Source organism: uncultured Maribacter sp. (assembly GCF_963975365.1).
GTDB lineage: Bacteria > Bacteroidota > Bacteroidia > Flavobacteriales > Flavobacteriaceae > Maribacter.
Genome location: NZ_CAXBGF010000005.1, coordinates 57,672 through 115,342, shown reverse-complemented (window position 1 = coordinate 115,342; position 57,671 = coordinate 57,672). Strand labels below are relative to the sequence as shown.

The window sequence follows — 57,671 nt, the reverse complement described above, 5'->3', positions numbered from 1 at the left end:
TCATACAATCCCAGTTGTTCCATTTCATCCAAATCCTTTACCATACAAGCTTTTAATAGTTGCATTGGGTAGATATCCATTGGAAAAACTTCTTCATATTGACCCGTTACAACGAAAGCTCTGTGCTCTCCATTTGTATTGGTATCTAATTCATATTTCTTATTCGGCTGCATCCATGAGAATGTTAATGCCCTAGTTGCCGAAATTTTATTAAAGACAGGTTTGTTCCATCCAAACAACTCATAGTCGTCACCTTCCGGAATAACCGTTACCGTATTATTATAAAACCCTAGGAAACCATCTGGCTTACTTTTTGCTCCCGTAAGAACATCGCCATTTATAACCCTAAAATTCTCCTCATTAACACCACTTGCGTAAAGAAAGGTAGAAATTTCAGCACCTATCTTAGTACTGTAATATTTTGGTGCCTTAACCGATGAACCAACAAGCGCAACTACTCTTTCAGCATTGAACTTACCCGTAAGCAAATATTCACCAATAATAACCAAATCTTGAGGCGCTACCGTCCAAACCGTTTCCCCCTTATTAATAGGATCCAACTTACTTATATGAGTACCGACCAAACCAGCAGGATGTGGACCAGAAACTTTATGCAATTCAACACCTTTCAAAGAAGCCAATGGTGAATTACCTGAATCGCCTATAGTTACATGAACCTTACCAGGTGTTAGCTTACCAAGTGCTGCAACAGCCGCTTGCAATTCTTTTTCCTTACCCTGTAAAACATAATCCAAATCGGCCTGTAATGGCGCACTTGAATACCCAGAAATAAAAATTGATTTTGGAGTAGCATCAGGATTTGCAACCACATCATATGGTCGTTGCTTAATGAACGGCCAACAACCACTCTTTAACAAAGCAGCCTTCAATTCACCTTTAGTAGACTTTTCAACATCTAAAGCTTCTCCTGCAAATGTTTCTTGGGTTTTATCTGCTAATATTTTCAAGGTCAAAATACGCCTTCTCTCCCCTCTTTCAATTTCTACCAACTCTCCGCTTATTGGCGACACAAAGAGCATATCTTCTATGTTCTTGTTGTAGAACAAAGGCTCACCAGCTTTCACCTCAGCGCCTTGTTTTACTATCATCTTAGGAGTAATTCCGTGAAAATCACTTAATTGTATAGCATATACATTACTCAAAACAGCTTTCGAAGTCGTCTGTTCTGCGGAACCCACAAGGTTAATGTTGAGCCCTTTTTTAATTCGTATGTCTTTGGACATGTGTGTGTAGACCTTTAGGTTAACAAAATTTGAGCAAATTTAAGTACAAAAACTTCGTTTTCATAATTATTACCCCATAATTTAGACATTACATCGAGGTATATTTTTTAGGCATCGTTTTTGTTTACCTTTACTTAAAAAAAAGGCTACCAATGCGAATTTTCATTAAACATTTTATATGTCTATTTTTCTTGCAAAATATAGTCGCACAGGTTCAAGAAGAAGTAAATCCTCCATATAACATAAAATCAATTATCTTCAAAGGACCAACAGAAGATCAGTTTCCAATTATTAAAATCGGTGAACCTATTTATTTAGAATTTGATGATATATTAGCCAACGAGCAAGACTATTACTATAAAGTTACACATTGCGATTATGATTGGAATAAATCAAGTTTATTAAAATCGCAATATTTGGATGGTGTCGATAACCAAAGAATTACCGACTATGAAAATAGCTACACTACTCTTGAAACCTATTCCAATTATCAATTAACCATACCGAACGACAATGTGCGCCTAAAAGTTAGTGGCAACTATCTTTTAGAAGTTTATAATAGTAATTACGAACTTCAATTTTCACGTAGATTTTTAGTCTACAAAGACCTTTTAAACGTATCTGCCACAATAAAACGTTCTAGAGATTTTAATTTTATAAACGAAAAGCAGGTAGTTCAATTTAACATTCAATCATCAGGCTTCAAACTGGTTAACCCAAAAAAAGAAGTAAAAGTCACTATTTTACAAAATTATTATTGGCCCACCGCCATACAAGATATTGTACCGCAATACACCATAGGGAATGAACTTGTATATAAATACGACCAAGAAACAGCATTTTACGGAGGAAACGAATATTTACTTTACGATACGAGCGACCTTAGAGCCCCAAGCTCTCAGATTTCTAGAATTGACCTAACCGACCTGTATAATCACTATTTATTTTCTGATACTTTCAGAAATGACAAGCCATACAGCTACTTTCCTGATATTAATGGAGATTTCGTGGTTCGTACCCTGCAAGGTGACAATGCTTCTCGTGAAGCGGAATATACAAATGTTCATTTTAGCTTGCCATATAACGAATTTATAGCTTTAGATGACGTTTACATATTTGGCAAATACAACAATTATGCACTTACCGATGAAAACAAAATGACCTACAATGAAACTAACGGTATGTTGGAAGCTACACTAAAAATGAAGCAAGGTTTTTACAACTATAAATATGTATTGAAAAATGGACAAGACATTAAAGCCAACGTTGTGGGTGGTAATTTTCATTTTACCGAAAACAATTACCTTATATTTGTCTATTACCGAAACTTTGGTGACATGTACGACAGCTTAATAGGTATTGGTTCTGCCAATTCAAGAAATATCACGAACTAACTGTATATTTATGTTTTTCATCAATAATGAAAAATCAACCAACCATAAAAACCACAGGGCGATATAAGTTGCAATACAGAGGTGTTGACTGCTTAAACTGCGGACACCCTCTTGATTTAAGTGACCAATATTGTCCTAATTGCTCCCAAGCCAACAGCACCAAGAAGCTTACACTTTTAGATTTTTTCGAAGAATTTTTCTCGAACTATATCTCCTATGATTCTAAACTTTGGCAAACACTTTCGGCACTTCTACTTAAACCTGGTAAAATAACCAGAGAATATATTGGCGGTAAACGCTTATCATACACAAACCCTTTTCGTTTTCTATTAAGTTTATCAATTATCTACTTTTTAATAATAAGTTTTAATAGTGGATTTGAATCCTTAAACAAGTATGGTAGCGGGAATAAAATGCCAACTTTTGATGTTAAAAAGCAACTAAACACTTATGAGTTTGAGAATGAAGAAGAAAAAAAGGCAGCTTTGGCAGCTTTTGATTCCATAAAATTACAAAAGATTATCGGAGATATAAAAAGTGCAAAAGATTCAAGCATACTTTCAAATCCCAAAAAATATTTCAAAGAAATTAAAGACGTTGGATTTTTCAATAGATATAGTAGTAAAATAGAATTCTTCACTACCGTTATAAAAAGGGATACCATCTATAGTTTTGATGAAAGTGTTATCAAATATGAGATTACCCCTAATTTTGAGAATGAAACAACCTTTAACCTTGCGCAAAGTTTGGTGGAAATCGAAAAACGCCCTGGAACTTTTTTTAATAGTATCATATCTAAATTACCATTTGCTACATTCTTCTTCCTTCCTTTCTTTTCTTTTTTCGTTTGGATGGTCTATATCAGAAAAAAATATACTTATACCGATCATTTGATCTTTAGTTTTCACAATCAATCGTTATTCTTTATCTTGCTCATTGTTAGCAATTTGATTAACACTGTGTTCAATATTGGCAGTGAAGGAATATTTTTATTAATATTCGCAATCTACCTTTATAAAGCAATGCGAAATTTCTATCAGCAAGGAAGAGTTAAAACGATTATAAAATATATTTTCCTAAACTCAATATTTTTTATCTTAGGAGGTATAGCAATTACAATATTAATAGCTGCAAGCGTTTTTACATATTAAATATGATGATAACACAGGTAACCAAAGGCATTAAAATATCGGTTCAAACCAGTTTTGAAGGCACTTTTTTTAAAAACTACAAAATGCACTATGCGTTCGGCTACACTATTACCATTGAGAATCAAAGTAAAGATGCTGTTCAATTGACTTCTCGCCATTGGAAAATTTATGACTCTTTAAATGAAATGGAAACCTTAGACGGTGAAGGTGTTATTGGTAAAAAACCAGTAATTCAACCTGGAGATTCCCATACATATAACTCTGGATGTTTACTCACCTCTCCAATTGGTGCCATGAAAGGTCATTACAATATGAGTCGTCTTAGCAACTCTGATAAATTCAGAGTATATATACCTACTTTTAAATTTAACGCCCCGTTTGCCTTAAACTAAATCCTTTTAATCTTCTATTAGTTTTAAGTCCAACTCCCTTTTAGTACCTTTGTTCAACTTTTTAATTTAAAAATTTTGACAATGGGTAAAGGTTTTTTCCAAGTTCCTAAAGCTATTAATGAACCAATTAAAAGCTATGCACCTGGCTCTTCAGAAAGAGAAGCCGTTTTGGAACAATACAAAACATATTTTAACGGCAATGTAGATGTTCCTATGTACATAGGTTCAAAAGAGGTTCGAACAGGCAATACTAAACCAATGTCACCTCCTCACGATCACAAACATATTGTTGGCACTTACCATACTGCCGATATAAAGAATGTACAATCTGCAATAGATAGTTGTTTAGAATCCAGAACTGCTTGGGCTAATTTAGCTTGGGAGCAACGCGCAGCCATTTTCTTAAAAGCCGCAGAACTAATTGCCGGGCCTTATCGCGCTAAAATTAATGCGTCGACCATGATTGCTCAATCAAAAAACATTCACCAAGCGGAAATTGACGCCGCTTGCGAATTGATTGACTTTCTACGTTTTAACGTGGAGTATATGTCTCAGATATATGCAGAACAACCTGATTCTGCAGAAGGTATTTGGAACCGGGTCGAATACAGGCCTTTAGAAGGATTTGTTTATGCCATAACTCCATTTAATTTTACAGCAATAGCGGGTAACCTTCCTGCAAGTGCTGCAATGATGGGCAATGTAGTTGTTTGGAAACCTAGTGATAGTCAAATATTTTCAGCAAAAGTTATTGTTGACATTTTTAAAGAAGCAGGCTTACCTGACGGTGTTATTAATGTTGTTTATGGTGATCCAGTAATGATTACGAACACTATTTTAGCCAGTCCTGATTTTGCAGGGCTTCATTTCACAGGTTCAACACATGTTTTCAAAGAATTATGGAAACAAATTGGAAACAATATTCATACCTATAAAACATACCCCAAAATAGTTGGGGAAACCGGTGGTAAGGATTTTATTCTTGCACACCCGACAGCAAATACAAAGCAGGTTGCTACCGCTATTTCTAGAGGTGCCTTTGAATTTCAGGGTCAAAAATGTAGTGCAGCATCAAGAGTCTATTTGCCAAAATCTACATCTAAAGAGATATTAGAATTTGTTAAAGCTGATATCGAATCGTTCAACAAACCTGGATCTCCAGAAGATATGAGCAATTTTATTACCGCCGTAATTCATGAAGGTTCTTTTGATAAATTGGCCAAGTATATAAATCAGGCGAAAGAAGATAAAAATGCAGAGATATATGCAGGTGGTAGTTTTGATAAATCTAAAGGGTACTTTATAGAACCCACGGTTATTGTTACTACTGATCCAAAATACACAACTATGGAAACCGAACTTTTCGGACCTGTAGTTACTATTTATGTATATGATGATAAAGATTGGAGCGAAACTCTTCAATTAATAGACGGCACTTCAGAATATGCGTTAACAGGCGCTGTTCTTTCAAATGATAGATATGCTATAGAAGAGGCAACCAAAGCACTACAAAATTGCGCTGGTAATTTCTATATCAACGATAAACCAACTGGAGCTGTTGTTGGCCAACAACCTTTTGGTGGTGCAAGAGCATCAGGCACAAATGATAAAGCTGGGTCAGCTCAAAACTTGTTAAGATGGGTTTCACCAAGATTAATAAAAGAAACATTTGTTACACCTGTTGATTATAGATATCCATTTTTAGGATAAAAACACAAAAAAAGGCTGAATTTAAATTCAGCCTTTTTTAATTAATTACCGCAAATTCCATATCAAAACAATAAATTCTTACTTTTAAATTCACTAACACACTACTTAAGAAAAAGCTACTACTTATCGCAGTATTATTCTCTGCTTTCTTTGTTCAAGCTCAAGAAGGGCTTACACAGAACACCATTAAAGCTGTTTTAACCAGCAACCAATCTCAGGTAATACAATTAGCGGAAGCTTTCCCTGAAGAAAAATACGATTGGAGACCTGCAGAAGGAGTCAATTCTGTTGGAGAAGCGCTTTTACATGTTGCAACCGCAAATTATTTTCTAGCATCTAAATTAGGATTCGCTCCACCAGAAGATGTTGACATGATGTCATTAGGAAAAATTACTGGAAAGGATAATATCATAGCAACTTTAAATAAATCCAATGAATTTGTTTTAGAAAAAATTACCATGGTAGAAGATGGCAATTTAAACGAAGAAGTTGATTTTGGTTTTATGAAAGCAAATAAATTAGGTGGACTTTTAGCCATAATGGAACATAATGGAGAACATAAAGGTCAGTTAATTGCTTATGCCAGATCTAACGGTGTTGTTCCACCTTGGAGTAAGTAAAATTGCCCTTAAAGAATTATTAGCCTTCAACCATTAAAATGGCTGAAGGTTTTTTTTATACACAACCCTTCGCCTGCAACATTCATATATAAATTACAATTATTGAATTTCTTTGTAAAAGCAAATTTCATTACCCAACCAACCGACATTTAATTTATCAAAAATGAAGCATTTACAATACTCAAATGTAGTTTCAATGTAAATTTAATCTAAAATAAATACTATTTACAGCACTTCATACTTCCCTTAAAATAGAAACTAACATGAAAACCCAAAAAGCAAACACACCAATTAGAAGTTTCCAATTTCTAAGTTGGAAATTCATTAAACTATTTGTTTAAAAATACAGAAGAGCTTATTACCGAGCATTTAGTCTTTAAATCTGAAATAAGTACAGTAAAATCATCCTTTAAATTTTAATGGCAGATAGACCATTTTCTTTGTTTCAAAAAAATCTTCTTTGAAATAATCAGTTAATTCATAGACTTCGGCAGTTTTATAGTCTTTAAGTTCATCAAGCAAATCACCACCTTTTAAGTACAATATTCCATTACGAATAGAATGTGCTGATTCTTTTTTAATTTTTCCTTTTATCCAATGCACAAAAGTTGGCATAGCCGCAACAGCCCTACTGACAATAAAATCGAACTGACCCGGTATCTCCTCAACCCGAGCATTAATAGTTTTCACATTAGACAACTGCAATCCTTCAACTACCTCATCAACTACCTTTATTTTTTTTCCGATAGAATCAACCAAAGTAAAATGAACCTCGGGGAATAAAATAGCCAATGGAATACCGGGGAAGCCCCCTCCTGTTCCAACATCAAGTATTTTAGAACCATCGTTAAAGGATATGAATTTGGCAATTCCAAGTGAATGCAAAACGTGTCTTATATAAAGCTCATCTATATCTTTTCTTGAAACAACATTAATTTTTTGGTTCCAATCTTTATATAGCTCCTCTAATTTTATAAATTGATTCTTCTGATTTTCAGATAAATTGGGAAAATATTCAAATATTCTTTCAGCAGTCATCCTTATATTTGTAAATAGATTTTATTAGTATATTAAGTATTGCAAAGATTTAGCTTTTAATTAAGCTATCAAACTATTATAGAATCAATTACATATTATTAAGTAAAAGATTACCATATTATGAAACAAAATACCATTCGTTTCCCAAGAACAGATTCTGCAAAGTTTTTCAAAACTTTAAATGGAAGAGTAAATGACTATTTCAAAACAAATAAACTAAAGAAAACGGGTAATTGGAGACTCCACGTTAAAACTCTAGTGATGTTCTCTTTATTTCTCGCACCTTATTTCCTAATCTTAACTTTAGGATTGCCAAACTGGGCAAATATTCTATTGACCATTGTTATGGGCATAGGCATGGCAGGCGTCGGCATGAACGTTATGCATGACGGTAATCATGGGGCTTATTCCAATAAAAAATGGGTAAATAAATTAATGGGTAGCAGTATTTATATACTTGCCGGAAATGTTTATAACTGGCAAGTACAACACAACGTACTTCATCATACATATACCAACATTCATGAACATGATGAAGATATGGAAGCGGGTAGAATTCTACGTTTCTCTAAGCATGCCGAGTGGAAAAAACATCATAAGTTTCAACATTTCTATTCTGTTTTACTATACGGTCTACTAACATTTAATTGGGCAATAACCACCGATTTTCAACAAATGTACAGGTATATGAAGCGTAAATTATCTTACGGTAAATTACCAAGTGCTACTATGAACTGGAGTACTCTTATTGTTACAAAATTATTATACATAACTATTTGGATAGTTCTACCTATGTTAATTTTGGACATAGCATGGTGGAAAATTCTAATTGGCTTCTTTTTAATGCATTACGTTGCGGGTGTTATTTTAAGTGTAGTCTTTCAACTTGCACATATTGTTGACGATGCAGATACTCCATTACCGGACGAATCTGGCACCATGAAAAACTCTTGGGCCATTCACCAATTGTTCACTACTGTAAATTTTGGTACAAAAAACAAAATAGTAAATTGGTTTACGGGCGGATTAAATCATCAAGTAGAGCACCATATATTTCCAAACATTAGCCACGTTCATTACACAAAAATTTCGAAAATTGTGAAACAAACAGCACAGGAATTTAATTTGCCATATCACGAGTATAAAACTACTAGAAAAGCTATAATTTCGCACTTCAAACATTTAAAAGAATTAGGCAAAGAGCCTACATTGCAATACTAGAAATTTATAGCACCCATGAGCAATCAACTTTCGGATAGAATAAACAGCGTTACCCCGTCAGCTACTTTGGAAATGGCCGCAAAGGCCCGTGAATTAAGAGCATCAGGAAAAGATATAATTGGCTTAAGCTTAGGCGAACCAGATTTTGAAACTCCAGACTATATCAAAGACGCAGCCATACAGGCAATTAATGACAACTACAATTCATATTCTCCAGTAGATGGATATGTAGATTTAAAAAAGGCAATTATCACCAAATTCAAAAGGGATAATAACATTAGTTATGAGCCTGCTCAAATTGTTGTTTCCACTGGTGCAAAACAGTCATTATACAATGTAGCCCAGGTTATATTAAACCCTGGAGACGAGGTTATTTTACCTTGCCCTTACTGGGTAAGTTATAGTGATATAGTAAAACTAGCAGATGGTATTCCTGTAGAGGTTTCAACTTCTTTGGAAAATGATTTTAAGATGACTCCAGAGCAATTGGAAGCAGCAATAACACCAAAAACAAAAATGTTATGGTACAGCTCACCTTGTAACCCAAGTGGATCAATATATAGCAAAAAAGAATTGCGTGCACTTGCTGATGTTCTAAAAAAATATCCTCAAATTATAGTTGTGAGCGATGAAATTTATGAGCATATTAATTATGGCGTAACCAAACATGCATCAATGGCTGAATTTGATGATATGTTCGATCGTACAGTTACTGTAAATGGGGTAGCAAAAGCTTTTGCTATGACTGGATGGCGTATTGGATATATCGGTGCACCTGCATACATTGCCCGCGCAACCAACAAACTACAAGGTCAAGTTACCAGTGGTGCTAATTGTATTGCTCAACGTGCAGTTATAACAGCTTTAGAAGAATCACCTGACCGTATTCAATTCATGGTTGATGAATTTAAAGAACGTCGCAAGTTAATTTTGGGTCTATTAAATGAAATTGAAGGTTTTAAATGCAATGAGCCCGAGGGTGCATTTTACGTCTATCCAGATGTAACTGCCTATTTTGGAAAAACATTAAATGGCACTAAAATTAATAATGCATCAGATTTCTCAATGTATCTTCTAGAAGCAGCAAATGTAGCAACAGTTACCGGTGACGCTTTTGGTAATGGTAATTGTATTCGTATATCTTACGCAGCATCAGTGAAAGATATTAAAGAGGCGATATCAAGAATTAAAGAAGCGCTAAAATAATATTCAACACATTACAAAATAAAAAAAGTCCCTTTTATTGAAGGGACTTTTTTGTTTTCAGCTACTAACGCCGATTAAGTTCGTTTCCAGAAATAGGGGGTTAACAATATTAATACTGTAAAGAGTTCTAGTCTACCTGCCAACATTAAAAAGCCGCACCACCATTTTGCCAATACCGGCAAACTATTAAAATTACTTACAGGGTTTAGACTACCCAATGCGGGGCCAACATTACCTAACGAGGATGCCGCACCACCAATTGCCGATTCAAAATCTAATCCTAAAAAACCTAATACAAGTGCACCAATAATAAAGAGTAACATATATAGTACAAAGAAGCCAATAATATTATATACGATTTTCTCCTTTACTGTTTTATTGTTGTACCGTACTGGAATAATCGCATTCGTATGTAACGTCCTCTTAAATTCTAGCAAACCGTTTTTAATAATCAATATGTGACGCATTACCTTAATACCGCCAGCAGTAGAACCTGCAGAACCACCTAAGAAGAACAACCCAAAAAAGAATATAGTTAAAAAGGGGGTCCACTGCGTAAAATCTGCGCTTACGAAACCGGTCGTGGTAATTACTGAAACTATTTGAAACAATGCATGCCTAAATGAACTTTCTACTTTACCCAAAACCATAGGATAACCAGGTGTTATATCGGTAATATTTGTTTTGAAATAAATAACCAAGGCTACTATAATGGTAAATAAAATTACGAAGCTAGCATAATATCGAAACTCTTCATCTTTAAACACCTTTTGTACTTTGCCTTTAAAAACAAAATAGCTCAACACGAAATTACTACCTGCCAAAAACATGAAGAAGATAATAATGTATTGAATTAAGGGTTGGTCATTCCAATAAGCAACACTTGCATTTTTAGTAGAAAACCCTCCGGTAGACAATGTCGCCATTGCATGATTAATGGCATCAAAAAATGACATACCAGCTATTTGCAATAAAATAGTTTCTGCAATGGTATAACCAAAATAAATTAGCCAAAGACGCTTAGCCGTATCGGTAATTCTAGGATGTAATTTATCTGCACTTGGCCCAGGAGCTTCTGCAGAAAACAGCTGCATACCACCTATTCCTAATAATGGTAAAATAGCTATTGCCAAAACAATTATACCCATTCCCCCAATCCAGTGGGTAAGGCTTCGCCAAAATAGAATTCCTTCCGGCATTGCTTCTATATCATCCATAATGGAAGAACCTGTGGTGGTATAACCTGATACTGTTTCAAAAAAAGCATTCGTAACATTGGGTACAGCGCCAGAAAACAGATAAGGTAACATGCCTGAAATAGACATAATTATCCATCCAAAAGTAACGATAATGTATCCCTCTTTTTGCTTTACCTCTTTCTTATGCCCTCTGGTATAATACATTGAAAATACCCCAACAAACATAGTCGTTAGCGATGCTAACGTTATGCTTAAAGTGGCCCCATCTTCATAAACACCACTTACTACGGCCGCCAAAAGCATAAAGCCACCGTTACAAAGCAACAGCAGCCCCATTAAATGAAATATGATTCTTAAGTTAAGCCGCATTTTAAAGGAACATTCGTTCAATTTTTGATATTTCAGAAGGCAAACAACAAACCACTACTCGATCACCTTCTTGAATTTTAAATCCGCCTAGAGCAATATGACCAACGCCATCTCTTACAACACCCCCAATAGTTGCAGCTTTAGGAAAATTCAATTCCCTTATTGTAGCTCCAGTAACCTTTGAATTCTTTTTTACTATAAACTCTAAAATTTCAGCATTTAAATTGTTCAAACGCATTAAGGCCACTACCTCTCCTTTTCGAATATGTCTAAAAATATTATTAGCCGCTAAAAGTTTTTTATTGATCAAGGTATCAATCCCGATCGAATGGGAAAGTTGAAAATAATCCATGTTTTCAACCAAGGCGATGGTTTTCTTAATATTTTTAGATTTTGCTACTAAGCAAGACATAATATTAGTTTCTGAATTACCTGTAACCGCAATAAAGGCATCCATAGATTCTAAGCTTTCCTCATCTAACAATTCAACATTTCTGCCATCACCATTAATTACTAAGGCATTCGGCAATTCATCTGCCAAATCAAAAGCTTTTTCCTTGTTCTTTTCAATCAACTTAACATTGAACTTATTAGCACAAAGGTCTCTGGCAGTTTTATAACCTACCTTGCTACCACCCAAAATCATAACATTTTTGATTTCAGCCTTTTTCTTACCCGTTAGCTTGTAAAGTTCATCAACCCCTTTTTTTACAGTAATGAAATATACTTGATCACCTTCTTTAAAAAGGGTATCTCCTCTTGGGATAACTGTATATTGGGTACCTGTTCGCTGAAGTGCGATTGGCATAAAGTGCAGTTCTGGAAATATATTTGCAGCTTCCTTAACCATTTTACCTACAAAAGGAGCAGATTTAATTAAGGATACACCTACCATAATAAGCTCACCATCCTCAAATTCGTAAGTGTCGTTGAAGGCGGACTTATTAAGCAGCAATTGAATTTCAGTTGCGGCTAATGCTTCGGGTGAAATTAATTCATCTATTCCCAATTCAGAAAATCGTAATAACTCTTTATTGCTTATAAACTCTGTATTGGAAATTCTTGCGATAGTTCGCTTGCAACCTAACTGTTTTGCAAGCATACACAATGTAATGTTGGTAGTTTCAGAAGAAGTTACTGCAATAACCAATTCAGAATCTTGTACTTGCGCATCTCTAAGCACTGCTATAGAAGTTGCATCACCTTTTAATACACGTATATCTAAATGGTTATCTGCATAAGCAAGACTTTCTTTATCGCTATCAATTAAGGTGATATCCTGTGATTCATAGGAAAGTAACTTAGCCAAATGAAAGCCAACTTCCCCAGCACCAGCAATTATAATCTTCATTTAATTTATTAGACCGCTAAATATCAAAAATTCTTTAAAAATTGTATACCTATTTATGTTAAGTATTCAAAAAAAATTTGAAAATTGTAGCATTTATTATGGCACAAAATTACATAAATTAATTAGTTTAAAACTTATTTTCAGTTCTTTAACCACTTAAGAAATAACCACTCCAATTAAATAGAAATTAAGCCTTTCCTAAATCGTATCTTTGCCAAAAAAAGCATTAAATGTCTAAAAAAGTCACCCCTTATAAAGATTCTAATTTAGGAAAAAAGGAACAGGTCACTAAAATGTTCGATACAATTTCTAAAAATTATGATGGTTTAAATCGTGTAATCTCATTTGGCATAGACATTAAATGGCGTAAAAAAGTTGTTGAAATACTAAAAAAGAAACAACCAAACTCTATATTAGATATCGCTACCGGAACCGGTGATTTGGCTATCGCACTTGTTAAAACGGGTGCTAAAAAAATTATTGGTCTTGATATCTCACCTGGCATGTTAGCCGTTGGCAAGGATAAAGTAAAAGACAAAAATCTCGATAATACTATTGAAATGGTTGTTGGTGATAGCGAGAATCTTGTATTCGATGACAACTCTTTCGATGCTGTAACGGTTTCTTTTGGTGTTCGAAATTTCGAAACTCTTGAAACAGGTATGGCCGAAATACTTAGGGTTTTGAAACCTAACGGGTCTCTTGTAATTTTAGAAACCTCTGTTCCTACAAAAACTCCTTATAAACAAGGTTATAAATTTTACACTAAAAATATTCTTCCGCTTATCGGTAAAATGTTCTCTAAAGATAATTCCGCATATGGGTATTTAAGCGAATCAGCTTCTGTTTTTCCCCATGGTGAAAACTTCAACAATATTTTACGCGAAATTGGGTTTATAGATGTAACGAACAAACCTCAAACATTTGGGGTGGCATCAATTTATATTGCGAAAAAGGCAAGTACCACCCTTTAGACAGTTCGCTTTATTGTTTTGATGATATACAATCGTAAACTTGGATATATGAAGAAATGGTTTTTTATAAGCCTAGCGATATTGTCTATGACTACTACGTTGAGTGCTCAATTCAACGAAAGCCCAATATTAAATAAACAAAACGAAGACAAGAAATTGTTGAACTGGGGATATTTCCTAGGTTTAAATCAATATGATTTTAAGATAGAGTACAAAGAAAATGCTCCCGATATTTTGGTAAGCAAAAGTTTTGGATTTAATGTGGGTCTTATTGGAGAATTACGCATTAATGAGTTTTTAGACTTACGTTTTGAACCCGGACTTCATTATGGCTCAAGATTAATGGGTTTTACTGGTTTTGAAGATGAGCGCGATGCTATTAGAGAGGTGAAATCTACCTATATAAACTTCCCTGTTTTACTTAAAGCCAGCACAAAGAGATTTGGAAACTTTAAACCTTTTGTAATTGGTGGTGGATCAAGAAGTCTAAACCTAGGTAGCAACGAAGAAAGCCTTGACGACAACAGCTCCGGTACGTTTAGAATGAAAAAATGGGTGTACAACTACGAACTTGGTTTCGGTATTGATTTTTACTTGGAATACTTCAAATTTACACCTTCCATCCGTGGTGTTTTTGCGATAACCGACGAACTAGTACCTGACCAAGACCCAAACAGCCCATGGACAGGAAATATTGAGTCATTAAAAACAAGAGGTCTTTTCATCAATTTCACCTTCGAATAGGTACTATCCTTAAAGGATATCATTTTGATTCTTTTCTGACCACATGCTCTAAGTAATTTCTAAGTTAGAAAAATAAATCTATTTTCTTATTTCATGAAGTAAAATAGCTGTTGCAGATGCCACATTTAAACTTTCTGTTGTAATACCACCAAATTGAGGTATGGCCAACTTATCAGTACATAATTGAGCAACAGAATCAGAAATCCCTTTTCCTTCATTACCCATTATTAGAATTCCTTTTTCTGGCAATTTTAAATCGTTGACACTAACACCGTCCATAAATGCTCCATAAATAGGAAGTTCGCTAGAACTCAGAAACGCTTTTAACTCTGTATATCGCATATGAACTCGCGTAATCGAACCCATAGTCGCTTGAAGCACCTTTGGGTTATAGCAATCTACAGTTTGAGGAGAACAAACAATATGTGCAACGCCAAACCAATCACAAAGCCTAATGATTGTACCTAAATTTCCTGGGTCCTGAACTCCATCAAGCACTAAAATCCAGTCTGACATTATTTTTCGTTCTTGCTCAGGAATATGGAACACTCCAAGATATCCATTTGGATTTTTAAGACTACTTATTTGGCTAAGTTCTTTATTTGTAATTGGATTGACCTCTATCCCTTCTATTTTAAAACCATCAGAATCTACCGCAAATAATTTATACAGTTTCACATGAGACTTCAAAACCTCCTCAATGGTTTTTTTTCCTTCAACAACAAAAAGTCCGTGTTCATTTCGGCACTTTTTTTGCTGTAGACTTTTGATAAATTTCAATTCACTTTTGACAACCATTCAAATAATGTATTTTTGATTTATATGAGGATGGCACTTTGCTCCAAAAACAACATGGCTAAATTAAGCTTATTATCCCTATTTGCAATAGTCTTGCTATCCTGCAACTCGCTTAAAAAAGTTGAGCATCATGAATATTTGGTTGTAAAAAATTCCATTTACGCAGATTCCATAAAAATCAATAACGAAGAACTTCAAAGTCTTATATATCAAAAACCAAATTCAACGGTACTTGGCTATCCTTTAAGACTCAACTTATACAATTTAGCAAAAGAAAAGCCCGATTCATTATTCAACGCTTGGCTATACAATAAGGAAAATAGAAAAAAGAGATTAACAAACCTGCTATCGGACAAACAAGTTAAACGTTTAGAAGAATCGTTTTTAGTATCAGGCCTGAACTATTGGTTAGAAGATATAGGAGAGGCCCCCACAATTTTAGATACCACCAAAACGCGTCTTAGCTTAGCAAGGCTTAGCGCGTATTATCAAAGCAAGGGCTATTTCACTAATAATACAACTTATGAAATTGACACCACCAAACAGAACAAAAAGGCCAAAATAAATTACCATATAGAACTCGGAAATCCTTATATTATAGATTCTCTTAGCAATGATATTTTATCAACGGCTATAGATTCGTTATATTTTCTAAATTCTTCTAACTCCATTATTAAAGAAGGGCAACAGTTCGACTTAACTAATTTTAATAAGGAGCGTGAAAGACTTACCGGTATCTTTAGAAATAACGGTATTCGAAATTTTCAAGAAAGTTCAATTACTTTTGATATCGTTAGAGACACCACAAAATCAGCTGATGATCAGAAGATGAACATCACATTAAATATTGGAGATTTAAAAACCAGGGGAGAGAATGAAGTTACCACCTCGGCTTATAAGGTGGAGAAAATTAATAAAATTAATATTTACACAGACTATCTTTCATCAAACACAAAAGATTCACTTTACACAATAGATTATAGAGACTATACTATTCACTATTCAAAGAATTTCGATATAAAGCCAAAGACATTGGCCAATGCTATTTTTTTCAAGAAAGACAGTATCTATAGAGATGTAGATAAAATAAGAACAAGTAGACAGCTTAACGCTCTAAATATTTTCAAATATCCGAACATTATTTTTGAAGCTGACAGTACAGGTAATCAAGTAAACACCAACATTTATCTTGCCCCAAAATCAAAATACTCATTAGGGACAAACTTCGAAGTTAGCCGTTCTAACCTGCGTAGACTCGGAGTTGGCTTAGGCACCACCCTACTAATTAGAAACATTTTTAAAGGTGCCGAAAATTTAAGTATTTCTGCCGATGGCACATATGGACTTTTAAGTAACAATACTTTTCAGGCCAATTACTTTTCAGAGTTTGGTGGTGACATTACCCTTGATTTTCCTCGTATATGGTTTCCTTTTATTAATACAACTAAAATAATACCTAACTATACTTTACCAAAAACCAGAATTGCGATAGGTACAAGTTTTCAAAATAATATTGGCCTAGACAAACAGACTTTTAATACCGTTTTAGGCTATAATTGGGTTCCTAGCGATTTTGTCAAACATAATGTCGAACTATTAAATATACAATTTGTACGTAATGTAAATAGTAACAGGTTTTTTAACGTGTATCGAAATACCTTTGAAAGATTGGATAAAATAGCCGACAACTACCAAACCGACCCTACTTTATCAGCATTTTTCGAAAATGAATCAGACCCGACAGACCCAAAGTTGATCATCCCTTCTGGTACGACTGGCTTTATCAATGCCATTGAAGAGAGAACAGTAGCTTCTACCACAGAGAATTACAATAATATAAGTCTTATTGAAGAGCGAAGAAAACGTTTAACAGAGAACAATCTAATTTTTGCCACTAACTACACATTTAACAAGACGAATAGAACAGATATTATCGATAATAGTTTTTATCAGTTTAGATGGAAACTAGAAAGTGCCGGGAATCTTTTATCGGCTTTTTCATCTTTCGTTCCCTTTAACAAAAAAGACGACCAGTTATTGGTTTTTGGGGTACCTTTTTCTCAATACATAAAGAACGAATTTGAGTATGTAAAATATTGGGATCTTTCACATTCAAATGTCTTAGCTGCACGAGCATTTTTTGGTATTGCTATTCCATATGGCAACTCTGACAACATCCCTTTTGTTCGAAGTTATTTTGCAGGTGGGTCAAATGACAACCGTGCGTGGTTCCCATACTCCTTAGGTCCTGGTAGTGTTTCCGCTATAAATGATTTTAATGAAGCTAATCTGAAACTCGCATTGAATCTAGAATATAGATTCCCAATTGTTGGTGATATAAACGGCGCTATTTTTGCCGATGCAGGAAACATATGGAATGTTTTAGACAATGTTGAAGACCCACAAGCTACATTCGACAGTGTTGCTTCTTTAAAAGATATCGCTTTAGGTACAGGTATTGGCTTACGGTATGATTTTACATACTTTCTTTTTCGACTAGATTTAGGTTTCAAAACCTACAATCCTGCTGAAATTCAATCAGAAAGGTGGTTTAAAGATTATAATTTCGCCAACTCAGTTTTACAAATAGGCATCAACTATCCCTTTTAAATATAATTGTTTTATTACTTTTGTTTTTCATTTTTTTTCAGAAACTAAAAGACCAAATAATTATGGCTCATAATATTAAACCGGGAGTTGCTACCGGAGACGAAGTTCAAGCAATATTCAACTACGCTAAAGAAAAAGGGTTTGCACTACCCGCTGTTAACGTTATAGGATCAGATACTATTAACGGTGTCTTAGAAACAGCAGCAACGCTTAACGCCCCTGTAATTATTCAATTTTCAAATGGAGGAGCGCAATTCAATGCTGGAAAAGGACTTTCAAATGAAGGGCAAAATGCTGCAATACAAGGAGCTATAGCCGGTGCAAAACATGTACACCAACTAGCGGAAGCCTATGGTGCGGTTGTTATTTTACATACTGACCATTGTGCTAAAAAATTATTACCATGGATAGATGGTTTGCTAGATGCAAGTGAAAAACATTTTGCTGAAACAGGTAAATCTCTTTTCAGCTCACATATGATCGACCTTTCTGAAGAGCCTTTAGAAGAAAACATAGAAATCTGTAAAGGATATCTAGAGCGTATGAGCAAAATGGGAATGACACTAGAAATCGAACTAGGAATTACAGGTGGCGAAGAAGATGGTGTTGATAATTCTGATGTAGATGATTCTAAATTATATACTCAACCAGAAGAAGTTGCTTATGCATATGAGGAACTTTCTAAAGTAAGTCCACGATTTACCATTGCAGCTGCATTTGGCAACGTACATGGCGTATACAAGCCAGGTAATGTTAAGTTAACTCCCAAGATTCTTTTAAACTCACAAGAGTATATCTCTAAAAAATATAATGTAGAACATAATCATATTGACTTTGTATTCCATGGTGGTTCTGGCTCAACAGTTGAAGAAATTAGAGAAGGAATCAGCTACGGTGTTATAAAAATGAACATCGATACAGATTTACAGTATGCATTCCTAGCAGGTGTTCGTGATTATATACAAGACAATAAAGACTATTTACAATCACAAATTGGCAACCCTAAAGGTACTGACGAACCTAACAAGAAATATTACGACCCAAGAGTTTGGTTAAGAAAAGGTGAAATAACGTTTATCGAACGTTTGAAAAAAGCATTTGAAGACTTAAACAATGTAAATACGCTTTAATTTACTTCAAGGTAATCTATAAATGGACGATATGACGGCTTGGTTTAAAAGAAAAGAAAAAGGAATACAGACTTCAACTGAAGAGAAAAAAGATACTCCAAAAGGCCTGTGGTATAAATCACCCACAGGAAAAATTGTTGAATCTGAAGATTTAGCCAAAAACTTTTATGTAAGCCCAGAAGATGATTACCATGTTAGAATAGGTAGTAAGGAATATTTTGAAATTTTGTTCGACAACAATAAGTTTACCGAACTTGATGAAAAGCTGACATCAAAAGATCCCTTGAAATTTGAAGATACCAAGAAATATGGTGAGCGTTTAAAAGCGGCGCAGAAAAAAACTGGGCTAAAAGATGCTGTTCGAACAGGGTACGGAAAGTCTTTCGGCAAAGACATTGTAATTTGCTGTATGGATTTTAAATTCATTGGTGGTTCAATGGGAAGTGTTGTTGGTGAGAAAATCGCTCGTGGTATCGACTATGCCATTAAAAAGAAAACACCATTTATGATGATTTCAAAATCTGGTGGTGCACGTATGATGGAGGCTGCACTTTCTTTGATGCAACTTGCAAAAACATCTGCCAAGTTAGCTCAGTTATCTGAAGCTGGCTTACCCTATATTTCGCTATGTACCGACCCAACTACCGGAGGCACAACAGCATCTTATGCTATGTTGGGCGATATCAATATTGCAGAACCAGGAGCATTAATTGGTTTTGCAGGGCCACGAATCGTTAAAGATACTACTGGTAAAGAATTACCTGAAGGCTTTCAATCATCTGAGTTTTTATTGGAGCATGGTTTCTTGGATTTCATTTCGCATAGAAAAGATTTGAAGAAAAAAGTTAACCTTTATATTGACTTAATACAGAACAATCCTGTTAGGTCATAAACAAGGCCTATTTATTTCTTAAATTGAAATAGTTTCTTATTTCAAAAAAAGAGTATCTTTGCGCCCTGATTGAAAATCAATCACGTACATAAAAATCATTTAAAATAATATTGGAATGTATTTAACAAAAGAAGTAAAAGCCGAGATTTTTAAAAAATACGGCGGTAATGAAAGCAACACAGGCTCTACAGAAGGCCAAATTGCTTTATTCACACACCGTATCAATCACTTGACCGGTCACTTGAAAAGAAATCATAAAGACTACAATACTGAGCGCTCACTTGTGAAGCTAGTAGGTAAAAGAAGAAGTCTTCTTGATTATATGATCAAAAATGATATTGTAAAATACAGAGAGCTAATTGTAGAGCTTGGTATTAGAAAATAATATTGCAAAAAAGGGGATAGTTAACTATCCCTTTTTTTTTAAATTACTCCGAGCCTTGGGAGATTTGGCCAATAATTGGCAAAGGCGAACACAAAAAGCTACACACGGTTTTTCATTGGTCAACACAACAACACAACAACTCCGACCAGAGAAATTAGTCGGAAAGACCATTGTTTAACAAATCTGCAATACGCAGGTTTTAATCAAATTTTATGATTCCAAAAGTATTTAAAGAGGTCATAGACCTTGGCGACGGTAGGGAAATTTCTATCGAAACCGGTAAATTGGCAAAACAGGCCCACGGCTCTGTTGTTGTTCAGTCAGGAAAATGTATGTTATTATGTACAGTTGTTTCCAATTACAAACAAAGCGATGTGGACTTTCTTCCACTTACGGTAGATTACCGTGAAAAATTTGCTGCAGCTGGCCGTTATCCAGGTGGTTTCTTCAAAAGAGAAGCAAGACCAAGTGATGGTGAAGTATTGACTATGCGATTAGTGGATCGTGTATTACGACCATTATTCCCAAAAGATTACCATGCAGAAACGCAAGTAATGATTCAATTAATGTCTCATGACGAAAACGTTATGCCAGAAGCTATGGCTGGTTTAGCTGCTTCTGCTGCTATACAATTATCCGATTTCCCTTTTGAATGCCCAATCTCTGAAGCTAGAGTTGGTCGTATAAATGGAGAATTTATCATCAACCCAACTAGAGCACAATTAGCAGAGTCTGACATCGATATGATGATCGGGGCATCAGCTGATTCTGTAATGATGGTTGAAGGTGAAATGGATGAAATTTCTGAAGAAGAAATGGCAGAAGCTATAAAATTTGCCCATGAAGCCATAAAAGTACAATGTACCGCGCAAGTAAAATTAGCAGAAGCATTCGGTAAAAAAGAAGTGCGTGAGTATACAGAAGAAAGAGAAGATGAAGATTTAGCGAAGAAGATTCATGACATGGCATATGATAAAGTATATGCTATAGCAAAAGCTGGCTCTGCTAAACATGAAAGAAGTGCTGCCTTTTCTGAAATCAAAGAAGAAATAAAAGCGACATTTTCTGAAGAAGAATTAGCTGATTATGGCGATTTGGTATCTAAATATTATTCGAAAGCTGAAAAATCAGCGATTAGAAATTTAACCTTAAATGAAGGTTTACGTTTAGATGGTCGAAAGACAGATGAAATTAGACCAATTTGGTGTGAAATTGATTATTTACCATCAACTCACGGTTCAGCAATTTTCACAAGAGGAGAAACTCAAGCATTGGCAACTGTAACTTTAGGAACTTCTAGAGATGCAAACAAAATAGATATGCCATCTCATGAAGGCGAAGAAAATTTCTATTTACATTATAACTTCCCTCCTTTTTGTACGGGTGAAGCAAGACCGTTGAGAGGAACTTCTAGAAGAGAAGTTGGTCACGGTAACTTGGCGCAACGTGGTTTAAAAGGAATGATTCCTGCTGACTGTCCTTATACTGTACGTGTAGTTTCTGAAGTATTAGAATCTAACGGTTCTTCTTCAATGGCTACTGTTTGTGCGGGTACAATGGCATTGATGGATGCAGGTGTTCAAATGACAAGACCAGTTTCTGGTATTGCTATGGGATTAATTTCTGATGCAAAAACTGGAAAATATGCTGTTCTTTCTGATATTTTAGGCGATGAAGATCACTTAGGAGATATGGACTTTAAAGTTACAGGTACTTCTGAAGGTATTACCGCATGTCAAATGGACATTAAAGTAAAAGGATTGTCTTACGAAATTTTAGTAAATGCACTAAAACAAGCAAGAGAAGGTCGTTTACATATCTTAGGTAAAATAACTGATACTATTTCTACACCAAATGCAGAGGTTAAAGAACATGCGCCTACAATGGTTACGCGTAGAATACCTAACGAATTCATTGGTGCTTTAATTGGACCTGGTGGAAAAGTGATTCAGGAGATGCAAAAAGAAACTGAAACCACTATCGTTATTAACGAAGACCCAGTAACTGAAGAAGGTATCGTTGAAATATTAGGTGTAGGTCAAGCTGGTATTAATGCTGTTATGGCAAAAATTGACGCCTTATTATTCAAACCTGTTGTTGGTAGTGTTTACGAAGTAAAAGTTATCAAAATGTTAGATTTTGGAGCTGTTGTCGAGTATATGGACGCACCAGGAAACGAAGTTTTACTTCACGTTTCTGAATTGGCATGGGAAAGAACTGAAAATGTAACCGATGTGGTAAACATGGGTGATATATTTGATGTGAAATATTTCGGTCTTGATCCAAGAACAAGAAAAGAGAAAGTTTCTCGTAAAGCACTTTTACCAAAACCAGAAGGTTTTGTTGAAAGACCACCACGTGATGATAAGCGTAAAGATGACCGTCGTGGAAATGATCGTAATCGTGATCGCGATAGAAAACCAAGAAGAGATTAACTCTTTGTAAGTTTAAAAAGCAAGCCCCAACATATAAGTTGGGGCTTTTTTTATGCATTTCAACAGAAAAAAAAAGTTTTTCAACTTCAATTGTAACATTCGATAGTTTTTTACGTATAAGTATATGCAGTCTATGCAAATTGAACTTAATTTATTTTAATGAGACAGCTTAAGATTACAAAACAGGTCACCAATAGGGAGACCGCATCTTTGGACAAGTACTTACAAGAAATTGGAAAAGTTGACTTGATTACCGCCGATGAAGAAGTAGAGTTGGCACAACGCATCAAGGCAGGCGACCAGATCGCTCTTGAAAAACTAACAAAAGCCAACCTCAGATTCGTGGTTTCAGTTGCAAAACAGTACCAAAACCAAGGCCTTACTTTACCAGATTTAATTAACGAGGGTAACCTTGGTCTAATTAAAGCTGCACAGCGTTTTGACGAAACGCGGGGATTCAAATTTATCTCCTATGCCGTATGGTGGATCCGTCAATCTATATTACAAGCTTTGGCAGAACAATCTCGTATCGTTCGTTTGCCATTGAACAAAATTGGTTCGATCAATAAGATCAACAAAACTTTTGCTTTTCTAGAGCAAGCGCATGAAAGAATGCCTTCTCCTGAAGAAATCGCAAAAGAATTGGACATGACCGTTGAAGATGTTAAACAATCTTTGAAAAACTCAGGTAGACATGTATCTATGGATGCACCTCTTATCGATGGTGAAGATTCTAACCTTTACGATGTACTTCGTAGTGGCGAATCTCCAAATCCAGATAGAGAACTTTTACACGAGTCCTTACGTACAGAAATTGAGCGTGCATTAGAAACATTGACTCCACGCGAAGCAGATGTAATTCGTTTATATTTTGGTCTTGCAGGTCAACATTCTATGACTTTAGAAGAAATAGGTGAAACTTTCGATTTAACAAGAGAAAGAGTTCGTCAAATTAAAGAGAAAGCGATTAGAAGATTAAAGCATACCTCTAGAAGTAAAATATTAAAAACGTATTTGGGCTAAAAATCCTTAGCGTTCAAGGTATAGAAATTACACGTTAAATATTCCTTAAATTGGTTTTATGGCATATTAATTGTAATTTTAACGATAACAACAGTTATCATGACTGTTCGTTTTTTGATTGATGAATAAACTCCGGCTGATTACCGGAGTTTTTTTCATTTATAATAGTATGTAAAAGTATTCGTTCAATAATCACAACCAACAATTGCTCTCAAATTAATCTTCCTTATATTCGAACATTATCGCCAAGTATTAATGAAACAAATCTTAGTATTTATAATGGGTATCACGCTTTTAAGTTCTTGTAAAAATCAAAAACAAAACGCGGATTTTGACAGTTATCCAACACCTATAAATGAAAACCTTTGGACTAATTACTCCAAAGAATCAACCTTATTTAAAGTATGGTCCCCTGCTGCCCAAGAAGTTAAACTCCGATTATTTAAGACCGGAAATAATTCTGAAGCCTTTACCACCAAACAGTTAAAAAAAGAAACAAACGGCTTATGGGAACTAAAAATTGACGGTGATTTGAATGGCACGTATTACACGTATCAGGTGAAAATAAATGGGAGATGGCTAGAAGAAACACCAGGCATCTACGCCAAAGCAGTTGGTGTAAATGGCAACAGAGCTATGGTTGTTGATTTAAACGCTACAAATCCTGATAAATGGGAAAAAGATAAAGGCCCACAAGTAACCCATTTGAACAAAACTATCATTTACGAGCTACATATAAGAGATATGACCATCCATCCTGGATCAGGATCAGCATTACCAGGGTTATATTTAGGATTGGTCGAGGAAGGCACAAAAAACAAAGAAAATATTTCTACTGGCATAGACCATTTGAAGGAATTGGGAATAACCCATGTACATTTATTACCCACTTTTGACCATTATTCAATTGATGAGACAAATTTAATTACACCACACTATAATTGGGGCTATGATCCACAAAACTACAACGTGCCTGAAGGCTCGTATTCCTCAGACCCTTTTAATGCTGCAGTTAGGATTAAGGAATTTAAGCAAATGGTGAAATCCTTTCATGATAATGAAATTGGTGTTATACTAGATGTAGCCTACAACCATACTGGAAAGACCGAAGAATCTAACTTCAACCAAGAAGTTCCAGGGTATTACTATCGACATTGGCAAGATGGCTCTTACGCAGATGCGGCAGCTTGTGGCAACGAAACAGCTTCTGAACGTGCTATGATGCAAAAATTCATTATAGAATCTGTTACGTATTGGACTAAGGAATATCATGTTGATGGTTTTCGAATCGACCTTATGGGAATACATGACATCGCAACCATGAACAAAATATCCGATGAGGTCAAAAAAATAAATCCTGATGCATTATTATATGGTGAGGGATGGACAGCAAAAGACTCACCTTTACCAGAAGAAAATCGTGCACTTAAAAAACACATGAAACAATTACCTCAAATTGCTGCGTTTAGCGATGATATTCGTGACGGGATTAAAGGTTCTGTTTTTGAAAATGAAAGTACTGGTTTTGTAAGTGGTGCAAAAAACACTGAAGAATCTATAAAATTTGGAATTGTAGGTGCTATTCAACACCCTCAACTCGATTATAAAAAAGTAAACTATTCAAAAGCTCCATGGGCATTAGAACCTTGGCAATCTATCAATTATGTTTCTTGTCATGACAACCATACCTTATTCGATAAATTAAAAGTCTCAAAACCTAAAGCGGATAAGGAAGAACTTATTGCAATGGATAAATTGGCGAATGCTATCGTCTTAACCTCTCAAGGAACTCCATTTCTTCATGCAGGTGTTGAAATGCTTCGAACAAAAAATGGAGAACACAATTCATTTAACCTCCCAGATAGCATCAACCAAATTAATTGGAATTGGAAAGCCGAACATAAAGCGGTGTTCGAGTATTACAAAAATCTAATCTCACTTCGTAAAGCCCATCCGGCATTCTACATGAAAAACACCAAAGATATAGTGACTCAATTAAAATTTCAAACCACCAAAAATGGAATGGTTTCTTATGTTATTGAGGATAATGCCAATAATGATATTTGGAAGAATATTTTGGTTATTTACAACGCGAACAACAAAACAATACATTATAAAATAAAAGGAACTTGGCAAGAAGCCGTTTCTGGAGATAACTTTGATTTAGATGGTAAAAGAACCTTAAAAAATAAAATAAAAGTTCCCGCCTTATCCATGTACATTGCATTCCAGAAATAACCAAATCACATTATCTTACTAATACTACATTAATGAATTCTGAAACCCAACCCAATAACCCACTACATGGTATTAAACTAGTCACCATACTAGAAAAACTTACTGAAAAATATACCTGGGAAGATTTGGCCGGACAAATAAATATCAACTGTTTTAAAAGTAATCCATCAATTAAGTCCAGTTTAAAATTTCTAAGAAGAACACCTTGGGCACGAGAAAAAGTAGAACATTTATACTTACAATCCTTTAAAAAATAATGAGCTTTAATATTGTATTAATAGCACCCGAAATACCTAACAACACGGGTAATATTGGCAGATTGGCGCTTGCCACAGGATCTACACTTCACCTAATTAAACCCTTTGGTTTCGAACTTAGTGATAAACGCCTAAAACGAGCTGGGCTAGACTATTGGCAGCACTTAAATGTAATCATTTACGAAAATGTGGAATCGTTCTTTGAACAGCATCATGAAAAAGAAATGATTTTCTTTTCCGCAACCGCCAAACGAAACCATTGGGAAGTTGATTATAAAGATGAAATGTTTTTAGTTTTTGGGAAAGAATCTGTTGGGCTATCTAAATCAATCTTAACACAACATCAAGACAAAACAGTTAAAATACCCTTATACAGCGAACATATTAGGAGTCTAAACTTAGCAAATGCTGTGGCCATTTCAATTTATGAAGGATTACGTCAATTAGACTGAGTTTGTTTTAGGTTACTTTGTATCTTTAAAATACCAATACAAAGAACCAATGACAACAACCAAACACCTCATTACCTTTTTAACCGCTTTGCTACTATTTTCTTGTAATGAGAAAGAAAAAGAAATAGTAGAAGAAACGAGTATAGAATTTAACACTCCAAAAGATTTTACATTAGAAGAAATTTATCATCCAAGTAATCATGAACAAGGATCATGGGTGGCACTTGCTCAGGGCAATGACAATACGATGTATGCTTGTGACCAATATGGTAAACTTTATCAATTTCAAACTCCTAAAATTGGAGATATTCTAAAAAGAAAAGATGTAACCCCTTTAGATTTAGAAATCGGGGAAGCACATGGCTTATTGTGGGCATTTAACAGCTTATATGTTGCGGTTAATAAAAACTGGGATGACGAAACTCCAGACGACCAAGAGAATGGCAGTGGTATCTACCGAATAACCGATTCTAATACTGACGGCAAGTTAGACACTGTAAAAATGCTTCTTAGATTAGAAGGTAGTGGAGAACATGGGCCACATAGTTTCACGCTATCACCAGATAAGAAAGAAATTTATTTCATTGCAGGAAACCATACTTTAATACCGGAAAGTGTAAAACAAAACAGTCGTATTCCGACCAATTGGGGAGAAGACAATTTGTTCACTCCATATTTAGATGCCAGAGGCCATGCAAATGACATTAAAGCACCAGGCGGATGGATAACAAAATTTAATCCTGATGGATCTTCTTTTGAATTAATTTCTGCAGGTTTTAGAAATCCTTTTGATATGGCTTTCAATGCAGAAGGTGAACTTTTCGCATATGATGCCGACATGGAATGGGATATTGGCATGCCTTGGTATAGACCTACAAGAATTTGCCATGTTACCAGTGGTAGCGAGTACGGCTGGCGAACAGGATCAGGAAAATGGCCTGCCTATTATCCAGACAATTTACCTGCTGTACATAATTTAGAACAAGGATCACCAACAGCAGTTCTATCGACATCTTCACTTAATTTTCCTGAGAGATTCAAAAACGGCCTTTTGGTAATGGACTGGAGTTTTGGCACCGTTTATTTCATTGACCTCATCGAGAAAGAAAGTACTTATGAAGCTAAAAGGGAAGAATTTTTATCAGGTACTCCCCTACCCTTAACAGATATGATTGCTGGCAATGATGGTAATTTATATTTTGCAACGGGTGGTCGACGACTAGATTCACATCTTTACCGCCTACGTTATACAGGCTCAGATACAACCAAAACATCTCAGGCAATATCAAAAAATACATACGAACGGAATTTACGTAAACAAATAGAAGAATACCATGTAACTATTTCACAAAAAGGCACTGAATTGGCATGGGAGCATTTAGCAGATAAGGACCGATTTATGAGATATGCCTCTAGAATTGCCTTAGAACATCAACCGATTGCTTCTTGGTTAGACGATTATAAAAAGGAATCTGACTACCGTAAAATTATTGAAAGTAGTATTGCCTTAAATCATCAGGGCGATAAGCAACTTCAATCGTTGATTTTGAAAAAGTTAATGGATATACCCATGAATACTTTAGATACTGAATTACAGATAGATTTATTTCGCACCTATTCTCTAAATTTTATTAGAATGGGAATGCCAAACAAAAACGACAAACAAAAACTAATAAAAATTTTAAACCCTTTATTTCCTGCAACAGAAAGTTCGGTAAGCAAAGAATTGGCTCAGTTACTTTTATATCTGGAAGCTGACGGTATAGTCAATAAACTTGTGGAGAGACTCGAATATCATACAGAACAAAAAACAGTGACTGAAGGTGTTGAGATGCTATCTAATGAAGCCACCTTGCGAAGTGAGCAATATGGTCCATTAATTAGGGATGTTATCGCTAAAATGCCGCCAAGTGAAGCTATATATTACGGTATGTTATTGAGCAATGCAGAAAATGGATGGGACAAAGATTTAAGAACCCGTTATTTTTCTTGGTATTTTGATGTATTAGGTACTAAGGGTGGCATGAGCTTTAAAGCCTATATGGAAAATGTAAGACAACGGGCCCTGTCTCATATTCCAGAAAATGAAAAAGATTATTTTCAAGAAATTTCCGGAGTATATTCTCCATCAAGTGCAGTGGCAGATTTACCACAGCCTTTTGGACCAGGAAAAAATTACAACGGCGAAAATATGGGCGATGTTGTTTGGGGCGGCTTAGATAACTACAAAGGCAATATAAAGGCTGGCAAAAGAGCATTTGCTTCGGCAACATGTGTATTATGTCACAGAATTCGTGGCGAAGGGGGTGCTGCAGGTCCTGACCTTACCCAAGCACACACAAAATTCAGCACCTATGATTTAATGTTCGCCATTTATAGTCCCAACGATGAAATTTCAGACCAATATGCAAATACCCTTTTTCATTTGGAGGATGACGCGAAACTGGCTGGACGAATTAAATCTGAAGCTGGAGATTCTGTCGTGATAATGCCGAATCCATTTAACGAAAACTATACCATTAGCATTGCCAAGAATACCATTCTTAAAAAAGAGCTATCACCGGTATCACCAATGCCACCAGCTTTATTAAATAGATTAAATGAGCAGGAGGTGGTAGATTTATTTGCATATATCATTGCCGGCGGAGATGAAAATCATAAGATATATACTGGAAAAGAATAGTTTAAAAATTTATGAAATACAAAATTCCTGATCAAACAAAAATAGGTCATGTACATTTAAAAGTATCTGACCTAAATCAGTCCATTCGTTTCTATTGTGAGATACTTGGTTTTGAAATTACTACGAAATATGGTGAACAGGCAGTCTTTATTTCAGCTGGTGGTTATCATCACCATATTGGTTTAAATACATGGCAAAGCAAGAATGCCCCACGTGCTTCAAAACATGGAGTCGGACTTTACCATACAGCAATTCTATATCCCACTAGAAAAGATTTAGGGCGAATCTTAAAAAGACTCAATGATTTTAAATATCACCTTACAGGCGCTGCCGATCATGGTGTTTCGGAAGCACTTTACCTTGATGATCCGGACGGTAATGGAGTAGAACTTTATTGGGATCGGCCTAGAGATGAATGGCCGAAAAACAATGAAGGTGAGATTGACATGTTTACAAAGCCGTTAAATTTGAACAATCTGTTAGAATTAGTAGATTAAATTATTATTTTCAAACTAATATTTTCCAACAATCTACATGCAGCATACCCACCAAATTTCAACTATATGACTATTAAGAACCACTATCTCTTTGTTTTTTTTGTGTTATTCATTTTTAACACCAGTTTTGCTCAAAAGAAATCAGACAAATCCAATATAACTCCTCCCTTAGAGAAAGAATTCTATGAAAATTTAGAATGGAGAAATATTGGTCCTGTTCGTGGTGGTCGTTCACTAGGTTCAGCCGGAAGCCCTGGCAGACCCAATGAATATTATTTTGGAGCTACAGGTGGAGGACTTTGGAAAACTACGGATGGTGGTAATGAATGGGCACCTGTTACAGACGGCCAAATTACAAGCTCTTCTGTTGGCGCGGTAGCTATCGCAGAAACGAATCCTGACATTGTTTATATAGGTATGGGAGAAGTACAACTTCGCGGTAGTATAACGCAAGGTGATGGTGTTCACAAGACTAAAGATGGCGGTAAAACATGGAGGCATTTAGGACTTGAAGAAACCCAAGCGGTTTCTAGAATTAGAATTCATCCTACAAATCCTGATATTGTTTATGTTGCTGCTCTTGGTCACCCCTATGGTGACAATGAACAACGTGGAGTTTTTAAAAGTACAGATGGTGGAAATACATGGAAAAAGACATTATATGTTAGCGACAAAGCTGGTGCGGTAGATTTGATCATCGACCGAAATAATCCAAATGTGTTATACGCCAGCACATGGCAAGTTCAAAGAAAAGCATGGAAAATGTGGGGTGGCGGACCTGATTGTAAGCTATGGAAATCTACAGACGCTGGTGAGACGTGGACAGACTTAACAACTAACCCTGGAATGCCAGAAGGACCTATTGGTAAAATCGGAGTGACCGTTTCTCCCGCAGATTCAAACCGTGTTTGGGCAATTGTTGAAGCAAATGAAGGTGGTGTATTTCGTTCAGATGATGCTGGCAAAACTTGGAAAAGAACCAATAATGAAAGAAAACTGCGACAACGTGCCTTTTACTATTCTAGAATTTATGCTGATCCCCTCGATAAAGATATTGTATATGGACTGAATGTTGATTTTTGGAAATCTACGGATGGAGGCAAAACCTTTGACACCGAAATAAAAGTTCCGCACGGCGATAATCATGATCTTTGGATCGACCCAAATAACCCAGAGCGTATGATTTCTTCCAATGATGGTGGAGGCATCGTCAGCATCAATGGTGGGAAAACTTGGACAGAAGAAGATTATATAACCACTCAGCTATACCATGTCATGACAACAAATGATGTTCCGTACCATGTAGCAGGTGCCCAACAAGATAATAGTACTGTAGCTATGCCAAGTGATGGTTGGGAGCATATGCAAGCAGGCGGACCAAATCATGGTTGGTACTATGAAGTTGGTGGTGGAGAAAGCGGATGGATTACGCAGCACCCTGAAAATTTAGATATTTTCTACGCAGGTAGCCAAGGTGCTCTTTTAACACGATATGATAGAAGTAATGGACAATCAAGAGATATTCAAGTGTACCCTCGGTTTTTTTCCGGAGAACCTGCAAGTGCACTGCCAGAACGATGGCAATGGACCTTTCCAATAATGTTTGCTCCAAAAGATTCAAATGTAATGTATACTTGCTCACAACATGTATGGAAAACAACCGATGACGGACAATCATGGGAAAAAATCAGTCCAGATTTAACCTACGCTGATCCATCAACCTTAGGTAAAACAGGTGGAATTATTACCATGGATATGAACGGACCCGAAATTTACGCGACCGTATTTGCACTTGCGCCATCTAATCATGACATCAACACCATTTGGGCGGGATCAGATGACGGAAAAATACATATCACTAGAGATGGAGGTAAAAACTGGGCAGACATCACTCCAAAAGACTTACCTAAATTTTCTAGAGTTAGCATTATTGACGAATCTATCCATAATCCCGGTACACTATACGTCGCCGCAAACCGGTATCAAGTTGATGATCGGCAACCTTATGTTTTTAAAACCCGTGATTATGGTAAAACTTGGACAAAAATTACCAATGGAATCAAAGAAGGCCATTTTGCACGAGCTGTTCGGGAGGATCCGGTTAGAGAAGGTCTTCTATTTTTAGCCACAGAGCACGGTGTTTATTTTTCCATGAATGATGGTGAATTATGGCAGAGTCTTCAATTAAAATTACCTGACACCCCCATACGTGATTTAGTAATTAAAGATAATGATGTTGTTTTAGGGACCCACGGTAGAGGTTTTTGGATTTTAGATGACATTCAACCGCTAAGACAGTTTACTCCAGAAATGGCTAAACAAGAAGCAGTATTATTTCAACCTAGCAACACCTATAGAGGGTTAACCGATGCATCTATTCAATACTATCTAAAAGACCAGAAAGATACGATCACGTTTGAAATTTATGATGCCGACGACAACTTAATAAACACCTTTACCGGTGGCAAACCTAAGTACGAGGTTGACCCAAATTTACCGTATTGGCTACGTGGAGGTTCATCAAAACCTACGACCGCAAAAGGCATCAACACATTTACTTGGGATCTTAGATATCCTGGAGCTACAACTTTCGATGGCATGATAATTTGGAGTGCAAGACCAGCTAGAGGACCAAAAGCACCTTTAGGTACTTATAAGGTAAAAATGAAGTCGGGTGATTATGAAAAAACCTATTCATTTGACCTAGAAATGGATCCAAATCTTAAAGGAATCACTAAAGAAGATTTAGATGAGCAGTTCGAATTGTCAAATAACATTATGGGCAAAACTACTGCTGCCAATGAAGCGGTAATTAAAATTCGAAAAATCAAAAAAACATTTAGTGATTCAAAAAATAAAATTGACCAAAACGATTACAATAAAACTGTAAATCCGTTTTTAAATGATTTATCAGAAGTTGAAGAGGCACTGTATCAGGTTAAAAATCAGTCTGGTCAAGACCCATTAAACTTTCCGATAAAACTAAACAACAGATTAGCATCGTTACGACGTAGCGTAGAAGATGGTGAAGCCAAGCCCACTAATGGTGCCTACAAAGTATATGAAGAATTATCTGAAGAGCTTGATATAGAATTAAGAAAATTAAACAATGTACTGGAAAAGTATAAGACAAAAGTTAATCCTATTTTAATGAGAAATGGTGACCCTAAAATAGATTGAACGAAGTTAAAGCAATGTCCAAAATCTGAGCACAACGAATTTCAAATTCTTATTTTTGTAATAAATCCAAAAGGAACACAAAATGAGAAAACCTAGTATTGCACCATCGCTTTTAGCTGCAGATTTTGGAAACCTTCAGCGTGATGTAGAAATGGTGAACGCAAGTGAAGCAGAGTATCATCATATCGATGTTATGGACGGCGTTTTTGTTCCAAACATATCGTACGGTATGCCTGTAGTAAAGGCAATTCAAAAAAGCGCTACTAAGCCGCTAGATGTGCATTTAATGATTGTAGACCCTGACCGTTACATTGAAGAATTTGCAAATTTAGGAACGAGCATATTAACCGTGCACTACGAAGCATGCTCCCATTTACATAGAACATTGCAGTCCATTAAAGCTCATGGCATGAAAGCTGGTGTCGCCTTAAATCCGCATACCAATATCATGCTGTTGGAAGACACCATTCAAGACATTGATGTAGTATTGATTATGAGTGTTAACCCTGGTTTTGGTGGACAATCATTTATTGAAAATACCTATGAAAAGGTAAAAGCTTTAAAAGCTTTAATCAAAAGAAAAAATTCATCTGCTTTAATAGAAATTGATGGAGGTGTAACAACAGCGAATTCAAAAAAATTAGTTGATGCTGGTGCCGATATTTTAGTTGCAGGTAGCTTTGTTTTTAAAAGTACAGATCCAATAAAAACAATAAAGGAATTAAAGGGATGAAAGCTGGATTTGATGTCATCATCATAGGTGGAGGACCAATAGGGATAGCATGTGGCTTAGAAGCAAAAAAAAATGGTCTTAATTACCTTATCTTAGAAAAGGGACCTATTGTAAATTCCCTTTTCCACTATCCATCTAATATGCAGTTTTTCTCATCTTCCGAAAAATTGGAAATCGATGAAATTCCGTTTATTAGTAAAGAAGCTAAACCGAAAAGAGACGAGGCTTTAGAATACTATAGACGTATAGTAACCTCAAACAAATTAAATATTCATTTGTTTGAAAAAGTTGTAGACGTCAAAAAAATTGATGAAACCTTTACCATAACTTCTGACAAAAACATGTATACAGCTAAACAAATTGTTGTAGCTACAGGTTTTTACGACATTCCCAACTTATTGAATGTACCCGGTGAAAATTTGGACAAAGTGGTTCATTATTATGACAATCCACATTACTACTCAGGTCAAAAAGTAGCCGTTATAGGCGCTAGTAATTCCGCCATTGATGCTGCGTTAGAGTGTTGGCGAAAAGGTGCTGAAGTTACATTGATTATTCGCGGTCCTGAAGTTGGGCAACGTGTTAAATATTGGGTACGACCAGATATTGTTAATAGAATCGAAGAAGGTAGCATTAAAGCCTATTACAATACTACCGTTAAGGCCATATCAAAAAACACAATAATTTTAACTACAAAAGAACAAGACGTTGAAATTGACAATGATTTTGTACTAGCGCTTACCGGGTACAAACCTAATTTTAGTTTTTTAAAAATGTTAGGTGTTTTTATTAGTAATGACGAGAAAAAACTACCAGAGTACGATCCAGAAACGATGGAAACTAATGTAAAAGGTCTTTATTTGGCTGGAGTTATTTGCGGAGGAATGGAAACCCACAAATGGTTTATTGAAAACTCTCGAATTCATGCCAAGATGATAATTAAGAATATAATCACAAAATCCGTTACCACATAGATGGTTAGATCACAATTATTAAAATCTACTATAAAAATAAAAGCCACATCTGTAAAAGATGTGGCTTTTTTACTAGTGACCTCGAAGGGATTCAAACCCCCAACCCTCAGAGCCGAAATCTGATGCGCTATTCAGTTGCGCCACGAGGCCATTTTCAATCAGTATTCAAAACTAAATATTATGTAGCTTGTATAAAATACTTATGATAATTTATTCTTAACAATGGTAGATATTAATTTACCATCTGCTTGCCCGGCCAATTCTTTAGAAACAATTCCCATTACCCTACCCATATCCTTCATACCTGAAGCACCTATTGAATCAATAGTCTGTACCACTACCTTTTCCACTTCTTCTTCTGTAAGTTGTTCTGGTAAAAATTGCTCGATAACCGCAATTTGTGCCAATTCTGGATCGGCAAGATCCTGTCTTCCTTGCTCGATAAATATCGCAGCACTATCTTTTCTTTGTTTCACTAATTTCTGTACTAATTGTATTTCGTCATCTTCTGTGATTTCACCAGCACCACTAGTACTTGCCATTAAGAGCGCAGATTTAATAGCTCTAAGTGATTCCAATGCAACCGTATCTTTAGCTTTCATAGCCAATTTCAGTTGCTCCATTACTTTTTGCTGTAAACTCATAGCTTCTTTATTTTGGTCTGCGAAGATATAAAATAAACCCGAAAACTAAGTTAGTTTTCGGGTTTAAACAAAGTAGTTTTATGATATATCTAAACTACATCCTAATCTACATTATCATGTAAAAATGAGTTATTAGAACGTAATTTAATATCTTCGTTACTATCACCACTAAGTGATGTTCTAGAAATTTTACTCTCTTTAGGATTGTCATTTAAATTCACCCCTTGTCTTAGGTATGCAGGTTTCTTTTCATCATAACTGCTAGGTGCGCTAGTTTTGAACTTATAGTTGAAATCTTTAAGTTTTCTCCTACGCTCATCAGCTCTTTCACGCAATAACTCTTCTATAGGCGTTTCCATTGGATCTAATTGCTCCTCTCGGTGTACTTCTCTTTTCGGAGCTACAGTTCTTTTTTCAAATATCAATTCGTCTTCAATGATCTTTGGCTCGTACTCTTCCGCTTTCGATTTAGCACCGGTCAACTTACTCTCCAACTGCATGTAATCATCTAAACTGTAGCGCTTTTCACCATTTTTGTTGTATTCTAACACAGGAATGATTTCAATACTATCGTTGACATCTAAATCCTTTACTTCTTCGTGTAAGTCAAAAGTGATCACGTTTTCCTTTTCTTCATCCTTCAAAGGCATATCAAAATCTATAGAAAAAACATCATCCTCAGCTTTTTTAACTTTTAATACTTCTGGATCAACAACTTCAATGTCCCTAGCTACTGAATCTATAATTACAAAATCATCTTCAGAAACATTATGTGCTACTACTTCTTCGTAAAAAACATTGAAATTCTTGATGTAATTGGTGGTCGGTATTAAATCAAAATCTGCCTCATCAACAAACTCATATTTCAGTACAGGCTTTACTTCTTTAACTTCCTCCTCTTCTTCATCCATTTCCAATGTATGTACAGTCTTGGAATTGGACAGCAACATCGCCTCGGCACGTTGACCGTCTTCTAAGGTATGAATGATTTTTTTAGACTCTGTATTTACAATATCATCCTGCTGCTCTATATTAAAACCCGTGGCAATTACTGTTACGGCAATAGCCTCGCCTAAGCTTTCATCTTCACCAACACCCATAATAATGTTTGCGCCGTAACCCGCTTCGATTTGTATATGATCATTGATTTCTCCTATTTCATCAATAGTGATTTCTTGTGCTCCCGATACTATCAACAACAATACGTTTTTAGCACCTTGAATTTTATTATCATTCAATAAAGGTGAATCTAAAGCTTTCATTATTGCCTCATTGGCTCTTGCCGACCCAGATGAGATAGCAGAACCCATAATAGCTGTACCACTATTAGAAAGTACTGTTTTAGCGTCACGTAAATCTATGTTTTGTGTATAGTGATGTGTAATGACTTCTGCAATACCTCTTGCAGCTGTTGCCAATACTTCATCAGCCTTAGAAAAACCGGCTTTAAAACCAAGGTTACCGTATACTTCTCTTAATTTATTGTTGTTAATGACGATCAGCGAATCTACATTTTTACGCAACTTCTCAATACCTCGCTGTGCTTGTTCAACACGCATTTTACCTTCGAATTGAAATGGCATTGTAACGATACCAACTGTAAGAATATCCATCTCTTTTGCAAACTTAGCAATGACGGGAGCAGCACCAGTACCTGTTCCCCCACCCATACCAGCGGTAATGAAAATCATCTTTGTCGTAGAGTCCAACATCGATTTAATTTCCTCCATACTTTCCATTGCAGCCTGTTCACCAACTTCAGGATTGGCACCAGCACCCAAACCTTCTGTTAACGAAACTCCTAATTGTATTTTGTTTGGCACGGGACTATTGTCCAACGCCTGTGAATCTGTATTACAGATTACAAAATCTACTCCGTTAATTCCTGCCTGGAACATGTGATTAATAGCATTGCTACCACCACCACCAACACCGATGACCTTTATAACGTTGCTTTGATTCTTTGGAAGATCAAAAGAGATATTATCGAATTCGCTGTTCTTACTCATATTATAATTATTACTGGTTATGTATTTTCTTACTATATGTTAATTACTCTGCATTGTCTAAAAACTCTTTCAACTTTTCAGACCATTTATCAAAAACAGATTTTCTTTCCTTGTACATTCTGTTCTTATTCTCAAACGCATCTTCTTCAACACCGGCAAATGCTTCAACTTCTTCTTGCTCTGTTTGCAAAAACTCTTCAGATACCTGAGATTTCTTCTTTATACTTTGAAGCTTCTTCTCGTTCTTAATTGCATTCATTAAGAGTCCGACAGCTGTAGCGTATAAAGGACTGGCAACTTCCTCGTCTGAATCACCCGCTAAATGCTCGTTCGGATAACCTATTCGAGTATCCATACCTGTTATGTATTCGACTAATTGCTTTAAATGCTTTAGTTGACTTCCGCCACCTGTTAAAACAATACCTGCAATTAATTTTTTCTTTTGCTCTTCATGACCGTAGTTTTTAATCTCTACATAGACCTGTTCTATGATTTCAACTACACGTGCATGAATTATTTTAGATAAATTCTTTAATGAGATTTCTTTTGGCTCTCTACCACGTAAACCTGGTATAGAAACAATTTCATTATCCCTATTCTCACCTGGCCAAGCTGAACCAAACCTAGTTTTCAACAACTCAGCTTGTTTCTCAATAATAGAACAGCCTTCTTTGATATCTTCGGTTATTACACCACCTCCAAAAGGAATAACAGCAGTATGTCTGATAATACCATCCTTAAAAATGGCCAAATCTGTAGTGCCACCTCCTATATCGATCAATGCTACGCCTGCTTCTTTCTCTTCTTGACTTAACACCGCATCAGAAGATGCTAATGGTTCAAGTGTTATATTTCCTAAATCTAGCCCTGCACTCTTAATACAACGACCAACATTTTTTATAGAAACTACTTGCCCTACAACTACATGAAAATTCGCTTCTAATCGACCACCATACATACCGATAGGCTCACGAATTTCTCCTTGCCCATCAACTTTATATTCTTGTGGTAAAACGTGAATTATTTCCTCACCAGGAAGCATAATCAATTTATGTACTTGATTAATAAGGATGTCTAAATCTTCCTCATTGATTACTTCTTCAGAATCTTTTCGAGTAATGTAATCACTATGCTGCAAACTTCTAATATGCTGACCTGCTATACCTACCACTACCGAACCAATCTTAAGCCCAGAATTAGCCTCAGCTTCTTCTACAGCTTGTTGTATCGATTTAATAGTTTGGGTGATGTTATTTACAACCCCTCTATGTACACCTAAACTTTTGGATTTTCCAATACCCAAAATTTCAATCTTACCGTATTCATTTTCCTTACCGATAATGGCAACGATTTTCGTTGTTCCAATGTCTAGACCGACTGAATATTTAGTTTGTTCCATTTTTATTAAATTTTAGTGCACACCACTTGGTTATTGAATTCTAAACTTACTACCGCATAATTCTCCAAGGTTTTATCCTTGTTAGCTTTGGCATAAAATGCCTTAAAGTTGCTGAACTTCGCATCCAAATCTTCAATACCGCCTAAGTTCACTACAAAATTGTTAAGCCTTAATCGCAACTGATACTCATTTTCACCTTTAATGTGAATACCGATTACAGTTTTACGAAAAAAATCGTCTTTATTAATATGCTCCAAAATGACATAGACATCCTCTAGGCTTTTACCACTGATATTGCCTGTTATTATGGGAACTCTTGCTGAGTGATTCATAGAAAGAGGCATTTTCTTTCCTTGGTCATCCAAATAATACTTTTTAGCCCCTTCTATGCGTCCGATTGGTTTCCGTTGAACAATTTTCGACGTAAGCTCACCATCTATAGTTAGATAGACTTGGGCACTTTTCACCATTTCATTAGCCTCAATGGCCTTTTCTATAGTATTCAAAACTATATTTTCTTTAGCCACATTTTTTAGGCTACCATATTTTTGTATTAACAATTTATTAACCGTTCCTTCGGTCAAGTACAAATTCTCATCACCTACGAACTCTACCTTCATTCCAGTAACATTCTTAGCGCTATTTCGACTATTCGAAAAAGCGTATAACCCCATGATTACCAGAATCAAAGTGGTCAACTTTAAAAAATTCCAATTAATCCACATACGATAGTTCATTTTTAATTTTCATCACTTCTAAACCAATATCTCCAGCACCCATTGTCACTAAAACATCCGGATTCTGTATTTTAATTTCAGAAATGATTTGTTCCTTTGAAATTAATTTTTTATTACCTGCTGTGATTTTCTCAAGCAACCATTGTGCATCTATTCCTACTATTGGTTCTTCTCTTGCCGGATAGATATCTAACAACAGAATATTTTCGAATTGAGACAAGCTTTTTGCAAAATCATCGGCAAAATCCCGTGTTCTTGAAAAAAGATGTGGTTGAAAAATGGCCAATACTTTTTTATTTGGATGCATTTCTGAAATCGCATCAAAAACTGCATTGATTTCTGTTGGGTGATGCGCATAATCATCTATAAAAATAAAATCTTCATTTTTAATTTTATAGGAAAATCGTCTTTGCACACCTTTAAAAGTAGATAGTGCCTCAGCAAGGCGATGCGGTGGGGAACCTGCTTGCATCGCCATCGCAAAAGCTACCAAACCATTAAGCAAATTGTGCCTTCCTGGTTTGTTAAATTCAACCCCTTCTAGTTTAAGGTCAGGGGTCTCCAAATCGAATATGTAGGTGCCATGTTCTATTTTTATGTTCCGGATACAATAATCCGAATCGTCTTCAATCCCATAGGTTAAACCTTCTAAAGGCAAACCATTACGAACGAATAATTTTCCGTTCGGTTTCAATCGTTTGGTAAAATCAACAAACGTTCTTTCCAATTCTTGTGCGTCACCATAAATGTCTAAATGATCAGCATCCATAGAGGTTATACATGCAACATTTGGTGTTAACTGCATAAAAGAACGGTCAAACTCATCAGCTTCTACCACCGAATATTCCGTGCCCTCTAACAGAAAATTACTATTGAAATCTTCCGAAATCCCTCCTAAGAAAGCGGTCATTTTAACACCGGTTTCCTTTAGTAAATGGGCAAGAATACTTGAAGTTGTTGTTTTGCCATGCGTACCCGCTACAGCAAAACAGAACGAATCTTTTGTAATTAGGCCCAGAACCTCCGAACGTTTCTTGATCACAAAACCATTCGTTAAAAAATATTGATACTCCGAGTGATATGAAGGTACTGCCGGAGTGTACACGATCAGTGTATTTTCAGGATTTTTAAACTCACTAGGTATTTGCTCCAAATCATCTTTATAATGAATAGCAATACCAGAATTCGATAATTCTTGTGTTAATGGGCTTGCTGTTTTATCATATCCAGCAACCGTTTTATTTATGAAAGCAAAATAGCGAGCTAGTGCAGACATGCCAATGCCTCCTATACCTATAAAATACACTCTATGTATTTGCTCTAATTTCATTTTACTTTACTAATTTTTCAATTTCATCACAGATATCTGCCGTTGCATTCGGTAATGCCAACGCTTTACTGTTTTTTGATAATTCCGCCTGCTTTTCAGGTGAATTGAATACTGCTTCAAACTCTGACTTAAACTGCTGGTCTAAATCCTTTTCACGTATCATAATTGCCGCATTATGGCCTACTAGCGATAATGCATTTTTTGTCTGATGGTCTTCGGCAACTACAGGCGATGGAATAAAAAAGGTTGGCTTCCCTACCAAACATAATTCTGACACTGCTCCGGCTCCAGCTCTTGATATAATAAAATCAGCTGCCACATAAGCCTTATCCATCGTATTTAAAAAAGCATATACTTTTATAGTTTCGGACTGATTTGATTTATACGTTTCATAATATCCTTTTCCACATTGCCAGATTACTTGCAATCCCAATTCTTCAAAATATGCTAGATGGTCTGCTACTAGTTGATTAATGCGTCTGGCTCCTAAGCTACCACCTAATACCAATACTGTTTTCTTATTTGGGCTTAGTTCAAAATATTCCAATGCTTCACTTTTGGTCGTATTTAGCTCCACCAAATCTGAGCGTACAGGATTTCCTGTCTTTACAATTTTATCCTTTGGAAAAAATTGTTCCATGCCATCATATGCCACACAGATTTTCTCTACTTTATTTTTCAATAGTTTATTGGTAATACCTGCAAAAGAATTTTGTTCTTGCAGTACACATGGTATCCCTTTTAAGGTGGCCATTTTTAACAACGGACCACTCGCAAAACCACCTGTACCAATTACGGCATGGGGTTCAAACTTCGATAGGATGCTGTTTGCTTTCATTAAACTACTTATCAATTTTATCGGAAATAGTAAATTTTTAAGGGTCAGTTTCCGTTGTATCCCCGTAATCCACAATCCTTCTATTTTATACCCGGCTTGCGGCACTTTTTCCATCTCCATTCTATCCTTTGCGCCTACGAACAAAAATTCGGCATCAGGATATCGCCTTTTCAATTCATTAGCTATGGCTATCGCCGGATAGATATGTCCCCCGGTTCCGCCACCCGATAAGATGAACCTATAATTGCCCACTTAAAATCTCTAAAGGGTTCGTTTCATCTATATCAACTACAGAAGTACCCTCCTGTGCTATACTTTTATTACTTGCACTCAATATGATACCTATGGCCAAACAGGTCATCCAACTAGATGTTCCTCCACTACTGATCAAAGGTAAATTCTGACCTGTAACCGGGAACAACTCTACCGCTACCGCCATATTGATCAATGCCTGAAATACAATCGGTAAGCCCACACCCAATACCAATAACTTACTAAATATGGTAGTGGCGCCATTCGCTACCACCACTATGCGGAAGAGTAAAAACAAATAAAAGAACATTAATCCAAATCCACCGATCAATCCGTATTCTTCCACTATAATGGCGTAGATAAAATCTGATGAACTCTGGGGCAAAAAGTTCTTTTGTACACTTTTACCAGCACCTTTACCCACTATACCACCTGTTGCAATAGCAATTTTCGCTCTTTCTATTTGGTAATTAGCTTCTGTATTATCCGGATTAGAAAAACTGTCGATACGGCTCATCCAAGTATCCACCCTATTCGGAAATAAATCTGGAAAAGCTTTTGCCGTCAATATGAAAATGGAAAGAAACAATACACCTGCCCCAACTATTGCCAGCAAGTATTTCATAGGATACCCTCCTAAAAAACACAATATCATTACCATTGAAAATATAATACCTGCTGTAGAAAAGTTCGCTGGCAATATTAGCATCACCACTAAAAAAACAGGTAGCCATAAAGGCACTATGCTTTCTTTGAACGTAATCTTGATCTCCCTAACCTTAGAAAAATAACGCGCCACATAAATCATTAAAACAACTGCTGCCAAATTAGAAGGCTGAAAACCAAAACCCACTAATGGTATACGTATCCATCGGCTATCATTGGTACCCCCGCTAGAGGTGCCTTGCGCCAAAACAAAAATCAACAACACCAAAACAATCGGTAGGGCAATCATGGACAGCCCTTTAAAAAAATGCGTTGGTATTTTATGTATACCGTATATAATACCAAAACCCAAGAACAAAAGCACAGCATGTTTTACCAAGTGACCTACAGTGGTTCCATTCCCCACCACATACACTAAGTTGCTACTAGCACTGTACACTGGTAAAAATGAGAATAGAGCCAGAAGTGCCGCAATGGCCCAAATAGCTTTATCTCCTTTTATATTTTGCAGTATATTCAACACCTTACAGGTTCTTTACACAGTTCTTAAATTGATCTCCACGATCTTCATAATTTTTAAACAAATCGAAACTTGCACAAGCTGGTGATAACAAAACAGTATCTCCACGCTCTGCAATTTTATAAGCCACTTTCACAGCTTCTTCCATTGCAAATGTTTCTACTAAAAGATCCACTGCATTACCGAATACATGTTTAATTTTCTCATTATCCTCACCCAAGCAAATAATCGCTTTTACTTTCTCACGTACCAAAGGCATCAACTCCATATACTCATTTCCTTTATCTACACCACCTACGATCCAAACCGTTGGTGATTTCATACTATCCAAAGCATAATAGGCTGCATTTACATTGGTCGCCTTAGAGTCGTTTATATATTCTACATGATGAATTTTCAACACCTTTTCCAAACGGTGGGGAGCTCCTTGAAAATTTGACACACAAGCTCTAATCGTTTCCTTACGGATACCGATTAATTTTGCAATAGTGGCAGCTGCCATCGTGTTCTTTACATTGTGTTGACCTTCTAAGGCCAAAGAGTCTTTAATCATGCTAATAGTGTCTGTTGTTGTTGTTTTTATTATTATCTCGTTTTGTTCTATAAATGCGCCTTCTACAAATACTTTGTTTAATGAAAAGGGCATTAATTTTGATTTGACCGGGTGCTCTTTAAGCCATTTTACCAAAACCGTATCATCTGCATCATAAATCAAATAATCGTTTTCGTCTTGGTTCTCCGCTATTCTGAATTTTGAAGCGATATAGTTTTCAAATGAATACTCGTACCGATCTAAGTGATCTGGTGATATATTCGTAATGACGGCGATATGTGGTTTAAAATCCACAATACCATCCAACTGAAAACTGCTTATTTCGAGCACGTAATACTCAAAATCATTTTCCGCAACCATCTTCGCGTAACTATCACCTATATTACCTGCCATACCAACCTTTAATCCGCCATTTGCAAGTATATGGTTCGTAAGCATGGTAGTGGTAGTTTTTCCATTACTTCCTGTTATACCAATGATTTTAGCATCGGTATATTTTGATGCAAATTCAATCTCAGATATTACAGGAATACCTTTCTCAACCAACTGTTTTACCAAGGGCACCTTATCAGGTATTCCCGGACTCTTCATTACTAAGTCGGCCTTTAAAATGCGGTCTTCAGAATGCTTCTCTTCTTCCCAATCAATTCCAAAATGTTCAAGAACGTTTTTATACTTCTCTTTAATTTTTCCTTTATCGGATACAAAAACCTCATATCCCTTTTTCAATCCTAAAATGGCTGTTCCTACTCCACTTTCCCCTCCTCCTAGAACTACCAATAATGCCATTTATCTAATTTTTAAAGTCACTATGCTTACAATGGCCAATAATATACCTACAATCCAAAATCGAGTTACGATCTTACTTTCGTGATATCCTTTTTTCTGATAGTGGTGATGTAATGGCGACATTAAAAATATACGCCTGCCTTCTCCATATTTATTTCGTGTATACTTGAAATAACCTACTTGCAACATCACTGAAAGTGACTCGGCAAAGAATATTCCGCACAATACCGGTATCAATAATTCTTTACGTACGATTATAGCGATTACGGCAATAACACCACCAATAGTTAAACTGCCAGTATCACCCATAAACACTTGTGCTGGGAAGGCATTGTACCATAAAAAACCTATTAGGGCACCTACAAAAGCGGTTATAAAAACCAACAGTTCACCCACACGTGGTATGTACATAATATCGAGGTAATCAGAAAAAATAATATTACCTGAAACCAAAGCGAAAACCCCTAAAGTAAAAACCATAATTGCAGATGTACCTGCAGCAAGACCATCAATACCATCCGTTAGGTTTGCCCCGTTCGATACTGCAGTTACAATTAGAATGATAATCGGAATAAAGATTAACCAAGCATATTCTTTTGCCCCTTCACCCATCCAACCAATAAAATCACCATAATCAAATTCGTTATTCTTCATGAAAGGAACGGTAGTCATAGTGGACTTAATTTCTGCGCCTTTTACTTGCTCTACCGTATAATCATTAGTTATGATTGATTTATCATGGTCACGCATAGTTACCTCTGGATGAAAATAAAGTACCGAACCAACGATTAGACCTAATACTATTTGACCTAAGACTTTAAACCTTCCTTTTAATCCTTCTTTATTCTTTTTGAATACCTTGATATAATCATCTAAAAAACCGATAGCACCCATCCACAACATAGTGAATATCAGTAGTATGATGTAAATATTATCTAATCGTGCAAATAATATTACCGGAATCAATGTGGCCAAAATTATAATGATACCACCCATGGTAGGTGTTCCTGCTTTTTGCTTTTGACCTTCAAGACCCAGGTCACGTATAGTTTCACCTACTTGTAACTTCTGTAGAAAAAGAATAATTCGTTTACCGAAAACCGTAGCAATTATCAAAGAAAAGAGGATAGCCATTGCCGCACGGAACGTACTAAACTGAAACAGCGTAGCCCCAGGGAACTGGTATTGTTTTTCTAAATATTCGAACAGGTAGGTTAACATAGTTTTTTCATTAGGGCGTTCTCAAGCCAATGTTACTTATCTAGGCTATTTAATAGCTCTTTTACAATTTTAAAATCGTCGAATTCTATTCGTATTCCGTTGGTTTCTTGGTAGGTCTCGTGACCTTTACCTGCTACCAAAATAATATCGTTATCCGTCGCTAATTGACAAGCTGTTTTAATGGCCTGCTCTCTATTTTCAATCGACAATACCTTTTTCACATGCTGTGGCTCAACCCCTGCCTCCATTTCCGCAATAATTTCAGAAGGGGATTCTGTACGTGGGTTATCAGAAGTAAAAATGATTTTGTTACTCATTTCTGAAGCGATATTACCCATTACCGGACGCTTTGATCTGTCTCTATCGCCACCACACCCCACAACGGTGATGACGTTTTCATTTCCAGTTCTCAACGTGTTGATTGTCTCAAGCACATTTTTAAGGGCGTCCGGCGTATGGGCATAATCAACTATGGCCGTAATTTTATTCTTTGATATATAATATTGAAACCTTCCGTCTACATTATCCAACTCACTCAACAAGCGAAGGATTTCCAATTTCTCTAATCCTAATATCTCTGCAGTGGCATAAATTGCCAACATATTATAGGCATTGAATTGGCCTATTAATTTAATCCACAGTTCGTTATCATTGATTTTCAATAACTGACCGTCGAACTGATTTTCTAAAACCTGAGCACGATAGTCTGCATAGTTTTTTAGCGCATACGTAAATTTTCTAGCCTTGGTATTCTGCAACATCACCAAACCATTTTTATCATCGATATTGGTCAATGCAAATGCCTTTTTCGACAACTGATCAAACAATACTTTCTTTGTATCGCGATACTCTGCAAATGTTTTATGATAGTCTAAATGGTCGTGAGATAGATTCGTGAAAATCGCGCCCTTAAAAACCAAACCTTCTGTTCTTTTCTGATGAATACCATGCGAACTCACTTCCATAAAGCAAAATTCAACTCCTGCTTCGTTCATCAACTTTAAATGCTTATTGATCACCAATGCATCGGGAGTGGTATGTTTTGTAGGGTATTCAGTATCATCTACCATTATCTTTATGGTCGATAACAATCCTACTTTATATCCTGCTTTTTTAAACAATTGATACAATAAACTCGAAACGGTGGTTTTACCATTGGTACCGGTTACACCTACTAATGTTAAATTTTTTGAAGGGGTATCGTAGTAATTAGAAGCCATTAAAGCCAACGCCTGATTACCGTTTTCTACCTCAACATAGGTAACACCTTCTACCATATTCGTTGGTAGTTGCTCGCATATAATAGCTCTCGCACCTGTCGCGACCACGGCATCGATATATTTATGACCATCGGTCAAGGTGCCTTTTATCGCTACAAAGGCATCACTCGCTTTTACTTCTCTAGAATCGAAACATACTGAAGCGATATCACAAGAAGTCGTACCACTAACTGCGGTAAGATGTACTCCATATAATATGTCCTTTAACTGCTTCATATTAGTTCTAATACTATTTTCTTCACGGTTTTTATATCGGTTCCTTTAGAGATAGATTGGTGTTTTACCGTTCCATTCCCCTTCACCTCTACTTCTATTCCTAAATTTTCCAAAATCGCAATGGCATCCATACCACTCATACCTTTTACATTAGGCACTTGCGCATATTGCTGTTGTGCATTTTTATAATAGCCTTGGTAAGAAGCATCTGCACTGGAAATCAACATATGCTGTACATCAACCTCACTTGTTAATGGTGATGTGGCATATACTTTTTGTGCTACGGATTTAAATACCGGACCGGAAACATCGGCACCATAATAACCCACACTCTTGTCTGGCTTATGAATGACTACAATACAGGAATACTTCGGATTGTCTGCTGGAAAATAACCTGCAAACGAAGAAATATATTCGTACTTATTCTTATCCTTAGAAACATAATTGGTTTGCGTAGTACCTGTTTTACCAGCCATAGAAAAGTTTTTCGAATACATGCCGTGGCCTGTACCATGCCCTCTCTCTACTACATCCTTTAAAATCTGTTGTACTTTCTTAACCGTTTCTTGAGAACAGATTGCCGGATTCAATACTTTCTTTTCGAACTTTTCAATGGTCTTGTCCCACTCCTTAACTTCTTTTAAAAGTCTAGGCTTCACCATTTCCCCATTATTCGCAATGGCATTATAAAAAGACAATGTTTGCAATGGCGTCATAGAAACCTCATAACCATAGGCCATTTGCGCCAAAGACAGCCCTGACCAACCTTTGTCTCCAGGAAATCTAAGTACTGGCTTGCCCTCTCCACGAACTGGTAGACCTAATTCCTTATGAATACCCATACTCATTAAGCGGTTCACATATTTCTCTGGATCGTTCTTATATCCATTATGTATCATTTTGGCAAACGCTACATTTGAGGATACTTCAAAAGCTTTCGCCATAGAAATTTTACCGTGTCCACCGCGCTTAGTATCTTTTACCCAGTGCCTATATATTTTCCAACTTCCCTTTTCAGTGTCTATTACGGTACTGGTATCGATAACCTTATCCTCTAAGGCGGCTACTAAATTCATTAACTTAAATGTAGAACCTGGCTCATGAGATTCACCAATGGCATAATTTAAACGCTCGTAGTATTTACCCTCAGATGTTTGACCAAGATTCGCAATCGCTTTTACTTCACCGGTCTTCACCTCCATTACAATTACTGTACCGTGGTCTGCTTTATACAGCTCCAATTGCTTTAACAAAGCATGGTGTGCAATATCTTGTATATTAATATCGATGGTAGAATACACATCGTAACCATCCTTTGGCTCTATAATGTTATCGTTACCAATAGGCTTCCAAAGTCCTTTTGCGATTTTTTGCTTGGCACGTTTTCCTTCTATTCCTCTTAAATATTCACCAAAAGCACCTTCCATACCCACTCGGGTACGGTAGCCATTTTCATCTACACGCTCATACCCTACACTACGTTCTGCAATTTTACCTAGTGGATGCTCTCTTGTTGTTTTTTGCTCAATGATCAATCCTCCTTTATACGCTCCTTTATTAAAAAGCGGGAAGGATTTTACAGCCATGTAATCAGAGTAGTCTAGATTACGAACAATTAGTGCGTACCTATTTTTATTCTCCTTGGCTTTTCTAAGAATTTGTTGGTAATGAGAAGATGTATTACCGAATTGCTTTGCCAATGCATCTGATAATGGCTTTATATTTTGCTTAAAATCAATATCATTTACCGTGACCGCATCAAAACGAATCGTGTATTTAGAAACCGATGTTGCCAAAAGACTACCATCATCTGAATACAGGTTACCTCTGTTCGGTTCAATTGTAAAAATATGAGAAGTACGTGTTTCTGCTAAAGCTTTGTACTTTTCGCCATCCACAATTTGTATGGACACCAACTTAAAAAGTACGGCGCCGGAGAACAACACAAGAAATGCCGCTACAATATACAGTCGTTTAAGTATACTTTTATCTGTTGTGGCCATTTATTCTTTTTCATTTAAAGATTTGACCCTAATTTTCTGCGGTGGTGTTTCTGAAGGATACAATCCTTTCTCAGATATCTTACCCGTAATATTCGATTCAAGTTTCAACTGCTGCACATCAGACCTCATGTCTACAAACTCGTTTCGAAGCTCTTTTACTTCTTCGTTCAACAAAGCGATTTGGTGTACTTTCTGATCCGCACTATGCGAGCTACTGATCATTACCGTTGCCAAAAAAGAAATGAAAATGATGAATAGCCAATTTTTAGGAGCGTCACCGCTCACCAAAAATTTACCTTTCAAAAGGTCAAAGACCCCAGTTTTCATTTTATTTTTCGTCATTGCGCTCTGCTATTCTTAATTTGGCACTTCGTGCTCTGTTATTCAATTTTATTTCTTCTCGAGACGGAACTATCAATCCGCCAACTTTCTTTAACGGCACTTCTATGTTTCCATAAAAGTCTTTCTCTGGCTCACCTTCAAACTGTCCAGCTCGTATAAATCGTTTTACCAATCTATCTTCTAAAGAGTGGTAACTTATTACACTTAATCGCCCTTTCGGATTCAATAATTCTGGCACTTGCCCCAAAAACTCCTTGATCACTTCAATCTCTTGATTCACCTCTATACGAATCGCCTGATAGATCTGCGCCAATATTTTATGTTGCTTATGTTCTGGCAAAAATTGCTTTAATGCTTGCTTTAAAGCATCGGTAGTTTTAATTTCCTCAACTTCCCTACCCGCTACAATTACTTTCGCCATAGCGTTGGCGTTTCTGATATCGCCATACTCGAACAACACTTTACGTAAATCGTCATACGCGTATTTATTAACCACCTCATAGGCAGAAAGTGTATTACGCTTGCTCATTCGCATATCTAGATCCGCATCGAAACGGGTAGAAAACCCTCTTTCGGCCTGATCGAACTGATGCGATGAAACTCCGAAATCTGCCAATATTCCATCTACTTTCCGAATGCCATAGAACTTTAAAAACTGGGCGATGTATCTAAAATTTTCCGCTATCAACGTAAATCGTGGATCACCTAACGTATTTGCTTGCGCATCTTCATCTTGATCAAAGGCGAACAATTTGCCCCCTGCACCCAATCGTTTCAATATTTCCTTAGAGTGTCCTCCTCCGCCAAATGTCACATCCACATATACTCCATTCTCTTTGATGTCCAAGCCATCCACCGATTCTTTAAGCAATACCGGATTATGATACATCTCCTTCAGATTTTTCCCCTAACATTACACGTTTGGCCAACTTCACCTTTTCCTCTTTCGTTGCACTGATCGATTTATCATATGCCTTTTTATCCCAAATCTCCAATCGCTTTCCTATTGGCGCAATAACCACTTCTTTAGAAATGCCCGCCAATGAAATAATATCCTTTGGTATCAATAATCTTCCAGTGGCATCTACTTCTACTTGTCGTAGACCTGCCGTATACATTCTTATAAATTGTAGGTTCTCTTCATCGAACCTGCTCTTTTCATTCAATTCTGCCATTACTCCGTGCCATTCGTATGCCGGGTACAACTCTAAACATTCGCTCAGATATGATTTTTTAATAAAAAAACCGTCTTTCAGTATCGGAGCCACTTGATTGCGCAAGGCAACAGGCAGCATAATACGCCCTTTAGCGTCTGCCTTACAGTTAAATGTCCCAAAGAAATAAATGTCCAAAATGACTGGTTTTATTTATATAACTCAAATATATAAATATTATTACCACATTTTACCACTAAAATCCACTTTGTTAATAAATTAACCCACTTGTGAACACCTTTTTCCCCCTAAGCGTTTATTATGGTCAAATTTTACCACTCGAGCCATAATTCTAGAAAAATCGAAATACCTATCATTTCAAGGAGCACCTTATCGAAAAGAGTTGTTTGCTATTCTCGGTAATTACCTATATTTGGGCAATTATGATGAGAAGTTTGCATGGAAAACGATTTAATTGACGACGGTACGTTTAAATACATAGAGGTAGGTGAAGGCAAACCCATTATTATCCTTCATGGTCTTATGGGTGGTCTTAGTAATTTTCAGGGCGTATCCTCCCATTTTCCACCAAAAGGTTATAAGGTGTTAATCCCCGAATTGCCCTTATATTCTATGCCGATGCTTCAAACCACGGTAAAGAATTTTGCCAAGTACCTCAAAAAATTTATAGAGTATAAAGAATTGGACGATGTTATCCTTTTAGGCAACTCTTTAGGCGGCCATATTGGTCTGCTATATACCAAAATGTATCCAGCAAAAGTAAAGGCCTTGGTCATTACCGGCAGTTCTGGACTTTATGAAAGCGCTATGGGTGATGGTTACCCCAAACGTGGTGATTATGAGTTCATTAAAAAGAAAGCACAAGATGTTTTTTATGATCCAGAAATTGCCACCAAAGAGATCGTAGACGAAGTTTTTGCTACGGTGAATGATCGCATAAAATTAGTGAAGACCTTGGCCATCGCTAAAAGTGCCATACGTCATAATATGGCACAAGACTTACCAAAAATGAAAACGCCTACCTGTATCATATGGGGCAAGAACGATAGTGTAACCCCACCAGATGTGGCTGAACTGTTTGATGAACTTTTACCAAATTCAGATTTATTTTGGATAGATGAATGTGGACACGCACCTATGATGGAGCACCCAGACGAGTTTAACAACATTCTTGATGCTTGGTTAGCGAAAAACAATTTTTAAAATTACCTACGGATGAAAATAAAGTCGGCCGACTTTGTAATTAGCAACTCTGATGTTTCTCGATGCCCTAATGAGCCTATACCTGAGTATGCCTTTATTGGTCGCTCTAATGTGGGCAAATCTTCATTAATAAATATGTTGACCGAGCGTAAGAGTTTGGCGAAAACATCGGGTAGACCTGGAAAGACCCAACTCATCAACCACTTTAAGATCAATGAGAATTGGTTCTTGGTCGATTTACCTGGTTATGGGTACGCACGTGTTTCTAAACGTGATAAAAAAACATTTCAGAAATACATTACCAATTACTTTTTGCAACGCGAGCAGCTAGTCTGTTCTTTTGTTCTGGTAGATATACGCCACGAGCCTCAACCCATAGATATGGAGTTTATGCAGTGGCTAGGTGAAAACGGAATACCATTTGCCATTATTTTCACCAAAGCCGATAAGCTAAAACCAAAGGCGATAGAACGCGATGTTAAAACATATCTAGATACGTTAACTGCCGATATGTGGGAAGAAGCACCACAGCATTTCGTCACCAGTGCCAGCCACCGCAGCGGCCGCGATGAGCTTTTGAACTTTATTGACGATATCAACGAGAAATTTTTCGAAGCAACAAAGAAGTAGTTGTTGGTTAAGTATTCAGCTACCAATAGGCAGATCTTCCCTTTCTTATTTTCGGCGAACAATTTTAAACGATAGTCTGCATAGTATAAAATACGTAGCACTTTTACTTCAAAGTCAAAAGTGTACAATAACCAGTTCGATAGTAGTCGAGAACAGGTTTGGAACACAAAATGTTCTCGATACAAATTTCTCGCACCTCGAAATACACTCGAACTAACATTTTTCTATCAACCAACAACCGACAACGATAAAAAATCAACCAACTCCTCAACCTTCTCAAAACCATTCAATTTCTCGGTTGTCACCAGCACCTCTATATCATGCGCAGTTTCTTCTAATATAATAGGATAGGTAAATGCATATCCAAATTTGCTTTTATAGCTCTTTTGAAATTCATCTTTATGTAAGAATTGAAGTTTATAGCCTTTGGCCAATAGACTTTCTCTAAAGATTTTCCACTGTGTATTCTCGATAAAATTACCGAAGGTCAATGAACATAGCGCGCAGTCGTATGTTGAGGGACTGATTATTTTATGGGCAAAATCTAGCATTTTGTTACCGGTATCACTATTTGCATTATAAATAAAGAGGATTTTCTTTGACATAGCCATTTCGTCGAAAAACTACCCGATACCATACATTCTTTGGGTATTTTAAAGAATCCCGTAACTGTTGTTGAACTACAAATACTAAGTTTTTCTTAACTTGTAAAATAGTAAATACGTTACAAACTGACATCAGAAATATACGTATTGGCAATAATATCAGCACGTTGCACACCCTATTTACTAAAAACACATGAACCAAACAAACAAACTTCTTGCTATAAAGTTTATCCATACTTTAATCTGGGCTTTTTTTGTTTTTGTAATTTTTTACATTTTATATTCAGGTATCACTAATCGCATTAATAGGTTCACTTGGATTGGAATTGGACTAATAATCGGAGAAGGTTTTGTTTTACTAGTCTTTAAATTGTTTTGCCCCCTGACCATAATTGCTCGCAAATATTCGGATTCTCAAAAGGAAAATTTTGATATTTTCCTTCCCAATTGGTTAGCAAAACACAACAAGCTTATTTTTACTTCCATTTTCATTGTAGGCCTATTGATAGTTGTAATGAGGGTTATTCAAAACCAGTAAATCAAAAAAAATATGGTGTAAACGATATCCCTTTAACCCTGTAATCTTCCTATCTTAACGTACAGAAGAAAAAACTATGCGAATAGCTTTAATCATATTAATTGGAATACACGGCATTATCCATTTATTCGGATTTTTAAAAGCATTTGGCATATCTGATTTTAATGGGCTTTCTCAACCCATTTCCAAAACATTCGGTATTGCTTGGCTATTGGGCTTTGTTTTATTTGCGATTACAACAGTTCAAGTCATTGCACAATCTAACTATTGGTGGATAATCGGAATTATTGCTGTAATTAGTTCACAATTTTTAATCATAATCTTTTGGAACGATGCCAAATTTGGCACCGTAGCAAACGTAATTATCCTTTTGGCACTACTAGCGGCATATTCAAGTTTCAGTTTTAAGAATAAAATTAAAGAAGAAAGAATATCACTTTTTGAAAACACACCACTTACCAACCAAAAAATTGTTACGAAAGAAGCATTGTTCGACTTACCTGAAATTGTACAAAAATGGCTGGTAAATAGCGGAGTTCTTGGCAAACAGTTTACTTCTAACATGCATTTAGTTCAGGATTTACAGTTAAAAATGAAACCCGAACAAACAGAATGGTATATAGGTAAAGCCGAACAATACACTACCGTAAACCCGCCTGCGTTTAACTGGAGTATTACTACCCAAATGAACTCGCTTTTTAAAGTTACAGGTCGTGACAAATTTGAAAATGGTAATGGCGAAATGCTCATTAAATTGTTTTCTCTTATAACAGTTGCGAATGCTAAAAATCATGAAAAAATTGACCAAGCAGCCTTGCAGAGATACTTGGCAGAAATAGTTTGGTTTCCTTCAGCATCGCTAAGCTCATATATAAAGTGGGAGGCTATAGATGACTATTCGGCCAAAGCAACAATGAAATTTAACGGCACAATAGGTTCGGGTGAATTCCACTTTGACGAAAAAGGGAATTTTGAAAAATTCGTGGCCATGCGTTATCAAGATTCAAATGCAATTAAACCAACTGAATGGACTGTCATTGCAACAAAAACAGAAGAACGTAATGGAATAAAAATACCTGTTGAATGCGAAGCAAGTTGGAAATTGGAGAATGGTAAATGGACATGGTTAAAATTAAAAATAACGGATATACAATATAACGTAGAAGAAATACCTGCGACTAAACATACAGATAAAAAATAGCGCTGCGTCAAACTCAAAATGTAGTATCTTTTTACACGCTACGTTTTATTCAAAAACAGAAGGCGGTAATAGAAAAAAGTAAAATGTCCAGATTAAAAGTATTACGAGAACAGCAAAATTTAACCCAAGAAGAGTTATCAAAAAAATCGGGTGTTTCAGCAAGAACCATACAACGAATTGAAACAGGAAAAGAACCCAAAGGCTATACACGCCGAGTTTTAGCAAAGGCATTAGAAATAGAGGAAAATGAATTACTGCATAAAGAGCCTATGCAAGAACAACCTGAAATTTCAACTCCCAAAGAAGAAACCAAAGAAGTGGCTTTAATCAACTATTCTTTACTAAAATTGATAAACCTCTCTTCAATTCCATTTATCATTATTCCTCCACTAAATATCATCGTTCCTTTTGTTTTAATGCTCACCCTAAAACAAAAAAATAGGTTTACCAAACAGCTTATTTCATTACAACTACTTTGGACCATTATAGCACCAATAGTTTTTATGCTCGGTATCTTTTTAAAACTTGGAAATAAATTCACCATGATCCTTATACTACTAATTGTTTTATCCAATATTTTTATTATCCTACGAAATGCAATAGAAATAGACCGAAACAAAAAAACTGTATTACCAGCTGAATTTCAATATGATATAAAAGTTGTCGGGTTATTGTCGGGGTATTGTCGAGCAGATTTTCAGCATAAAGTAAATGAGTTTTTAACCTTTGCTCAAAAAAAATCATTTATCGCAAAACGAAATTCATGATGTCCAAAAAAATCATCCTTTACCTTACTATCTCTATCATTTTTAGTGCAAAAAGCATTGCACAGCTTAACAAAAACTCAGCACTCTATAACACCATAATTTTAAACGACAGCTTACTATTTAATGTAGGTTTTAATCAGTGTGACATTGCACAATTTGAACACCTGTTAAGTGAAAATTTGAAATTTTATCACGATAAGGACGGTGTCTCCGACAAAGCCAAATTTCTTTACGACCTAAAAAACGGATTATGTAAAAATCCCGAAACGCGACAGGTAAAACGGTATTTGGTCAAAAAGAAAACAGAAATTTTTCCACTGTATAAAAATGGGGTTTTGTATGGCGCCATTCATAATGGCGAACATTTATTTTACGAAAGCAAAGAAAGCCAACCCGGTATTGCCAAATTCTCAAATGTATGGGTGCTAGAAAATAACCAATGGAAATTAGGAACTTCATTAAGTTATGGGCATGAAGCCTACGAATTGCAAAAACCAGAAAATTCAATTTTTGAAAATGACACCGAAATTGAAGCATGGCTAAAAGAAAATAACGTACCCACCCTAGGTCTTGGCATAATTGAAAATGGCAGCCTTAAACACATAAAAGTTTTTGGTGAACTTAAAAGTGGTGTTACCGCACCCTATAACACCATTTTTAATGTAGCCTCTTTAACAAAACCGGTAACCGCAATGGTTACCTTAAAATTAGTAAGCGCAGGAAAGTGGGACTTAGATGAGCCCGTTTACACCTATTTTACCGACCCAGATGTAGCGGCTGACCCTAGAAGCAAAAAACTTACGACACGACATATTTTAAGCCATCGATCAGGATTTCCCAATTGGAGGTATATGAATACATCGAACAAATTAAATTTTCAATTCGAGCCCGGCACCCAATATCAATATTCGGGCGAGGGTCTTGAATATTTACGAAAAGCTTTGGAACATAAATTCAATACCTCTTTAGACCAATTGGCCAATGAACTCATCTTCGAGCCTTTGAACATGAGCGATACGCACTTTACATGGAGCGATACGCTAGACGAATCACGTTTTGCAATTGGGTATGATGCTAAAGGAAAAAGCTATGAAATCCTAAAACAAAAAACGCCAAATGGTGCAGATGATTTAATGACAACTATTGAAGATTATGGTAATTTTTTAGTAAGTGTAATGAATGGTGGTGCACTTTCTAAAAAGGTTTTCGATGATATGGTTACGCACCAAGTGGCCACCAAAAATGGAAAACATTTCGGACTCGGATTTGAAATTTATGATTTTAAAAATGGCGATTATGCCCTATCACACGGCGGAGCCGACAAAGGTGTACAAACCATCGTTTTTATATTTCCGAAAACAAAAAAAGGATTACTCATCTTTACCAATGTAGATGATGGGTATAAAGTGTACGAGAAAATAATAGCACATTACTTGGGTGCGCAAGGCAAAGAAATAATTGAGATTGAAACAGCTGAATAAAAACAAGCTGCTCGCCGACACTATATACTGAAACTGCCTACTGAATTCTGAATACTGAAACATAACCACGAACCATTAAAATGTGGATCATGTACATTCGCTCATTAAGATAAAGTCATACCTTCATTAAAAATTTAGACATCATCTATATTTCGTAAGATCATGATGAAAAGAATTTCAATAGTATTTCTGCAGGCGGTCATTGTGCTTATCGGTATTGTGACGCTTACCCTATTAATTTGGACTCCATTGACCGAAGGTAGAGCCACAAATTTAGACGTGTTCAGTATTTACTTTGACCCATTTATCTTGTATGTATACGTTGCATCCATCGCTTTTTTTGTTATCCTCTACAACGCATTTATGTTGCTC

At 36.1% G+C, this 57,671-nt stretch carries 49 protein-coding genes and 1 tRNA gene (2 of these 50 cut by a window edge); 29 read left to right on the top strand and 21 right to left on the bottom strand.

The features are described from left to right. Window positions 1–1,244 carry the 5' portion of a Na(+)-translocating NADH-quinone reductase subunit A gene (locus tag AACZ49_RS08095; RefSeq protein WP_339653274.1) on the bottom strand. The gene continues 109 nt to the left of window position 1, outside the view, so the window shows 1,244 of its 1,353 coding nt (coding positions 1–1,244); its start codon is at window positions 1,242–1,244; its stop codon lies off the left edge, out of view. A gap of 152 nt (window positions 1,245–1,396) precedes the next feature. Between AACZ49_RS08095 and AACZ49_RS08090 the strand changes: the two genes are divergently transcribed. The 5 genes from AACZ49_RS08090 to AACZ49_RS08070 all read left to right on the top strand — a co-directional run bounded on the left by AACZ49_RS08090 (window position 1,397) and on the right by AACZ49_RS08070 (window position 6,511). After that, window positions 1,397–2,638: a DUF5103 domain-containing protein gene (locus AACZ49_RS08090; RefSeq protein ID WP_339653273.1), complete on the top strand. Its 1,242-nt coding sequence runs from the start codon at window positions 1,397–1,399 to the stop codon at window positions 2,636–2,638. A 68-nt stretch (window positions 2,639–2,706) separates the two neighbouring features. Then, the gene (locus AACZ49_RS08085; protein WP_339653272.1) at window positions 2,707–3,789 is read left to right on the top strand and encodes a DUF3667 domain-containing protein; all 1,083 of its coding nucleotides are present in this window, start codon (window positions 2,707–2,709) and stop codon (window positions 3,787–3,789) included. 5 nt (window positions 3,790–3,794) lie between these two features. Then, complete coding sequence (gene apaG, locus AACZ49_RS08080; protein WP_339653495.1) at window positions 3,795–4,181, top strand: Co2+/Mg2+ efflux protein ApaG; 387 nt, start codon at window positions 3,795–3,797, stop codon at window positions 4,179–4,181. 81 nt (window positions 4,182–4,262) lie between these two features. After that, on the top strand, window positions 4,263–5,891 hold the full coding sequence (gene pruA, locus AACZ49_RS08075; RefSeq protein ID WP_339653271.1) for an L-glutamate gamma-semialdehyde dehydrogenase: 1,629 nt from the start codon (window positions 4,263–4,265) through the stop codon (window positions 5,889–5,891). 74 nt (window positions 5,892–5,965) lie between these two features. Then, entirely contained in the window at window positions 5,966–6,511 is a 546-nt protein-coding gene (locus AACZ49_RS08070) for a DinB family protein (protein WP_339653492.1), read from the top strand. A 402-nt stretch (window positions 6,512–6,913) separates the two neighbouring features. Here AACZ49_RS08070 and rsmG read toward each other — a convergent pair whose 3' ends face one another. Continuing rightward, the gene (rsmG, locus tag AACZ49_RS08065; RefSeq protein ID WP_339653270.1) at window positions 6,914–7,549 is read right to left on the bottom strand and encodes a 16S rRNA (guanine(527)-N(7))-methyltransferase RsmG; all 636 of its coding nucleotides are present in this window, start codon (window positions 7,547–7,549) and stop codon (window positions 6,914–6,916) included. A gap of 120 nt (window positions 7,550–7,669) precedes the next feature. Between rsmG and AACZ49_RS08060 the strand changes: the two genes are divergently transcribed. Then, complete coding sequence (locus AACZ49_RS08060) at window positions 7,670–8,770, top strand: acyl-CoA desaturase (RefSeq protein WP_339653268.1); 1,101 nt, start codon at window positions 7,670–7,672, stop codon at window positions 8,768–8,770. A 15-nt stretch (window positions 8,771–8,785) separates the two neighbouring features. Further along, on the top strand, window positions 8,786–9,976 hold the full coding sequence (locus tag AACZ49_RS08055; RefSeq protein ID WP_339653266.1) for a pyridoxal phosphate-dependent aminotransferase: 1,191 nt from the start codon (window positions 8,786–8,788) through the stop codon (window positions 9,974–9,976). Window positions 9,977–10,050: 74 nt separating this feature from the next. On the opposite strand, the gene AACZ49_RS08050 is transcribed toward AACZ49_RS08055, so the two are convergent. Both AACZ49_RS08050 and trkA read right to left on the bottom strand, forming a co-directional pair. Then, entirely contained in the window at window positions 10,051–11,544 is a 1,494-nt protein-coding gene (locus tag AACZ49_RS08050; protein WP_339653264.1) for a potassium transporter TrkG, read from the bottom strand. A gap of 1 nt (window position 11,545) precedes the next feature. Beyond that, window positions 11,546–12,895: a Trk system potassium transporter TrkA gene (gene trkA / locus AACZ49_RS08045; RefSeq protein ID WP_339653262.1), complete on the bottom strand. Its 1,350-nt coding sequence runs from the start codon at window positions 12,893–12,895 to the stop codon at window positions 11,546–11,548. A gap of 230 nt (window positions 12,896–13,125) precedes the next feature. Here trkA and ubiE point away from each other — a divergent pair, with 230 nt between their 5' ends. Both ubiE and AACZ49_RS08035 read left to right on the top strand, forming a co-directional pair. Beyond that, the gene (ubiE, locus tag AACZ49_RS08040) at window positions 13,126–13,869 is read left to right on the top strand and encodes a bifunctional demethylmenaquinone methyltransferase/2-methoxy-6-polyprenyl-1,4-benzoquinol methylase UbiE (protein ID WP_339653261.1); all 744 of its coding nucleotides are present in this window, start codon (window positions 13,126–13,128) and stop codon (window positions 13,867–13,869) included. 48 nt (window positions 13,870–13,917) lie between these two features. Then, the gene (locus tag AACZ49_RS08035; RefSeq protein ID WP_339653260.1) at window positions 13,918–14,613 is read left to right on the top strand and encodes a porin family protein; all 696 of its coding nucleotides are present in this window, start codon (window positions 13,918–13,920) and stop codon (window positions 14,611–14,613) included. Between the two features lie 78 nt (window positions 14,614–14,691). Here the strand turns inward: AACZ49_RS08035 and AACZ49_RS08030 are convergent, their stop codons facing one another. Next, the gene (locus tag AACZ49_RS08030; protein ID WP_339653258.1) at window positions 14,692–15,411 is read right to left on the bottom strand and encodes an RNA methyltransferase; all 720 of its coding nucleotides are present in this window, start codon (window positions 15,409–15,411) and stop codon (window positions 14,692–14,694) included. A gap of 54 nt (window positions 15,412–15,465) precedes the next feature. On the opposite strand from AACZ49_RS08030, the gene AACZ49_RS08025 reads away from it, so the two are divergent. The 14 genes from AACZ49_RS08025 (at window position 15,466) to AACZ49_RS07960 (ending at window position 34,900) form a co-directional block, all read left to right on the top strand. Further along, entirely contained in the window at window positions 15,466–18,021 is a 2,556-nt protein-coding gene (locus tag AACZ49_RS08025) for a BamA/TamA family outer membrane protein (RefSeq protein WP_339653256.1), read from the top strand. A 62-nt stretch (window positions 18,022–18,083) separates the two neighbouring features. Further along, the gene (fbaA, locus tag AACZ49_RS08020; protein WP_339653254.1) at window positions 18,084–19,151 is read left to right on the top strand and encodes a class II fructose-bisphosphate aldolase; all 1,068 of its coding nucleotides are present in this window, start codon (window positions 18,084–18,086) and stop codon (window positions 19,149–19,151) included. Window positions 19,152–19,182: 31 nt separating this feature from the next. Then, window positions 19,183–20,043, top strand: a complete 861-nt coding sequence (gene accD / locus AACZ49_RS08015) for an acetyl-CoA carboxylase, carboxyltransferase subunit beta (protein WP_339653489.1) — start codon at window positions 19,183–19,185, stop codon at window positions 20,041–20,043. A gap of 115 nt (window positions 20,044–20,158) precedes the next feature. After that, window positions 20,159–20,428, top strand: coding sequence for a 30S ribosomal protein S15 (gene rpsO / locus AACZ49_RS08010; protein ID WP_339653253.1), 270 nt, complete (start codon window positions 20,159–20,161; stop codon window positions 20,426–20,428). A gap of 212 nt (window positions 20,429–20,640) precedes the next feature. Next, window positions 20,641–22,863 carry a polyribonucleotide nucleotidyltransferase gene (locus AACZ49_RS08005; RefSeq protein WP_339653251.1) on the top strand — a complete coding sequence of 741 codons (2,223 nt, stop codon included), beginning with the start codon at window positions 20,641–20,643 and terminating at the stop codon, window positions 22,861–22,863. A gap of 159 nt (window positions 22,864–23,022) precedes the next feature. Next, window positions 23,023–23,886, top strand: coding sequence for a sigma-70 family RNA polymerase sigma factor (locus AACZ49_RS08000; protein ID WP_027067982.1), 864 nt, complete (start codon window positions 23,023–23,025; stop codon window positions 23,884–23,886). Between the two features lie 255 nt (window positions 23,887–24,141). After that, window positions 24,142–26,124 (top strand): type I pullulanase, encoded by a 1,983-nt coding sequence (gene pulA, locus AACZ49_RS07995; protein WP_339653249.1) that lies wholly within the window; start codon window positions 24,142–24,144, stop codon window positions 26,122–26,124. Window positions 26,125–26,156: 32 nt separating this feature from the next. Beyond that, window positions 26,157–26,381 carry a VF530 family protein gene (locus AACZ49_RS07990; RefSeq protein ID WP_339653247.1) on the top strand — a complete coding sequence of 75 codons (225 nt, stop codon included), beginning with the start codon at window positions 26,157–26,159 and terminating at the stop codon, window positions 26,379–26,381. After that, window positions 26,381–26,833, top strand: a complete 453-nt coding sequence (locus AACZ49_RS07985; RefSeq protein ID WP_339653245.1) for a tRNA (cytidine(34)-2'-O)-methyltransferase — start codon at window positions 26,381–26,383, stop codon at window positions 26,831–26,833. The genes AACZ49_RS07990 and AACZ49_RS07985 overlap by 1 nt, the downstream gene beginning before the upstream one ends. A 49-nt stretch (window positions 26,834–26,882) precedes the next feature. After that, a complete protein-coding gene (locus tag AACZ49_RS07980) occupies window positions 26,883–29,516 on the top strand; it encodes a c-type cytochrome (RefSeq protein ID WP_339653243.1) in 2,634 nt (877 codons plus the stop codon). Between the two features lie 11 nt (window positions 29,517–29,527). Then, window positions 29,528–30,013: a VOC family protein gene (locus AACZ49_RS07975; RefSeq protein ID WP_339653241.1), complete on the top strand. Its 486-nt coding sequence runs from the start codon at window positions 29,528–29,530 to the stop codon at window positions 30,011–30,013. A 66-nt stretch (window positions 30,014–30,079) separates the two neighbouring features. Next, entirely contained in the window at window positions 30,080–33,193 is a 3,114-nt protein-coding gene (locus tag AACZ49_RS07970) for a glycosyl hydrolase (RefSeq protein ID WP_339653239.1), read from the top strand. An 82-nt stretch (window positions 33,194–33,275) separates the two neighbouring features. After that, window positions 33,276–33,926: a ribulose-phosphate 3-epimerase gene (rpe, locus tag AACZ49_RS07965; RefSeq protein ID WP_339653237.1), complete on the top strand. Its 651-nt coding sequence runs from the start codon at window positions 33,276–33,278 to the stop codon at window positions 33,924–33,926. Beyond that, window positions 33,923–34,900, top strand: coding sequence for a YpdA family putative bacillithiol disulfide reductase (locus AACZ49_RS07960; protein WP_339653236.1), 978 nt, complete (start codon window positions 33,923–33,925; stop codon window positions 34,898–34,900). The genes rpe and AACZ49_RS07960 overlap by 4 nt, the downstream gene beginning before the upstream one ends. A gap of 76 nt (window positions 34,901–34,976) precedes the next feature. Here the strand turns inward: AACZ49_RS07960 and AACZ49_RS07955 are convergent. The 15 genes from AACZ49_RS07955 to AACZ49_RS07885 all read right to left on the bottom strand — a co-directional run bounded on the left by AACZ49_RS07955 (window position 34,977) and on the right by AACZ49_RS07885 (window position 51,051). After that, window positions 34,977–35,050: transfer RNA gene (locus AACZ49_RS07955), tRNA-Arg, on the bottom strand. Window positions 35,051–35,100: 50 nt separating this feature from the next. Continuing rightward, complete coding sequence (locus AACZ49_RS07950; RefSeq protein ID WP_339653234.1) at window positions 35,101–35,544, bottom strand: GatB/YqeY domain-containing protein; 444 nt, start codon at window positions 35,542–35,544, stop codon at window positions 35,101–35,103. Between the two features lie 101 nt (window positions 35,545–35,645). After that, a complete protein-coding gene (gene ftsZ, locus AACZ49_RS07945; protein WP_339653232.1) occupies window positions 35,646–37,553 on the bottom strand; it encodes a cell division protein FtsZ in 1,908 nt (635 codons plus the stop codon). A gap of 43 nt (window positions 37,554–37,596) precedes the next feature. Beyond that, complete coding sequence (gene ftsA / locus AACZ49_RS07940) at window positions 37,597–38,952, bottom strand: cell division protein FtsA (protein WP_339653230.1); 1,356 nt, start codon at window positions 38,950–38,952, stop codon at window positions 37,597–37,599. Window positions 38,953–38,957: 5 nt separating this feature from the next. Then, window positions 38,958–39,677, bottom strand: a complete 720-nt coding sequence (locus tag AACZ49_RS07935; protein ID WP_339653228.1) for a hypothetical protein — start codon at window positions 39,675–39,677, stop codon at window positions 38,958–38,960. Continuing rightward, the gene (gene murC / locus AACZ49_RS07930) at window positions 39,667–41,019 is read right to left on the bottom strand and encodes a UDP-N-acetylmuramate--L-alanine ligase (RefSeq protein WP_339653226.1); all 1,353 of its coding nucleotides are present in this window, start codon (window positions 41,017–41,019) and stop codon (window positions 39,667–39,669) included. Before murC ends, AACZ49_RS07935 begins: the two co-directional genes overlap by 11 nt. Window position 41,020: 1 nt before the next feature. Then, the gene (murG, locus tag AACZ49_RS07925; RefSeq protein ID WP_339653224.1) at window positions 41,021–42,109 is read right to left on the bottom strand and encodes an undecaprenyldiphospho-muramoylpentapeptide beta-N-acetylglucosaminyltransferase; all 1,089 of its coding nucleotides are present in this window, start codon (window positions 42,107–42,109) and stop codon (window positions 41,021–41,023) included. Beyond that, window positions 42,096–43,298: an FtsW/RodA/SpoVE family cell cycle protein gene (locus AACZ49_RS07920; protein WP_339653222.1), complete on the bottom strand. Its 1,203-nt coding sequence runs from the start codon at window positions 43,296–43,298 to the stop codon at window positions 42,096–42,098. Before AACZ49_RS07920 ends, murG begins: the two co-directional genes overlap by 14 nt. A 1-nt stretch (window position 43,299) precedes the next feature. Further along, window positions 43,300–44,637, bottom strand: coding sequence for a UDP-N-acetylmuramoyl-L-alanine--D-glutamate ligase (gene murD / locus AACZ49_RS07915; protein WP_339653220.1), 1,338 nt, complete (start codon window positions 44,635–44,637; stop codon window positions 43,300–43,302). Continuing rightward, on the bottom strand, window positions 44,638–45,858 hold the full coding sequence (mraY, locus tag AACZ49_RS07910) for a phospho-N-acetylmuramoyl-pentapeptide-transferase (RefSeq protein WP_339653219.1): 1,221 nt from the start codon (window positions 45,856–45,858) through the stop codon (window positions 44,638–44,640). It lies immediately after the preceding gene. Between the two features lie 32 nt (window positions 45,859–45,890). After that, window positions 45,891–47,354: a UDP-N-acetylmuramoyl-L-alanyl-D-glutamate--2,6-diaminopimelate ligase gene (locus AACZ49_RS07905; RefSeq protein ID WP_339653217.1), complete on the bottom strand. Its 1,464-nt coding sequence runs from the start codon at window positions 47,352–47,354 to the stop codon at window positions 45,891–45,893. Beyond that, entirely contained in the window at window positions 47,351–49,357 is a 2,007-nt protein-coding gene (locus AACZ49_RS07900; protein WP_339653215.1) for a penicillin-binding protein, read from the bottom strand. Before AACZ49_RS07900 ends, AACZ49_RS07905 begins: the two co-directional genes overlap by 4 nt. Next, entirely contained in the window at window positions 49,358–49,684 is a 327-nt protein-coding gene (locus tag AACZ49_RS07895; RefSeq protein WP_339653486.1) for an FtsL-like putative cell division protein, read from the bottom strand. It lies immediately after the preceding gene. Between the two features lies 1 nt (window position 49,685). Then, the gene (gene rsmH / locus AACZ49_RS07890) at window positions 49,686–50,588 is read right to left on the bottom strand and encodes a 16S rRNA (cytosine(1402)-N(4))-methyltransferase RsmH (protein WP_339653213.1); all 903 of its coding nucleotides are present in this window, start codon (window positions 50,586–50,588) and stop codon (window positions 49,686–49,688) included. Beyond that, window positions 50,578–51,051 carry a division/cell wall cluster transcriptional repressor MraZ gene (locus tag AACZ49_RS07885; protein WP_339653212.1) on the bottom strand — a complete coding sequence of 158 codons (474 nt, stop codon included), beginning with the start codon at window positions 51,049–51,051 and terminating at the stop codon, window positions 50,578–50,580. The genes rsmH and AACZ49_RS07885 overlap by 11 nt, the downstream gene beginning before the upstream one ends. 261 nt (window positions 51,052–51,312) lie before the next feature. Between AACZ49_RS07885 and AACZ49_RS07880 the strand changes: the two genes are divergently transcribed. Both AACZ49_RS07880 and yihA read left to right on the top strand, forming a co-directional pair. After that, window positions 51,313–52,077, top strand: coding sequence for an alpha/beta hydrolase (locus AACZ49_RS07880; protein ID WP_339653211.1), 765 nt, complete (start codon window positions 51,313–51,315; stop codon window positions 52,075–52,077). Window positions 52,078–52,089: 12 nt separating this feature from the next. After that, complete coding sequence (gene yihA / locus AACZ49_RS07875) at window positions 52,090–52,707, top strand: ribosome biogenesis GTP-binding protein YihA/YsxC (RefSeq protein WP_339653209.1); 618 nt, start codon at window positions 52,090–52,092, stop codon at window positions 52,705–52,707. Window positions 52,708–52,934: 227 nt separating this feature from the next. Here the strand turns inward: yihA and AACZ49_RS07870 are convergent, their stop codons facing one another. Then, window positions 52,935–53,312, bottom strand: a complete 378-nt coding sequence (locus AACZ49_RS07870; protein WP_339653207.1) for a GTPase — start codon at window positions 53,310–53,312, stop codon at window positions 52,935–52,937. Window positions 53,313–53,926: 614 nt separating this feature from the next. On the opposite strand from AACZ49_RS07870, the gene AACZ49_RS07865 reads away from it, so the two are divergent. From AACZ49_RS07865 to AACZ49_RS07850, 4 genes are all read left to right on the top strand, one after another. Continuing rightward, the gene (locus AACZ49_RS07865; RefSeq protein WP_339653206.1) at window positions 53,927–55,051 is read left to right on the top strand and encodes a DUF6544 family protein; all 1,125 of its coding nucleotides are present in this window, start codon (window positions 53,927–53,929) and stop codon (window positions 55,049–55,051) included. Window positions 55,052–55,134: 83 nt separating this feature from the next. Beyond that, window positions 55,135–55,818, top strand: a complete 684-nt coding sequence (locus AACZ49_RS07860) for a helix-turn-helix domain-containing protein (RefSeq protein ID WP_339653205.1) — start codon at window positions 55,135–55,137, stop codon at window positions 55,816–55,818. Next, window positions 55,818–57,299, top strand: a complete 1,482-nt coding sequence (locus AACZ49_RS07855) for a serine hydrolase (RefSeq protein ID WP_339653484.1) — start codon at window positions 55,818–55,820, stop codon at window positions 57,297–57,299. Before AACZ49_RS07860 ends, AACZ49_RS07855 begins: the two co-directional genes overlap by 1 nt. A 162-nt stretch (window positions 57,300–57,461) precedes the next feature. After that, window positions 57,462–57,671, top strand: the 5' end (the start) of a protein-coding gene (locus AACZ49_RS07850) for a DUF2975 domain-containing protein (protein ID WP_339653203.1). 273 nt of this gene lie beyond the right edge of the window; the window shows 210 of its 483 coding nt (coding positions 1–210); the start codon lies at window positions 57,462–57,464; its stop codon lies off the right edge, out of view.

Coding starts and splice junctions, on each gene's coding strand:
- ftsZ (WP_339653232.1), bottom strand. CDS start 37,553: ATGAGTAAGAACAGCGAATTCGATAATATCTCTTTTGATCTTCCAAAG.
- AACZ49_RS07860 (WP_339653205.1), top strand. CDS start 55,135: ATGTCCAGATTAAAAGTATTACGAGAACAGCAAAATTTAACCCAAGAA.
- AACZ49_RS07970 (WP_339653239.1), top strand. CDS start 30,080: ATGACTATTAAGAACCACTATCTCTTTGTTTTTTTTGTGTTATTCATT.
- AACZ49_RS07980 (WP_339653243.1), top strand. CDS start 26,883: ATGACAACAACCAAACACCTCATTACCTTTTTAACCGCTTTGCTACTA.
- pruA (WP_339653271.1), top strand. CDS start 4,263: ATGGGTAAAGGTTTTTTCCAAGTTCCTAAAGCTATTAATGAACCAATT.
- AACZ49_RS07990 (WP_339653247.1), top strand. CDS start 26,157: ATGAATTCTGAAACCCAACCCAATAACCCACTACATGGTATTAAACTA.
- AACZ49_RS08090 (WP_339653273.1), top strand. CDS start 1,397: ATGCGAATTTTCATTAAACATTTTATATGTCTATTTTTCTTGCAAAAT.
- AACZ49_RS08055 (WP_339653266.1), top strand. CDS start 8,786: ATGAGCAATCAACTTTCGGATAGAATAAACAGCGTTACCCCGTCAGCT.
- fbaA (WP_339653254.1), top strand. CDS start 18,084: ATGGCTCATAATATTAAACCGGGAGTTGCTACCGGAGACGAAGTTCAA.
- trkA (WP_339653262.1), bottom strand. CDS start 12,895: ATGAAGATTATAATTGCTGGTGCTGGGGAAGTTGGCTTTCATTTGGCT.
- murC (WP_339653226.1), bottom strand. CDS start 41,019: ATGAAATTAGAGCAAATACATAGAGTGTATTTTATAGGTATAGGAGGC.
- AACZ49_RS07935 (WP_339653228.1), bottom strand. CDS start 39,677: ATGTGGATTAATTGGAATTTTTTAAAGTTGACCACTTTGATTCTGGTA.
- rsmH (WP_339653213.1), bottom strand. CDS start 50,588: ATGTATCATAATCCGGTATTGCTTAAAGAATCGGTGGATGGCTTGGAC.
- AACZ49_RS08035 (WP_339653260.1), top strand. CDS start 13,918: ATGAAGAAATGGTTTTTTATAAGCCTAGCGATATTGTCTATGACTACT.
- AACZ49_RS07905 (WP_339653217.1), bottom strand. CDS start 47,354: ATGAAGCAGTTAAAGGACATATTATATGGAGTACATCTTACCGCAGTT.
- mraY (WP_339653219.1), bottom strand. CDS start 45,858: ATGTTAACCTACCTGTTCGAATATTTAGAAAAACAATACCAGTTCCCT.
- AACZ49_RS07975 (WP_339653241.1), top strand. CDS start 29,528: ATGAAATACAAAATTCCTGATCAAACAAAAATAGGTCATGTACATTTA.
- AACZ49_RS08030 (WP_339653258.1), bottom strand. CDS start 15,411: ATGGTTGTCAAAAGTGAATTGAAATTTATCAAAAGTCTACAGCAAAAA.
- murD (WP_339653220.1), bottom strand. CDS start 44,637: ATGGCATTATTGGTAGTTCTAGGAGGAGGGGAAAGTGGAGTAGGAACA.
- rpsO (WP_339653253.1), top strand. CDS start 20,159: ATGTATTTAACAAAAGAAGTAAAAGCCGAGATTTTTAAAAAATACGGC.
- AACZ49_RS07865 (WP_339653206.1), top strand. CDS start 53,927: ATGCGAATAGCTTTAATCATATTAATTGGAATACACGGCATTATCCAT.
- AACZ49_RS07895 (WP_339653486.1), bottom strand. CDS start 49,684: ATGAAAACTGGGGTCTTTGACCTTTTGAAAGGTAAATTTTTGGTGAGC.
- accD (WP_339653489.1), top strand. CDS start 19,183: ATGACGGCTTGGTTTAAAAGAAAAGAAAAAGGAATACAGACTTCAACT.
- AACZ49_RS08050 (WP_339653264.1), bottom strand. CDS start 11,544: ATGCGGCTTAACTTAAGAATCATATTTCATTTAATGGGGCTGCTGTTG.
- yihA (WP_339653209.1), top strand. CDS start 52,090: ATGAAAATAAAGTCGGCCGACTTTGTAATTAGCAACTCTGATGTTTCT.
- rpe (WP_339653237.1), top strand. CDS start 33,276: ATGAGAAAACCTAGTATTGCACCATCGCTTTTAGCTGCAGATTTTGGA.
- pulA (WP_339653249.1), top strand. CDS start 24,142: ATGAAACAAATCTTAGTATTTATAATGGGTATCACGCTTTTAAGTTCT.
- AACZ49_RS08060 (WP_339653268.1), top strand. CDS start 7,670: ATGAAACAAAATACCATTCGTTTCCCAAGAACAGATTCTGCAAAGTTT.
- AACZ49_RS07880 (WP_339653211.1), top strand. CDS start 51,313: ATGGAAAACGATTTAATTGACGACGGTACGTTTAAATACATAGAGGTA.
- ubiE (WP_339653261.1), top strand. CDS start 13,126: ATGTCTAAAAAAGTCACCCCTTATAAAGATTCTAATTTAGGAAAAAAG.
- AACZ49_RS07950 (WP_339653234.1), bottom strand. CDS start 35,544: ATGAGTTTACAGCAAAAAGTAATGGAGCAACTGAAATTGGCTATGAAA.
- AACZ49_RS08000 (WP_027067982.1), top strand. CDS start 23,023: ATGAGACAGCTTAAGATTACAAAACAGGTCACCAATAGGGAGACCGCA.
- ftsA (WP_339653230.1), bottom strand. CDS start 38,952: ATGGAACAAACTAAATATTCAGTCGGTCTAGACATTGGAACAACGAAA.
- AACZ49_RS07960 (WP_339653236.1), top strand. CDS start 33,923: ATGAAAGCTGGATTTGATGTCATCATCATAGGTGGAGGACCAATAGGG.
- AACZ49_RS07900 (WP_339653215.1), bottom strand. CDS start 49,357: ATGGCCACAACAGATAAAAGTATACTTAAACGACTGTATATTGTAGCG.
- AACZ49_RS07985 (WP_339653245.1), top strand. CDS start 26,381: ATGAGCTTTAATATTGTATTAATAGCACCCGAAATACCTAACAACACG.
- AACZ49_RS08025 (WP_339653256.1), top strand. CDS start 15,466: ATGGCTAAATTAAGCTTATTATCCCTATTTGCAATAGTCTTGCTATCC.
- AACZ49_RS07855 (WP_339653484.1), top strand. CDS start 55,818: ATGTCCAAAAAAATCATCCTTTACCTTACTATCTCTATCATTTTTAGT.
- AACZ49_RS08005 (WP_339653251.1), top strand. CDS start 20,641: ATGATTCCAAAAGTATTTAAAGAGGTCATAGACCTTGGCGACGGTAGG.
- rsmG (WP_339653270.1), bottom strand. CDS start 7,549: ATGACTGCTGAAAGAATATTTGAATATTTTCCCAATTTATCTGAAAAT.
- apaG (WP_339653495.1), top strand. CDS start 3,795: ATGATAACACAGGTAACCAAAGGCATTAAAATATCGGTTCAAACCAGT.
- AACZ49_RS07870 (WP_339653207.1), bottom strand. CDS start 53,312: ATGTCAAAGAAAATCCTCTTTATTTATAATGCAAATAGTGATACCGGT.